The sequence below is a fragment of the Aureimonas altamirensis genome (genome assembly GCF_023702225.1).
Taxonomy (GTDB): Bacteria; Pseudomonadota; Alphaproteobacteria; order Rhizobiales; family Rhizobiaceae; genus Aureimonas; species Aureimonas altamirensis_B.
Window position 1 is genome coordinate 57,672 of the sequence record NZ_JAMQCO010000009.1, and the last position, 53,809, is coordinate 111,480.

65 protein-coding genes and 1 tRNA gene (2 of these 66 only partly in view) are annotated in these 53,809 nt (G+C 65.9%); 52 read left to right on the plus strand and 14 right to left on the minus strand.

Features of this window, described 5'->3' with window-relative positions; all coding sequences use genetic code 11:
- The 4 genes in view from NDN16_RS15410 to hisD are tightly spaced (at most 15 nt apart) and all read left to right on the plus strand, a layout consistent with a single transcriptional unit that may run on beyond the window.
- Positions 1-702: the 3' portion of an ABC transporter substrate-binding protein gene (locus NDN16_RS15410; RefSeq protein ID WP_251114357.1), read on the plus strand. The gene continues 411 nt to the left of window position 1, outside the view; 702 of the gene's 1,113 nt are visible here — the last part of the coding sequence; its start codon lies off the left edge, out of view; the stop codon is at positions 700-702.
- Positions 702-1,640 (plus strand): ABC transporter permease, encoded by a 939-nt coding sequence (locus NDN16_RS15415; protein WP_251114358.1) that lies wholly within the window; start codon positions 702-704, stop codon positions 1,638-1,640. Before NDN16_RS15410 ends, NDN16_RS15415 begins: the two co-directional genes overlap by 1 nt.
- Positions 1,637-2,437 (plus strand): ABC transporter permease, encoded by an 801-nt coding sequence (locus tag NDN16_RS15420; protein ID WP_251114359.1) that lies wholly within the window; start codon positions 1,637-1,639, stop codon positions 2,435-2,437. The genes NDN16_RS15415 and NDN16_RS15420 overlap by 4 nt, the downstream gene beginning before the upstream one ends.
- A gap of 15 nt (positions 2,438-2,452) precedes the next feature.
- The gene (gene hisD / locus NDN16_RS15425) at positions 2,453-3,775 is read left to right on the plus strand and encodes a histidinol dehydrogenase (protein ID WP_251114360.1); all 1,323 of its coding nucleotides are present in this window, start codon (positions 2,453-2,455) and stop codon (positions 3,773-3,775) included.
- 57 nt (positions 3,776-3,832) lie between these two features.
- Here hisD and NDN16_RS15430 read toward each other — a convergent pair whose 3' ends face one another.
- Positions 3,833-4,174, minus strand: coding sequence for a CsbD family protein (locus NDN16_RS15430; RefSeq protein WP_251114361.1), 342 nt, complete (start codon positions 4,172-4,174; stop codon positions 3,833-3,835).
- 132 nt (positions 4,175-4,306) lie between these two features.
- Here NDN16_RS15430 and NDN16_RS15435 point away from each other — a divergent pair, with 132 nt between their 5' ends.
- The 3 genes from NDN16_RS15435 to NDN16_RS15445 all read left to right on the plus strand — a co-directional run bounded on the left by NDN16_RS15435 (position 4,307) and on the right by NDN16_RS15445 (position 5,843).
- Positions 4,307-4,711, plus strand: a complete 405-nt coding sequence (locus NDN16_RS15435; protein ID WP_251114362.1) for a host attachment family protein — start codon at positions 4,307-4,309, stop codon at positions 4,709-4,711.
- 257 nt (positions 4,712-4,968) lie between these two features.
- Positions 4,969-5,244: a hypothetical protein gene (locus tag NDN16_RS15440; RefSeq protein ID WP_251114363.1), complete on the plus strand. Its 276-nt coding sequence runs from the start codon at positions 4,969-4,971 to the stop codon at positions 5,242-5,244.
- Positions 5,245-5,546: 302 nt separating this feature from the next.
- Complete coding sequence (locus tag NDN16_RS15445; protein ID WP_251114364.1) at positions 5,547-5,843, plus strand: hypothetical protein; 297 nt, start codon at positions 5,547-5,549, stop codon at positions 5,841-5,843.
- Between the two features lie 121 nt (positions 5,844-5,964).
- Here NDN16_RS15445 and NDN16_RS15450 read toward each other — a convergent pair.
- Together NDN16_RS15450 and NDN16_RS15455 are read right to left on the minus strand one after the other, a co-directional pair.
- A tRNA-Met gene (locus NDN16_RS15450) sits at positions 5,965-6,041 on the minus strand.
- A 103-nt stretch (positions 6,042-6,144) separates the two neighbouring features.
- The gene (locus tag NDN16_RS15455; protein ID WP_251114365.1) at positions 6,145-6,381 is read right to left on the minus strand and encodes a DUF3297 family protein; all 237 of its coding nucleotides are present in this window, start codon (positions 6,379-6,381) and stop codon (positions 6,145-6,147) included.
- Positions 6,382-6,565: 184 nt separating this feature from the next.
- On the opposite strand from NDN16_RS15455, the gene NDN16_RS15460 reads away from it, so the two are divergent.
- Positions 6,566-7,606: an L-idonate 5-dehydrogenase gene (locus NDN16_RS15460; RefSeq protein WP_251114366.1), complete on the plus strand. Its 1,041-nt coding sequence runs from the start codon at positions 6,566-6,568 to the stop codon at positions 7,604-7,606.
- Positions 7,607-7,638: 32 nt separating this feature from the next.
- Positions 7,639-9,108 (plus strand): mannitol dehydrogenase family protein, encoded by a 1,470-nt coding sequence (locus NDN16_RS15465; RefSeq protein WP_251114367.1) that lies wholly within the window; start codon positions 7,639-7,641, stop codon positions 9,106-9,108.
- Here NDN16_RS15465 and NDN16_RS15470 read toward each other — a convergent pair whose 3' ends face one another.
- Positions 9,109-10,506, minus strand: coding sequence for an MATE family efflux transporter (locus tag NDN16_RS15470; RefSeq protein ID WP_251114368.1), 1,398 nt, complete (start codon positions 10,504-10,506; stop codon positions 9,109-9,111).
- A gap of 119 nt (positions 10,507-10,625) precedes the next feature.
- Here NDN16_RS15470 and NDN16_RS15475 point away from each other — a divergent pair, with 119 nt between their 5' ends.
- From NDN16_RS15475 to NDN16_RS15490, 4 genes are all read left to right on the plus strand, one after another.
- A complete protein-coding gene (locus NDN16_RS15475; RefSeq protein WP_251114369.1) occupies positions 10,626-11,744 on the plus strand; it encodes an anhydro-N-acetylmuramic acid kinase in 1,119 nt (372 codons plus the stop codon).
- 85 nt (positions 11,745-11,829) lie between these two features.
- Positions 11,830-12,333, plus strand: coding sequence for a 2Fe-2S iron-sulfur cluster-binding protein (locus tag NDN16_RS15480; RefSeq protein WP_251114370.1), 504 nt, complete (start codon positions 11,830-11,832; stop codon positions 12,331-12,333).
- On the plus strand, positions 12,330-13,319 hold the full coding sequence (locus tag NDN16_RS15485; RefSeq protein ID WP_251114371.1) for an FAD binding domain-containing protein: 990 nt from the start codon (positions 12,330-12,332) through the stop codon (positions 13,317-13,319). The genes NDN16_RS15480 and NDN16_RS15485 overlap by 4 nt, the downstream gene beginning before the upstream one ends.
- A complete protein-coding gene (locus NDN16_RS15490) occupies positions 13,316-15,553 on the plus strand; it encodes a xanthine dehydrogenase family protein molybdopterin-binding subunit (RefSeq protein ID WP_435301110.1) in 2,238 nt (745 codons plus the stop codon). The genes NDN16_RS15485 and NDN16_RS15490 overlap by 4 nt, the downstream gene beginning before the upstream one ends.
- Here NDN16_RS15490 and NDN16_RS15495 read toward each other — a convergent pair.
- The gene (locus NDN16_RS15495; protein ID WP_251114372.1) at positions 15,548-16,276 is read right to left on the minus strand and encodes a PfkB family carbohydrate kinase; all 729 of its coding nucleotides are present in this window, start codon (positions 16,274-16,276) and stop codon (positions 15,548-15,550) included. The two genes, NDN16_RS15490 and NDN16_RS15495, sit on opposite strands and share 6 nt — an antisense overlap.
- Before the next feature lie 158 nt (positions 16,277-16,434).
- The gene (locus NDN16_RS15500; RefSeq protein ID WP_251114373.1) at positions 16,435-16,572 is read right to left on the minus strand and encodes a DUF3563 family protein; all 138 of its coding nucleotides are present in this window, start codon (positions 16,570-16,572) and stop codon (positions 16,435-16,437) included.
- Positions 16,573-16,740: 168 nt separating this feature from the next.
- Between NDN16_RS15500 and NDN16_RS15505 the strand changes: the two genes are divergently transcribed.
- The 3 genes from NDN16_RS15505 to NDN16_RS15515 all read left to right on the plus strand — a co-directional run bounded on the left by NDN16_RS15505 (position 16,741) and on the right by NDN16_RS15515 (position 18,830).
- A complete protein-coding gene (locus NDN16_RS15505; protein WP_251114374.1) occupies positions 16,741-17,373 on the plus strand; it encodes a TetR family transcriptional regulator in 633 nt (210 codons plus the stop codon).
- 552 nt (positions 17,374-17,925) lie between these two features.
- Positions 17,926-18,318, plus strand: a complete 393-nt coding sequence (locus NDN16_RS15510; RefSeq protein WP_285292748.1) for a helix-turn-helix domain-containing protein — start codon at positions 17,926-17,928, stop codon at positions 18,316-18,318.
- The gene (locus NDN16_RS15515) at positions 18,318-18,830 is read left to right on the plus strand and encodes a DUF6456 domain-containing protein (RefSeq protein WP_251114376.1); all 513 of its coding nucleotides are present in this window, start codon (positions 18,318-18,320) and stop codon (positions 18,828-18,830) included. The genes NDN16_RS15510 and NDN16_RS15515 overlap by 1 nt, the downstream gene beginning before the upstream one ends.
- On the opposite strand, the gene NDN16_RS15520 is transcribed toward NDN16_RS15515, so the two are convergent.
- Together NDN16_RS15520 and NDN16_RS15525 are read right to left on the minus strand one after the other, a co-directional pair.
- Positions 18,790-19,215 (minus strand): SufE family protein, encoded by a 426-nt coding sequence (locus NDN16_RS15520; RefSeq protein WP_251114377.1) that lies wholly within the window; start codon positions 19,213-19,215, stop codon positions 18,790-18,792. The genes NDN16_RS15515 and NDN16_RS15520 overlap by 41 nt on opposite strands.
- An 84-nt stretch (positions 19,216-19,299) precedes the next feature.
- On the minus strand, positions 19,300-19,680 hold the full coding sequence (locus NDN16_RS15525) for a DUF5330 domain-containing protein (protein ID WP_251114378.1): 381 nt from the start codon (positions 19,678-19,680) through the stop codon (positions 19,300-19,302).
- A gap of 344 nt (positions 19,681-20,024) precedes the next feature.
- On the opposite strand from NDN16_RS15525, the gene NDN16_RS15530 reads away from it, so the two are divergent.
- From NDN16_RS15530 to NDN16_RS15540, 3 genes are read left to right on the plus strand one after another with little or no spacing between them, the layout of a single operon-like run.
- Positions 20,025-21,398, plus strand: coding sequence for a sensor histidine kinase (locus NDN16_RS15530; RefSeq protein ID WP_251114379.1), 1,374 nt, complete (start codon positions 20,025-20,027; stop codon positions 21,396-21,398).
- The gene (locus NDN16_RS15535; protein ID WP_251114380.1) at positions 21,331-22,155 is read left to right on the plus strand and encodes a peptidoglycan-binding domain-containing protein; all 825 of its coding nucleotides are present in this window, start codon (positions 21,331-21,333) and stop codon (positions 22,153-22,155) included. Before NDN16_RS15530 ends, NDN16_RS15535 begins: the two co-directional genes overlap by 68 nt.
- Complete coding sequence (locus NDN16_RS15540) at positions 22,155-22,490, plus strand: DUF1491 family protein (protein ID WP_251114381.1); 336 nt, start codon at positions 22,155-22,157, stop codon at positions 22,488-22,490. The genes NDN16_RS15535 and NDN16_RS15540 overlap by 1 nt, the downstream gene beginning before the upstream one ends.
- On the opposite strand, the gene NDN16_RS15545 is transcribed toward NDN16_RS15540, so the two are convergent.
- The 4 genes from NDN16_RS15545 to NDN16_RS15560 all read right to left on the minus strand — a co-directional run bounded on the left by NDN16_RS15545 (position 22,468) and on the right by NDN16_RS15560 (position 26,633).
- Positions 22,468-23,253 carry a hypothetical protein gene (locus tag NDN16_RS15545; protein WP_251114382.1) on the minus strand — a complete coding sequence of 262 codons (786 nt, stop codon included), beginning with the start codon at positions 23,251-23,253 and terminating at the stop codon, positions 22,468-22,470. The genes NDN16_RS15540 and NDN16_RS15545 overlap by 23 nt on opposite strands.
- A gap of 80 nt (positions 23,254-23,333) precedes the next feature.
- A complete protein-coding gene (locus NDN16_RS15550) occupies positions 23,334-23,882 on the minus strand; it encodes a DUF1254 domain-containing protein (protein WP_251114383.1) in 549 nt (182 codons plus the stop codon).
- Positions 23,875-24,477: a DUF1214 domain-containing protein gene (locus NDN16_RS15555; protein ID WP_251114541.1), complete on the minus strand. Its 603-nt coding sequence runs from the start codon at positions 24,475-24,477 to the stop codon at positions 23,875-23,877. The genes NDN16_RS15550 and NDN16_RS15555 overlap by 8 nt, the downstream gene beginning before the upstream one ends.
- A 5-nt stretch (positions 24,478-24,482) precedes the next feature.
- Entirely contained in the window at positions 24,483-26,633 is a 2,151-nt protein-coding gene (locus NDN16_RS15560) for a transglycosylase domain-containing protein (protein WP_251114384.1), read from the minus strand.
- Positions 26,634-26,757: 124 nt separating this feature from the next.
- Between NDN16_RS15560 and NDN16_RS15565 the strand changes: the two genes are divergently transcribed.
- The 12 genes from NDN16_RS15565 (at position 26,758) to NDN16_RS15620 (ending at position 36,991) form a co-directional block, all read left to right on the plus strand.
- Positions 26,758-27,246: a YcgN family cysteine cluster protein gene (locus tag NDN16_RS15565; RefSeq protein ID WP_251114385.1), complete on the plus strand. Its 489-nt coding sequence runs from the start codon at positions 26,758-26,760 to the stop codon at positions 27,244-27,246.
- A gap of 157 nt (positions 27,247-27,403) precedes the next feature.
- Entirely contained in the window at positions 27,404-27,730 is a 327-nt protein-coding gene (locus tag NDN16_RS15570; protein ID WP_251114386.1) for a hypothetical protein, read from the plus strand.
- Positions 27,666-29,195, plus strand: coding sequence for a phage terminase large subunit (gene terL / locus NDN16_RS15575; protein WP_251114387.1), 1,530 nt, complete (start codon positions 27,666-27,668; stop codon positions 29,193-29,195). Before NDN16_RS15570 ends, terL begins: the two co-directional genes overlap by 65 nt.
- Positions 29,192-31,078 (plus strand): hypothetical protein, encoded by a 1,887-nt coding sequence (locus tag NDN16_RS15580; RefSeq protein ID WP_251114388.1) that lies wholly within the window; start codon positions 29,192-29,194, stop codon positions 31,076-31,078. Before terL ends, NDN16_RS15580 begins: the two co-directional genes overlap by 4 nt.
- A complete protein-coding gene (locus NDN16_RS15585; protein ID WP_251114389.1) occupies positions 31,075-31,269 on the plus strand; it encodes a hypothetical protein in 195 nt (64 codons plus the stop codon). Before NDN16_RS15580 ends, NDN16_RS15585 begins: the two co-directional genes overlap by 4 nt.
- Positions 31,256-31,957 (plus strand): hypothetical protein, encoded by a 702-nt coding sequence (locus NDN16_RS15590; protein ID WP_251114390.1) that lies wholly within the window; start codon positions 31,256-31,258, stop codon positions 31,955-31,957. Before NDN16_RS15585 ends, NDN16_RS15590 begins: the two co-directional genes overlap by 14 nt.
- 15 nt (positions 31,958-31,972) lie before the next feature.
- Positions 31,973-32,947 (plus strand): phage major capsid protein, encoded by a 975-nt coding sequence (locus tag NDN16_RS15595; protein ID WP_251114391.1) that lies wholly within the window; start codon positions 31,973-31,975, stop codon positions 32,945-32,947.
- A gap of 191 nt (positions 32,948-33,138) precedes the next feature.
- Positions 33,139-33,549 (plus strand): hypothetical protein, encoded by a 411-nt coding sequence (locus NDN16_RS15600; RefSeq protein WP_251114392.1) that lies wholly within the window; start codon positions 33,139-33,141, stop codon positions 33,547-33,549.
- A complete protein-coding gene (locus tag NDN16_RS15605; RefSeq protein WP_251114393.1) occupies positions 33,546-33,938 on the plus strand; it encodes a hypothetical protein in 393 nt (130 codons plus the stop codon). Before NDN16_RS15600 ends, NDN16_RS15605 begins: the two co-directional genes overlap by 4 nt.
- Positions 33,939-33,958: 20 nt before the next feature.
- Positions 33,959-35,452, plus strand: coding sequence for a hypothetical protein (locus NDN16_RS15610; RefSeq protein WP_251114394.1), 1,494 nt, complete (start codon positions 33,959-33,961; stop codon positions 35,450-35,452).
- Entirely contained in the window at positions 35,449-35,865 is a 417-nt protein-coding gene (locus tag NDN16_RS15615) for a GNAT family N-acetyltransferase (protein ID WP_251114395.1), read from the plus strand. Before NDN16_RS15610 ends, NDN16_RS15615 begins: the two co-directional genes overlap by 4 nt.
- A gap of 4 nt (positions 35,866-35,869) precedes the next feature.
- The gene (locus NDN16_RS15620) at positions 35,870-36,991 is read left to right on the plus strand and encodes a hypothetical protein (protein WP_251114396.1); all 1,122 of its coding nucleotides are present in this window, start codon (positions 35,870-35,872) and stop codon (positions 36,989-36,991) included.
- A 26-nt stretch (positions 36,992-37,017) separates the two neighbouring features.
- Here the strand turns inward: NDN16_RS15620 and NDN16_RS20965 are convergent, their stop codons facing one another.
- Complete coding sequence (locus NDN16_RS20965) at positions 37,018-37,386, minus strand: hypothetical protein (protein WP_285292749.1); 369 nt, start codon at positions 37,384-37,386, stop codon at positions 37,018-37,020.
- Between the two features lie 177 nt (positions 37,387-37,563).
- Here NDN16_RS20965 and NDN16_RS15625 point away from each other — a divergent pair, with 177 nt between their 5' ends.
- On the plus strand, positions 37,564-37,950 hold the full coding sequence (locus NDN16_RS15625; RefSeq protein WP_251114397.1) for a hypothetical protein: 387 nt from the start codon (positions 37,564-37,566) through the stop codon (positions 37,948-37,950).
- A gap of 3 nt (positions 37,951-37,953) precedes the next feature.
- Here the strand turns inward: NDN16_RS15625 and NDN16_RS15630 are convergent, their stop codons facing one another.
- Positions 37,954-38,244: a hypothetical protein gene (locus tag NDN16_RS15630; RefSeq protein WP_251114398.1), complete on the minus strand. Its 291-nt coding sequence runs from the start codon at positions 38,242-38,244 to the stop codon at positions 37,954-37,956.
- A gap of 132 nt (positions 38,245-38,376) precedes the next feature.
- Here NDN16_RS15630 and NDN16_RS15635 point away from each other — a divergent pair, with 132 nt between their 5' ends.
- The 20 genes from NDN16_RS15635 to NDN16_RS15730 all read left to right on the plus strand — a co-directional run.
- Positions 38,377-39,228 carry a glycine-rich domain-containing protein gene (locus NDN16_RS15635; protein ID WP_251114399.1) on the plus strand — a complete coding sequence of 284 codons (852 nt, stop codon included), beginning with the start codon at positions 38,377-38,379 and terminating at the stop codon, positions 39,226-39,228.
- Between the two features lie 61 nt (positions 39,229-39,289).
- Positions 39,290-39,556 (plus strand): spike base protein, RCAP_Rcc01079 family, encoded by a 267-nt coding sequence (locus NDN16_RS15640; RefSeq protein WP_251114400.1) that lies wholly within the window; start codon positions 39,290-39,292, stop codon positions 39,554-39,556.
- Positions 39,556-40,371, plus strand: coding sequence for a hypothetical protein (locus NDN16_RS15645; protein ID WP_251114401.1), 816 nt, complete (start codon positions 39,556-39,558; stop codon positions 40,369-40,371). Before NDN16_RS15640 ends, NDN16_RS15645 begins: the two co-directional genes overlap by 1 nt.
- On the plus strand, positions 40,371-40,625 hold the full coding sequence (locus tag NDN16_RS15650; protein WP_251114402.1) for a hypothetical protein: 255 nt from the start codon (positions 40,371-40,373) through the stop codon (positions 40,623-40,625). The genes NDN16_RS15645 and NDN16_RS15650 overlap by 1 nt, the downstream gene beginning before the upstream one ends.
- A gap of 44 nt (positions 40,626-40,669) precedes the next feature.
- A complete protein-coding gene (locus tag NDN16_RS15655; protein ID WP_251114403.1) occupies positions 40,670-41,209 on the plus strand; it encodes a lysozyme in 540 nt (179 codons plus the stop codon).
- 56 nt (positions 41,210-41,265) lie between these two features.
- Positions 41,266-41,616 (plus strand): hypothetical protein, encoded by a 351-nt coding sequence (locus NDN16_RS15660; RefSeq protein WP_251114404.1) that lies wholly within the window; start codon positions 41,266-41,268, stop codon positions 41,614-41,616.
- A gap of 4 nt (positions 41,617-41,620) precedes the next feature.
- Complete coding sequence (locus NDN16_RS15665) at positions 41,621-41,863, plus strand: hypothetical protein (protein ID WP_251114405.1); 243 nt, start codon at positions 41,621-41,623, stop codon at positions 41,861-41,863.
- A gap of 230 nt (positions 41,864-42,093) precedes the next feature.
- Complete coding sequence (locus NDN16_RS15670; protein WP_251114406.1) at positions 42,094-42,456, plus strand: hypothetical protein; 363 nt, start codon at positions 42,094-42,096, stop codon at positions 42,454-42,456.
- Positions 42,457-42,585: 129 nt separating this feature from the next.
- A complete protein-coding gene (locus tag NDN16_RS15675; protein WP_251114407.1) occupies positions 42,586-42,990 on the plus strand; it encodes a DUF3168 domain-containing protein in 405 nt (134 codons plus the stop codon).
- A gap of 123 nt (positions 42,991-43,113) precedes the next feature.
- On the plus strand, positions 43,114-43,374 hold the full coding sequence (locus NDN16_RS15680; RefSeq protein WP_251114408.1) for a hypothetical protein: 261 nt from the start codon (positions 43,114-43,116) through the stop codon (positions 43,372-43,374).
- A 10-nt stretch (positions 43,375-43,384) separates the two neighbouring features.
- Positions 43,385-44,050 carry a response regulator transcription factor gene (locus tag NDN16_RS15685; protein WP_251114409.1) on the plus strand — a complete coding sequence of 222 codons (666 nt, stop codon included), beginning with the start codon at positions 43,385-43,387 and terminating at the stop codon, positions 44,048-44,050.
- A gap of 3 nt (positions 44,051-44,053) precedes the next feature.
- Positions 44,054-45,454, plus strand: coding sequence for an ATP-binding protein (locus NDN16_RS15690; protein ID WP_435301111.1), 1,401 nt, complete (start codon positions 44,054-44,056; stop codon positions 45,452-45,454).
- Between the two features lie 53 nt (positions 45,455-45,507).
- Positions 45,508-45,894, plus strand: a complete 387-nt coding sequence (locus NDN16_RS15695; protein ID WP_251114410.1) for a hypothetical protein — start codon at positions 45,508-45,510, stop codon at positions 45,892-45,894.
- A gap of 157 nt (positions 45,895-46,051) precedes the next feature.
- Positions 46,052-47,188 carry a c-type cytochrome biogenesis protein CcmI gene (gene ccmI, locus NDN16_RS15700; RefSeq protein WP_285292750.1) on the plus strand — a complete coding sequence of 379 codons (1,137 nt, stop codon included), beginning with the start codon at positions 46,052-46,054 and terminating at the stop codon, positions 47,186-47,188.
- Positions 47,185-47,658, plus strand: a complete 474-nt coding sequence (ccmE, locus tag NDN16_RS15705; RefSeq protein ID WP_251114412.1) for a cytochrome c maturation protein CcmE — start codon at positions 47,185-47,187, stop codon at positions 47,656-47,658. Before ccmI ends, ccmE begins: the two co-directional genes overlap by 4 nt.
- On the plus strand, positions 47,655-49,640 hold the full coding sequence (locus NDN16_RS15710) for a heme lyase CcmF/NrfE family subunit (RefSeq protein ID WP_251114413.1): 1,986 nt from the start codon (positions 47,655-47,657) through the stop codon (positions 49,638-49,640). The genes ccmE and NDN16_RS15710 overlap by 4 nt, the downstream gene beginning before the upstream one ends.
- Positions 49,637-50,086, plus strand: a complete 450-nt coding sequence (locus NDN16_RS15715) for a cytochrome c-type biogenesis protein (protein ID WP_251114414.1) — start codon at positions 49,637-49,639, stop codon at positions 50,084-50,086. The genes NDN16_RS15710 and NDN16_RS15715 overlap by 4 nt, the downstream gene beginning before the upstream one ends.
- Before the next feature lie 102 nt (positions 50,087-50,188).
- Positions 50,189-51,709, plus strand: a complete 1,521-nt coding sequence (locus NDN16_RS15720; protein WP_251114415.1) for a Do family serine endopeptidase — start codon at positions 50,189-50,191, stop codon at positions 51,707-51,709.
- Positions 51,710-51,842: 133 nt separating this feature from the next.
- Positions 51,843-52,517, plus strand: a complete 675-nt coding sequence (locus NDN16_RS15725; protein ID WP_251114416.1) for a response regulator transcription factor — start codon at positions 51,843-51,845, stop codon at positions 52,515-52,517.
- A 26-nt stretch (positions 52,518-52,543) separates the two neighbouring features.
- Positions 52,544-53,809, plus strand: partial view of a sensor histidine kinase gene (locus NDN16_RS15730; RefSeq protein WP_251114417.1) — the 5' portion only. Its footprint extends 111 nt past the window's final position; the window shows 1,266 of its 1,377 coding nt (coding positions 1-1,266); its start codon is at positions 52,544-52,546; the stop codon falls past the right edge of the window.

Sequence of the window (53,809 nt, forward strand, 5' to 3'; positions counted from 1 at the left end):
AAGCCGGTCGGCCTCGAGGGCGTGCCGATCGTCAATACCTACGGCTACGTCTATGTGCTGGCCTATCGCCCGGAGGCTTTCCCGGACGGGCCGCCGACGTCGCTTCAGGTGCTGCTGGAGCCGCGCTTCAAGGGCCGCATAGCCCTCTATAACGACGGCATAGGCTTCCACTTCCCGGCGCAGGTGGCCGGTGGCGGCAAGCTGGAGGACATTCCCGACAACATGGACGCCGCCTGGGAATTCATCACCAAGGTCAAGGACCAGCAGCCCCTGCTAGGCGAGGATCCGGATTTCACCAACTGGTTCCAGAACGGCGAGATCGACCTGGCGGTGACGATTTCCACAAACGCCCGCGAAGCCCAGAAGAACGGCATCGATATCGCGTGGGTGGTTCCGATGGAGGGCGCCAAGTTCGAGACGGATGGCCTCTGGATTCCCAAGGGGCTGCCCGAGAACGAACTCTACTGGGCCAAGCAGTATATCAATTTCGCGATTTCCAAGGATGCGCAGCAGGTCTGGCTCGACGGTCTCGGCCTGCCTGGCGTCGTGCCCGGCCTGACCCCGCCGGAGGGCCTGGCGGGAGATCCGTCCTATCCGACCAAGCCGGAGGATTTCGCGCATCTGATCCGCATTCCGACGGCGGTGCAGGTTGCGCATGAGAGCGATTGGTTCGCCCGGTTCAAATCGATCATGCAGGGCTGATGGCAAACGTCGCCTATCCACTCCGGTGGCGCGTCATGGACGCGCTGGAAGCCACCCTTGCGGCCCTCTGGCCGCGAGGGCTGGACCGCGCCGTGCCGTGGCTGATGCTGCTGCCGGCAATCCTGCTCGTCATGCTCCTGGCCTTGGGCCTGGTGCAGATCGGCGATTCCAGCCTGCGGGTGCTGGACCGGGCTACCTTCCTGCCGTCCGAAGCGCTGACGTGGGAGAACTACGGTCGCATCTTCACCACCGGCCTCTACTGGACGGTGCTGTGGCGCAGCCTTCTGGCGTCGGTCATCGTAACGGGCATCTGCCTCGTCTTCGCCTTGCCCTATGCCTATCTGATGGTGCGCACGCCATCCCCCGCCTTGCGAAAGATCCTGCTGATCGCGCTGTTCCTGCCGTTCTTCATCGGGCAGGTGGTGCGCGCCTATGGCTGGCTCATCATTCTCGGCAACCAGGGCATCGTCAACGAGGTCATGGGGCTTGTCGGCGTGCCGCCGATGCGGCTGCTCTACAACTATCCGGCCGTCATCTTCGGTCTCGTCCAATACATGCTGCCCTTCGCGGTGCTGATGCTCTCGCCGGCGCTGACCGCCATTCCCGAAGAGGTGGAGGCGGCGGCCAGTTCGCTCGGCGCGAACTGGTGGCGCACCCTGTTCCATATCGTGCTGCCGATGGCGCGGCCTGGCCTGATCGGCGCAGGCCTTGTGGTCATGACGCTGACGCTGACCGATTTCGCCATGCCCGCCATATTGGGGGGAGGCTCACAGGACTTCATCGCGAACGCCATCTACGACCAGTTCTTCCGCACCTCCGACCAGGGCATGGGCGCGGCGCTGACGCTTGTCCTGGTCGGCGTCGGCTCGCTGGCGGTAGGGCTGGTGTTCACCCTGTTCGGTGCGGGGACACTGGCGATGGGGCGGGAGCGCCGATGACGCAGCCTTTGTCCAAGAGCGTCGTCATCTGGACGATGGTGGCGCTTGTGCTCGTCGTTCTTTCCGCGCCGACGATCGTCGTGCTCGGGGCATCCTTCACCTCGGGCAATATCGTCGCGTTTCCGCCGGATGGCTTTTCGCTGCAATGGTACCGGCGGATCGCCGCGGCCAGCGACCTGCAGAATGCCTTCGTCCGCTCGCTGAAGGTGGCGGCCATCTGTACGCTGATCGCGATCCCCGCGGGGACACTGGCCGGCATCGCGCTCGCCAAATATGCGATCCGCTTCGAAAAGACGCTTCAGGTCTATCTGCTGCTGCCGTTCACCATTCCGCTCATAGGTTCGGGCATCGGCCTTATGCTGCTGTTCGGGCAGTGGGGCATGCTGGGGCAGATCTGGCCCATCGGCCTTGCCTGCTGCGTCATCAACCTGCCCTTCATGATATGGGCCGTCACCGCGAGCGCCTCCGGCCTGGACCCGGACCTGGAGCTGGCAGCGGCCAATTGCGGCGCACGGCCGCTGGCCGTCTTTCTGCATGTCACGCTTCCCGCGGTGATGCCCGGCGTCATCAGCGGCGCACTCCTGATGTTCATCCTCGCGCTCAACGAGTTCCTGGTCAGCCTTCTCTTGACGGATGCGCGCACGGTGACGCTGCCGGTGCAGATCTACAATTCCATCCGCTCGATCATCACGCCCGACCTCGCGGCGGTTTCCGTCGTCTTCATCCTTTGCGCCGCGCTGGTGATCGCGCTGCTCGACCGGCTGGTCGGGCTCGACATCTTCCTCAAGTCCAAGTGACAGGATAGCCCCGCAATGTCCGATGTTTCGTTTCATGACTATGCCGCCCTTCCGTCCGACGCGCGCGCCCGGCTGATGAAGCGCTCCGAGGCCGACCTTTCCGCGATCATCGACAAGGTGCGACCCATCATCGAAGCGGTGCGCACCGAGGGCGACGAGGCGCTCCTGCGCTTCGGGCGTGAATTCGACCGAGCCGAAGGGCTGTCGGCGGGCGGGCTGAAAGTATCCGAGGCAGAATTCGACGCCGCCTTCGCGGCCGTCGACGAGGCCGTCGTGGACGCCATCCGCTTCGGCATCGACAATATCCGCAGCTTCCACGAGGAGCAGAAGCCGGAAACCATGTGGATGAAGGAAATCCGTCCCGGCGCCTTCGCCGGCGACCGGTTCACCCCCATTCGCTCGGTGGCGCTGTACGTACCGCGCGGCAAGGGGTCCTTCCCCTCGGTGACGATGATGACGGCGGTGCCGGCCGTCGTTGCGGGTGTGCCGGATCTTGCCATCGTCACGCCGCCGGCCCCCGACGGCGGTGTCGATGCGGCCACGCTGGTGGCCGCGCGGCTTGCCGGGGTGGAGACGGTCTACAAGGTCGGCGGCGCGCAGGCGGTGGCGGCCGTTGCCTTCGGAACCGAAACGGTAAGGCCCGCCCTGAAGATCGTCGGGCCGGGAAGCCCTTGGGTGGTGGCGGCAAAGCGGCTTCTGGCCGGCACGCTGGACACCGGGCTGCCCGCCGGTCCATCGGAATCCATCATCTTCGCCGACGACACCGTTCACGGCGGGCTGGCAGCGCTTGACCTCCTGATCGAGGCCGAGCACGGGCCGGATTCATCCGCCTATCTCGTCACCCACAGCCGCCGCGTCGCGGATGAGGCTCTTGCCGCCCTGCCGGAACTCTGGGCGCGGATGACCGAGCAGCGCGTGGCCTTTTCACGCGCGGTGCTTACGGGTCGTACGGGGGGCATCGTGCTGACCGGATCGGTGGAAGAGAGCTACGATTTCGTCAACGCCTATGCTCCCGAGCATCTGGAGATCCTGTCGAAGGAGCCCTACGACCATCTGGGGCGGATTACCGAGGCTTCGGAGATCCTGCTCGGTCAGCATACGCCGTGCAGTATCGCCAATTTCGGGCTTGGGCCGAATGCCGTGCTTCCCACAAGCCGCTGGGCGCGGACCTACGGGCCCTTGTCCGTTACGGACTTCGTCAAGCGCAGTTCGGTGGGCTACGTCACGGCGGCCGGTTTCCCGCTGCTGGCGGAACACGCGCACACGCTGGCGCTCTACGAGGGGTTTTCCTCCCACGCACTGGCCGTCTCGCCCCTCCGGCAGGACTTCATCCGATAGCAGGCAGGCGAAAGGCCCGACGCACATCGCGGCGGGCCCTGCGAGCGGCAATTTCGTTCAGTCGCGATCGCGGAAGGTGAGGCCGATGGCAAAGCCGATCAGGCCGGCGACCAGGAGGGACGAAAGGGGACGGTCCTGAACCTGGCGCCGCACGACCTTCTGGCCCTCATGGGCATAGGCGCCGGCGTTCTCGTAGATGTCGGACGCATAGCGCGAGGCTTCGTCCGCCGCTTCGCGGACGGCGTCGCGGCCCTGCCCATAAAGGTTCTGTGCCGTCCCTTCGGTCTCGCGGATCCGACCTTCGGCCGACTGGCGGTCCGATCCGACCGCATCTCCGAACGCGCCTTGAACCTTGCCGCCGAATTCCTTCGCAGCGCCTTCGAACCGGTTCTTGTCCATCACTGATTTCTCCTGCCGTAAGCATCGAACGCTTCGATGTGCCCCTATAAGCTTGCCAAACGGCGATTGGTTCATTTTGGGAGCGTTCCGCGCCTCGATGCGTTCCTGTCTCGTCCAAGAATGGAGACGAGAATGCAAATTTCCAAAGGCACGATGGTCGCGGTCGTCGACGGAGCGAAGTTGAGCTTGTTCCGAAATACGGGCGACGAGCAGAATCCCAGCCTGGAGCCGGTTGACGCGGGCGACATCGATACGTCCAATAAAAGCGGTGGTATCGGCCATGCCAGCAGCTCCGCCAACCCCGACGACAATACGCAGGACGAGGACGGTTTCGTGACCGGAGTGGTCGCCGCGCTGAACGAGAAGGCCATAACCGGCAAGGTGACGAGCCTCGTCATCATCGCCGCTCCACGCGCTTTGGGCGAAATGCGCAAGCATTACCACGCCAAGCTGAGCCAGGCCCTGATCGGGGAATTGTCGAAGGATTTGACCGGACAGTCGAGCGACGAGATCCTCAAGGCGATCGCCGCAGGCTGACGCGATCGGCGATCGCGTTTTAGTCTGGAGCGTCATCGGCGGCCGGCTCTGCACCGTCACACGATCTGCGGGCCGACCGCTGCAAGCGGACACGAAAAAGCCGCTGGGGATCTCACCCAACGGCTCCGGCGCTCTCTGCAGAGATATGCAATTCCGATGGCTCAACTCGCCAGTACATCCGTGGTCGGACGAAACATCGAAATCTTGAGCGCATCAACCTCTCGGGGACGCGCTGCACAAGGTCAATATGGGCCTGCGTGAGCGAGAAGTCAACCGCCGCGCCGGCGATCGACGCGAATGATTATGCGAAAGAGAGAAAAGTTGCGCCTGCGCAGATCATCATGAAGGCGACCAAGGCGAACGAGCGCTGCCAGTCGCGGCCTTTCTTCCTGACCGAGATCAAGACGGGTGCTCCAGGGGAAGCCGCTGTTCCGCGTCACGTGCCAGGCGCAGTGCCCGCAAGCGCGCACTTTTTGCCTTCGTTGTCGATATCGCTGTCAAGGCGGTTATGGAACTCGCACCGCCCGAGCTGACGATCGGCATGAAGAGCTTTTCAGCGAGCAGGCGCTGATCGGATGGGTTTTTCATGGAAACTTTCTTACCGGGCGTGTGATCTTGTCACGCGATTGCGCGGAAAACCCGGAGGCAGCCGTGGCTGCTGAGGTTCATATGGGGATCCTATCCGATTTTTCCATGGCTTTGTTCCTCGTTGGGCGCAAACGCCGCACTGAAATCATAGGAACGACTTCGGACGGCCCGGTGTTGGCCTTTCATCAGGAAGAGCCGGTCACCGGGGCCTTGGAGGGCGCGGTGCCGAACATCAGGAGACCTTACCATGGGCGAGAAGCTGACAGCACAGTTCGAGACGCGACGCGACGCGGAGATGGCGGTCGAGCGTCTGGTGCAGGAACATGAGGTCGAGCGCGGCTCGATCCTTATCTCGCCGGTCGGCGAAGACAATTCTGCCGGCGAGGAACCGGGCGGAAGCGACGCCAGGAGCGGGGAACCAAGCACGGAAGCGCGGACCGACCCGAAATTGGAAGGGCTGATCGAGGTATCGGTCGATCTTCAGGACGACACGAAGGTCGATGCTATTCGCGGCGCATTCACCGAGTTCCAAGGCAGGGAATAGGTGCTTCGCTGGCATTTGGTAGGCTTTTGGCCTCTAAGCTGCTGCCGGTTGCGTGGACACGAGCTTTGGGAAAACTCCGAAGTCCTAGCCAGTCTTCTTCCCGATATGCCGGCATTAAAAGTGGTAGCGGAGGAGGGACTTGAACCCCCGACACGCGGATTATGATTCCGCTGCTCTAACCAACTGAGCTACTCCGCCACGCAAGGCCGTAGGCCCGTAGCAAACCGCCAGACGCTGCGTGGACGGTGGCGCGATATAGGAAAAGCGCCGCGATCCTGTCAAGCGGTTCGCGGCGCGAATATCACTCGGAACGAAGATACGGCTCGACCGGGCCGGTCAACTTCATCGTCAGCGGCTTGCCGCGCCTGTCTACCGACTTGCCCAGGCTGACCCGCACCCATCCCTCGCTGACGCAATATTCCTCGACATTGGTCTTCTCTTCGCCCTTGAAGCGAATGCCGATGCCCTTCTGCAGCAGGTCTTCGTCGTAATAGGGGCTGTCGGGATCCACGGACAGGCGATCCGGCAAATCGGACATTGAAAAATCCTTCGTTTCCATCGATTGCATGGCGCGCCAATAGACCATTTGGCGATCATGCGAAACCGCCCGGATCGCAGCCTGTGGACAGCGGCGCGCCATTGACTCGCCCCGCCTCGTGCGGCACACAGCCGAAATGCTATTGGTCAGGCCAATTGCCTGACATCGCCATGGGATGGAAAGCATGAGCACCACCGCACGCGCCGCCAAGATCTTCGCACCGGAGGACCTGCGTTTCGTGGACGAGGCGCTGCAGCCCGTTGCGCCCGGCATGGTGCGCGTCGCCTTCGGCGCGGGAGGCATATGCGGCTCCGACATGCACTATTTCCGCCATGCGCGTACGGGCGATTTCGTGGTCACCTCTCCTCTGACGCTGGGCCACGAAGTGGCGGGCACTATCTCGGCACTCGGCGAGGGCGTCGCCGGCCTTGCCGTCGGCGACCGCGTGGCGGTGAACCCGTCGCGCTGGTGCGGCCACTGCAAGCCGTGTCTCGAAGGTCGTGAAAACCTGTGCGAGAATATCTATTTCATGGGTTCGGCGTCCAAGACGCCGCATATGGCCGGCGGCTTCGCAACCGAGTTCGACGCCGTGCCGGCACAATGCGTCAAGATACCGGACGGCCTGCCCATGGAGGCGGCCGCGCTTGCCGAGCCGCTGTCCGTCTGCCTGCATGCCGTATCGCGCGCCGGCGACATGACGGGTCGGCGCGCCCTGGTGATGGGCGCGGGCCCGATCGGGCTGCTGACGGCCATGGTGGCACGACACAAGGGCGCTTCGCAGGTGGCGATGGCCGATATCGCGGCGGGCCCGCTGGCTTTCGGACAGAAGCTCGGCTTTTCCCCCGTCGTGGACGTATCGAAGCAGGATCTGTCCGAGGGGCTCGGGACGCCGCCGGACGTCGTCTTCGAGGCGACCGGTTCGCCGGCCGGCCTGAACGCGGCGATCAAGGCCGTGCGACGCGGCGGCACCATCGTGCAGATCGGCAACCTCGCCGCCGGGGAACTGCCCGTGCTCGCCAATTCCGTCATGTCCAAGGAGATCGACCTCCTCGGGTCCTTCCGCTTCGGCAACGTGTTCGAGGAAGCGGTCGGGCTGATCGCCTCCGGAACCATCGACGTGACCGCGCTGATTACGGCGCGACGTCCCTTGCCCGATGTGGTCGAGGCATTCCGCCTGGCGCTGGATCGCTCGCAGAGCGTCAAGGTGATGCTGACCGCCGCCTGACGCAGCCACAGCCCAGACAGGATGGACCTCGCATGACCGAACGCCTCTCCGACGCCACCCTTGCCGCCCTCGAGCCGAGGATCGCGCGCCCTGCCTACGACCGCAGCTCGCTGAAGCATGGGATCGTCCATCTCGGTGTCGGAGCGTTCCACCGGGCGCACCAGGCCGTCTACACCGAGGCGGTCCTGAACGGCGGCGATACCGACTGGGGCATCCTCGGCATCTCCTTGCGCTCTCCCGATACACGCGATGCGCTGGCGCCGCAGGACGGCCTTTATGCCGTGGCGGTGCGCGATGCCACGGGCGAGAGCCTGCAGGTCGTGGGGGCGATTTCTTCTCTTCTGGTCGCTCCGGAATCGCCATCCGCCGTGCTCGACGCCCTGACGGCCCCCGATACGAGGATCGTCAGCCTGACGGTGACCGAAAAGGGATACTGCCACAAGCCGGCGACCGGCGAGCTCGACGAGGCCAATGCCGATATCGTGCACGATCTGGGTGCTCCGGCGACGCCGAAAAGCGCCATCGGCTATCTGGTCGAGGCGATTGCACGCCGGCGCGCGGCCGGGCTGGCGCCCTTCACGGTGCTGTCCTGCGACAATCTCCCGTCAAATGGCGAGACGGTGCGCCGTGTCGTCATGCGCTTCGCCGCGCTGCGCGATCCTGAACTGGCCGCCTATATCGGCGGGTCGGTGACATTTCCGTCGACCATGGTGGACAGGATCGTTCCGGCGACCACCGACGCCGACCGCCAGACCGTAGCCGATGCGCTCGGACTGGTGGACGCCTGGCCGATCGCGACCGAGCCTTTCAGCCAATGGGTCGTGGAGGACCGCTTCGCCAGCGGCCGGCCGGCCTGGGAAGACGCGGGCGTGACCTTCGTCGACGATGTAGAGCCCTTCGAACTGATGAAGCTGCGGCTTCTGAACGGCAGCCACTCCACGCTGGCCTATCTCGGATACCTCGCCGGGCACGAGACCGTGCACGCCACGATGACGGCGCCCGGTTTCGAGGCGCTGGTGCGCGGGCTGATGGAGGAGGAGGCCATTCCCACGCTTCCGCCGATCGCCGGGTTCGACATGCGCGCCTATGGCGGCGAGTTGCGGGAGCGATTCCGTAATCCAGCCCTGAAACACCGGACCTGGCAGATCGCCATGGACGGATCCCAGAAGATCCCGCAGCGGCTGCTGAACACGATCCGGGCCTGCCGCGCCGCAGGCCGCGAGCATGAGCGACTGTCGCTCGGCGTGGCGGCCTGGATGCGCTATGTGATGGGCACAGACGAGCAAGGCCGCCCCATCGACGTCCGCGATCCACTGGCCGCCCGGATGACGGCCGGGCTGGCCGGCAGGACATCGGCGCGGGACGTGGCTGAAGCCCTGTTCGGCCTTGGCGTCTTCGGCGACGACCTGCCCGCAGACACAGGCTTCGTGGACAGCCTGACGGCGCAACTCGACCGGCTGATGCGCGAGGGCGCGGCCAGGGTGGCGGCAAGCTTCGACTGATCAGGCCCCATAGAGCAGGGCGCCGCGGCGCTCTCGCCGCAGGAAGCGTCCCGTCATCAAGGCGGCGGAAGCGGCAAGACCGATGGCAAGGCCCCACCAGATGCCGATACCGCCCCAGCCGGCGACGAAGGCCAGCGTATAGGCCGTCGGCATGCCGATGCCCCAATAGCTGAGGATGGCGATCAGCATCGGCACCCTTGTATCGCGAAGGCCGCGCAACGCGCCGCTGGACAGGACCTGAATCGTATCGACCAACTGGAACGCCGCTGCGACGGCCACGAAGGGCACGGCATAGGCCAGAACCTGCGCGGAGCGCGGATCCGCCTCGTCGAGATAGAGCCCGATCAGCGCATAGGGCAGCGTCCAGAAGATGAGGGCGGCAAGCGATGCCACCGCCACGCCGACGCCGACCGCGGTACGCGCCGCGCGTGAGATCCCGGCAGGATCGCGCCGGCCATAGGCCCGTCCGACGCGTACCGTCGCCGCCCCGGCAAGGCCCAGCGGCACCATGAAGGCGATGCTGGCGAGTTGCAGTGCGATGCCGTGCGCCGCAAGCTGCAACGGGCCGAACCAACCCATCATGATCGAGGTGGCGGTGAACAGGCCGACTTCCGCCACGATGGTTGCCCCGATGGGCCAGCCGAGCCGGAGCACCTCGCGGAAGGCCGGCCAGTCGGGCCGCAGGAAGCGCACGAAGAGCTCATAGCCGCGCAGCAGCGGGTGACGCGCGCAATACAGGAACAGGAAAAGCGCGACGGCAGACACGGCTATCAGCGTGGCGAGCCCGGAGCCCGCCATGCCCATTGCGGGCAGGCCGAAATGCCCGAAGATCAGCGCGTAGTTGAGTGCCGCATTGACCACGACGCCGATGACGAGCGCAAGGAGCACGACGCGCGGGCGCTCTATCGCGCTGAGAAACGAGCGCAGCACCATGACGAACAGTTGCAGGACAAGCGACCACTGCAGCACTCGCATGTACTGGCCGGCCAGGGCGGCGATATCGGGCTGCTGGCCAAGCGCCTCGAGAACCGGCTCGGCGAACCACAGGGGGACCATGAACACGGCGGAGTATGCGAATACGGCCCATAGCCCCATGCGGACCGACCGGCGAATGCCGCGCGTGTCGCCGGCACCGGCCGCATTGGCGGCCAGCGGCATCACCGCGTAGGCGAGGCCGGAGCCGAACATCCATACCACGAAAAACATCTGCCAGCCCAGCACGGCGGCAGCCAGTTCCAATGGGCCGAGCCAGCCGAGCATCACCGTGTTGGTGACGTTCATGCCGACTTGTGCGAGTTGCGCGCCGATCAGCGGCAGGCCGAGAGCGAGGGTCGATTTGAGGTGGAAAGCCCACGAGCCGCCATTCGTGCGGGTCGCATCCGGGGCATCGGCGGACATGATGGGCGTTTCCTCAGATTTTCTTTACCGCATTATGGCGGTTTACTCCGGTGGTTAGCGCATTGGATTCGGCTTGCGCAAGCTTTTCGGAAAGATCCCCGGCGTCGAAGGGAACGACCATGGATGATGGATGGGCCGTCGGCCTGATGACGGGTACGGCGCTGGACGGCAATGTGGATGTGGCCCTTCTGAAAACCGACGGAACCGATATCCTGGAACTCGGGCCGCAGGCGCTGGAGCCCTATCCCGCCGAGGTGACCCTCCTTCTGCGACAGGCGATGGCGGAAGCCGCGACGTGGAACTTCACGGGGCCGGAGCCGGCCCTGTTCCGCCAGGCTGAGGAAGCCCTGACACGCGCCCAGGCGGGCGCGGTGATGGCGGTTCTGGCGCGCGAGAACATCGAGCCGGCCGAGGTTTCGGTGATCGGCTTTCATGGCCAGACGGTTCTGCACCGCGCCGCGACGTCCGCCCGGAAGGGGGCGAGCCGGCAACTGGGCGACGGCATGCTGATGGCCCGGCTGACGGGTATCGCCACCGTCAGCGATTTTCGGGGAGCGGACATCGCCGCCGGCGGGCAGGGCGCCCCATTGGCCCCGGTCTACCACCGTGCCCTGTTGCGCCATATCGGAGCCGGCCCCGGCAGCGCGCTGCTCAACCTCGGAGGCGTCGGCAACATCACCTGGTGCGCGCCGGACGGTATGTTGCATGCCTTCGACACCGGCCCGGCCAACGCGCCGCTGGACGACTGGATATCTGCCCATACCGGCCGGGCGATGGACAGGGACGGGGCCATCGCGTCGTCCGGCATCGTCGACGAAGCGCGCCTGGCGCAGCTTGCCGGCCACCCTTATCTGACCGCGCCCTATCCCAAGTCGCTCGACCGGAACGACTTTACCTCGGCGCTCGCCGAGGGGCTTTCGCTGCCGGATGGCGCCGCCCTGCTATCGGCCTTTCCCGCCCTGTGCGTTGCCGCGGGATTGAAGCTCCTGCCCGGACGTGTGGACCGGATCATCGTTTCCGGCGGCGGCCGCAAGAACCCCGTCATCATGCGCGAAATCGCATCGCGATGCGGCGTGAAGGCGCTCGATGCCGACACGGTCGGCCTGCGCGGAGACGCCGTGGAAGCCGAGTGCTTCGCGTTGCTGGCCGTGCGCAGCCTGCATGGCCTGCCGTTGAGCTTCCCCGGCACGACCGGCGTTCCGCGTCCGATGACGGGGGGTGTCCTGTCCAGACCGTAAGACCGTAGCGTCCAGCGCCGAGGCATCTTTCCGGCCCGTTTCGCGTTCAAGTCTGGAACGGTTACAGGGAAGGACGGCATCGGCCATGAAACTGACGGTCAATGGCAGCGATCACACGCTGGACGTCGACATAAGGACGTCTCTTCTCGACGCGCTGAGGGAGCATCTCGCGCTGACAGGCACCAAGAAAGGGTGCGACCACGGACAATGCGGCGCATGCACGGTGCTGGTGAACGGTCGCAGGATCAATGCCTGCCTGACGCTCGCCGTCATGCACGAGGGTGACGAGATCGTCACGATCGAGGGGCTGGGCATGCCCGGCAACCTCCATCCGATGCAGGAAAGCTTTCTCAAGCACGACGGATTTCAGTGCGGCTATTGCACGCCCGGCCAGATCACCTCTGCCGTCGGCATGCTGGGCGAGGTCAAGGATGGCTGGCCAAGCCATGCCACCGAGTTGCTGGACGGCGGAGCGGAACTGACCGACGCGGAAATTTCCGAGCGCATGAGCGGCAATATCTGCCGCTGCTCCTGCTACCCCAACATCGTCGACGCAATCCGCGATGCAGCCGCGAAGGTGGACTCATGAGGCATTTCGACTACGTCCGGCAAACCGAGCCGGCAGCAGCCGCCCTTGCGGCATCGGCGGACGGCGCGCGTTTCATCGCCGGTGGAACCAACCTTCTGGACCTGATGAAGCTTCAGGTCGAAACGCCTGAAACGCTCGTCGACATTTCCCGCCTGCCGTTGAAGGACATCGAGCCGGACGCGGACGGCGGGCTGCGTGTCGGAGCTCTCGTCACCAACAGCGATCTCGCTGCGGACCCGACCATCCGGCGGGACTATCCCGTGCTGTCGCGGGCGCTGCTGGCCGGCGCTTCGGGGCAGCTTCGCAACAAGGCGACGACCGGCGGCAACCTGCTGCAGCGGACTCGGTGCGGCTATTTCTACGAGACGAGCGCCGCCTGCAACAAGCGTCAGCCAGGTAGCGGCTGCGATGCCATGCAGGGATTCAACCGCATGCTGGCCATCCTCGGCACCTCGGACCAGTGTATCGCCGCGCACCCGTCCGACATGGCGGTTGCGATGCGCGCCCTGGATGCCGAGGTGGAGACCCTCGGCGCGCAGGGCGGCACACGGCGCATACCGCTACAGTCGTTCCACCGCGAGCCGGGCGATACGCCGCAGATCGAGACGACGCTGGAGCCCGGCGAGCTGATCACCGGCGTGGTGCTTCCGCCGCCGCCGGCCGGTCATCATGTGTATCGCAAGGTCCGCGACCGCGCCTCCTATGCCTTCGCCCTGGTGTCCGTGGCTGCCGTCGTCGCCGTGGAGGAGGGCCGGATCCAGTCCGCGCGCCTTGCTTTCGGCGGCATCGGCACGGTGCCATGGCGATCCCGCGCCGTCGAGGAGACCTTGGCCGGCGAGCGTCCGGAGCGCGCCCTGTTTCTGGACGCCGCGGATATCCTGCTTCGTGACGCTGTGGGCCACGGCGACAATGATTTCAAGATCGACCTCGCGCGCCGCACACTGGTTGCCGTGCTTGAGGAGACGACGGGAGGTTCGCGCGCATGAGTGCCGTCAAGACAAGCTACAGGATGGATGAACCGGCGGACGATACGCGCCTCGACAGAAGCGCCCTGTCCGTGATCGGCAAGCCGGTCGACCGGTACGAGGGGCAGCTCAAGGTCAGCGGCCAGGCGCCTTACGCCTATGAACAGATGAAGGACCGGTCATCCGACTGCGCCTACGGCTTCCTCGTGCTGTCGTCTCGCGGGGCGGGCAATATAGCGCGCCTCGATGTCGACGCGGCGAAGGCGGCTCCGGGTGTCCTGCATGTCGTGACGGACCCGCGGGGCGTGCGTGCCGCAGCCGACCCGAGCGACGACAAGCCTGCGCTCATCGACGGCAAGGTCGCCTATTATGGGCAGCCCATATGCCTCGTCGTGGCAGAAAGCTACGAAGCGGCGCGGGATGCGGCGAAATCGGTGCGGATCGACTACGAGCCGATGCCCGGTCGCTACGACCTGATGGAGGGGTTGTCGGAAGCGTTCGACCCCGGCGACGGCGCAATGCCGTCCACGGTGCTGAAGGGCGATTTCGACGCCGCATTCGCACAGGCGGAGGTGACGCTGGATGAAACCTACACCACGCCCGGCCAGAGCCATGCGGCCATGGAGCCGCATGCGGCCATAGCCGAATGGGACGGCGACAGCCTGACGCTTCATGGCTGCTACCAGCTCGTATCCACCAATGTCGGCCAGTTGGCCGCGGCGCTCGGGATCGGCAAGGACAAGGTGCGCCTGATCGCGCCCTATATCGGCGGCGGCTTCGGCGGGAAGCTCGGTATCGGGCCGGAAGCCGTCTTTGCGGCGCTTGCCGCCAAAGAGGTCGGGCGCCCGGTGAAGATCGCACTCACACGGCAGCAGGTTTTCCAGACGACGAGCCGACGCACCGATACGGTCCAGCGCATGCGCATCGGCGCGACGCGGGACGGTCGCATAACGGCGATCGCGCACGACACTGTCTCGGGCAACACCGAGGGGGATTCCTTCTTCGAGCCGGCCGGCATATCGACGGTGTTCCTGTATTCCGGCGACAACCGCCGCATCACGCATCGCAAGGTCGATGTGAACGTCCTGCTGGCTTCCTCCATGCGTGCGCCGGGTGAAGCCGTCGGTATGCTGGCGCTCGAGAACGCCATGGACGAGATGGCCGAGAAGCTCGGCCTCGACCCCATCGATTTCCGCAAACGCAACGAGCCGGAGATGGACCCGCAGGATGGGCTGCCCTTTTCGTCGCGGCGCCTGGTGGACTGCATGGACGAGGGCGCACGGCTGTTCGGCTGGGACGCACGCCCGGAGAGGCCCGGCAGCCGACGCGAGGGCGACTGGCTCATCGGTTACGGCATGGCCGCAGCCTCGCGCAAGAACCTCGTGATGCCGGCAAGCGTACGCCTGACGCTGTCGACCGACGGGAAGGTGCGTATCGAAACCGACATGACCGATATCGGCACGGGCACCTATACGATCCTGTCGCAGATCGCCGCCGACATCCTGGGGGTCGACCTGCAGGACGTGACCGTCCTTCTGGGCGATTCCAGCCTGCCGCAAGGGCCGGGGTCCGGCGGCTCCTGGGGGGCCAGTTCATCCGGTTCCGCCGTCTATACGGCCTGCGAGGCCGCCATCGCGGCGCTCGCGGAGCGCATGGAGGTTGCACCGGCGGATATGACGCTGGCCGATGGCAATGCAATCGCAGACAACAGGCAGGTTAAGTTGACCGCGCTGCTCGGTACCGAAGACCTCGTCGTGGATGCTACCTTCAAGCCGGGCAAGGCCTTCAAGTCCACGCACCAGGCCAGCTATGGCGCGCATTTCTGCGAGGTCGCGGTTAATGCAGTGACGGGTGAAACGCGTATCCGGCGGCTGCTGACCGTCGGGGCTGCCGGCCGGATCCTGAACGAAAAGACTGCGCGGTCGCAGTGTTTCGGGGGACAGATCTTCGGGATAGGCACGGCGTTGACGGAAGAGCTCGTCATCGATCCGCGCAGCGGGCTGATGGTGAATCACGATCTGGCCGAATATCATGTCCCGGTGAATGCCGACGTGCCGCAATTGGAGGTGGTTTTGCTGCCGGAGCTCGATCGCTACGCCAGCCCGCTCGCGTCCAAGGGCATCGGCGAACTGGCGATCAGCGGCGTCGGCGCGGCGGTGACGAACGCCATCTACAATGCCTGCGGCGTACGCGTCCGCGACTATCCGATGACACTGGACAAGGTGCTGAAGGGGCTGCCGGCCCTTGCCTCATAGCCGGGCTTCGGCCCGAGGCGAGGCGGCTTCCGCCAGAGCCGCCTCGATCGCCTCGGGCATCGGTTTCTTGCGGGACAGGGCCGCCGTCAGGGCGCCGACGAAACTGTTGCTGACGGCACGCACGTTCATGTCCTGGCCGTGCGGCGAAAGAAAGCGCTGTGCGGGCGCGTCGCCCTCCGCGTAGACCGCGCCCTCATGCCCGTCCGTCGTTACCACGGCGAAGGAGGCCCAGTAGGCAAGCGCGCCGACCATCTCGGTCGTCGTCTGGCAGTCGCCCAGCATGTCCTGCCCCAGAAGCCCCACCGCTTTCTGCAATTCGCCCTGGCGAAGGATCAGGATATCGGTTCTGCCCAATACGGCATGCAACTCCGGCATGGCGAAGATGGCGGGCATGCAGGACAGGTTGAAGACGACACGCGCACCCGCGCTGCGCGCCGCCCGCGCGACCTTCATGAGATGTGCGAAGGGAATTTCGACGTTCAGGACCGCAAGGGCGTCGCATTCGAGCCCGAGGTCGCCGTCTTCGGCCGGATTGGCGGAAAACAGCTCGAGCGACCCGGGAAGGCCGTCCACGGCGGGCATGGCGCGCGCTTCGTCCAGGACGACCAGCCTGATACGGTTGCCCCCCTCGGCCGCGGCCTTGATCTGCTCGCTGACCGCGCTTCCCGACATGCCGGCGCCCAGGGCCACGACGTCGCCCGCAGTTCCGAAAAAGATCAGCATGTTCCCTCACTCGAAAGGCCGATTGAACAGCAGCCCTTTTGGATGAGCATTGCTGTTAACCGTGATCCGTCAAGTTCGGAGAACGCTGGGAGGCGACTTCGGTTACAATAATTTCACGTTGCGATCTTTATGTCGCAAAGAAACTATCGATAGCTGGATCAGCGACGGAAGCGACCGCGATCGATCTCCCGCTGGCGAATCTCCAGATCGGCCAGGGACGTGGCTTCGTTCAGGTAGCTTTCCTCGACATCGCTTGTGCGGACGACCAGGCGGCGCAGGTGATGGCGCAAATTCATGGGTTCTCTCCTTTCGGCGCTGTCCCTAGAGTATGTGCCGCCTGGATTTGCTGCAATGCAACATGACGCATGGCTGGCATGCTGCCTCGCAGCAGCCCGTCGGAGCACGAAATCTCTTGCAATGCACCATCGTTACATTCATATATGAATGTAATTATTGGAGCCTCGATGAGACGTACGAAACAGGAAGCGGCGGAAACCCGGGAGGCGATCCTCGACGCTGCGGAATCCGTGTTCTTCGAGAGGGGCGTCAGCCAGACGAGCCTCAACCAGATCGCTGCCGCAGCCGGCGTCACGCGCGGCGCGATCTACTGGCACTTCTCCAACAAGTCCGACCTGTTCCGCGCCATGTGCGACCGTGCCCACCTGCCGCAGGAGGAGTTCTTCCGGGCGCAGGCCTTGCTGGAGGCTCCATCGCCGCTGAGACACCTTCGGGATTTCACCGTGGAGACGTTCGAGCGCTTCCAGAACGACGAGCGCGCCAAACGGGTCTTCACCATCATCCTCCTGCGATGCGAGTATGTCGGCGAGATGGAAGAGGCGCTGTGCGCCCACAGGCAGGACCGGGAGGTCATGCGCGCCAATGTCTCGGCGATCTTCGACAGGGCTGCGACCGCCGGCCAGCTTGGTCCGGGCTGGACGGCCGAGGCGGCCACGAACGCCTATATCTGCATCCTCGTAGGGCTGTTCGGAGAATGGCTCAAGGATAGCTGCGAGTTCGACCTGGGCCGCGTTGGCCGCCTGACCATGGACAGCCTCTTCGGCAGCATGGCGGCATGCCCGTCCGCCGCCTCCGACTGAGAGCCCGCCGGAAGGCGCTCCATCGCCTGCAGCCGCTTCCGCGCCCGATGAAACAGGATATGGCGCGACACATCATAGCCCGGCCGACCGCTGCGCGCCTGCCGGGACAGGTGTTCGATACGGTCCTGCAGCAGCTGCGACGCCGCAGCCGCAAGCTTGCGCGGCAGCCGCCCGTCAGGCGCTTCCAATACCTGCACCGAGCATCGGGGGTAGCCGAGATGAAGCAGAACCCCCATCAGTTCCAGATTGGCCTGCACCTTCGTCCTGGCTTCGGCGGCCTGCGCCACGAAGGCGCGGGCCGCGCGCGCCAGCGCCTTCTCCATCTCCGTTTCCCCATCCATGTCGCTCTCCTTCCGCGATATCGGAACGGGAAGGGTGAGGCTACGCCTTAGGGTGGGGATAAATACTCTAGACTAATATCGTGAATTGCAGTGGAAAACGCTGCCATCAGGGACTTTGGTTGCCCCCGGAAATCCGATTGTGTGTGAATTTATTCACATGCTCCGCCGATGTCGTTCAATCGGCGCGTCAAGGAGTTTCCGGGGTAGAGCGATGATGACTATGCATACCATGCCGTCGGCGTACCAGCGGGCGCAGGCCACGCGGGCCGCCGGACGCGTATCCGGCCCATGCGGCATGGCGATCGCCATCGCCGCCGCCTTCTGCAACCATCAGGAAAGCGAGATCGCCGCGCCGACACGCTCTTCCGCGTCCGTATGCGACGCCCGCCATATCGCCATGTATCTGGCCCATGTCGTTTTCCAGTGCCCGGCCCGCCAGATTGCGGACGCCTTCCGGCGCGACCGGACAAGTATCGGGCATGCCCTGCGCCGCGTAGAGGATCGCCGCGACGATCCGACCTTCGATGCGTTCCTGGCGCGTATGGAGCGCTTCGCCGAAAGTTGCCGGGATATGATGGCATCGCCGTGGGAGGCTGGCCGATAATGCGTACGCGGACGGACGATGTGCTCCTGCGTCTCGGCAGGGCGGAGCGCGGCGGCAAGGCGTTTCTGAGCAACGCCGAACGGGAGGCGGGTGAGCGGTTCTCGCGCGATTTCGAGTTTGCGGGCCTCCAGCCTTCGACGAGCCAGAGCTACGAACCCACGCCGAAAGGGCAGCGCGGCGGCCCGGACGACAGGGGCGCCGACGCCGCGATCGACGCGCGAACGCGGGTGGGGAAGGCTCTTGCGGCGATCGGGCCGGAGCTTTCGGGCATCGTGATGGATATATGCGGCCTGCAACTCGGCCTCGAGGAGGTGGAGCGGCAGCGCGGCTGGCCGGTGCGTTCCGGCAAGCTGGTGTTGAAGCTGGCGTTGGGATCGCTTGCGCGCCACTACGGCTACAGCGACGAAGCTGTCGGCCCGGCACGGGAAGGCACGCGGTTGCGCGGCTGGATGGGCGCCGGGGCGCGGCCGTCTATGCGGCCGGCTGAACCACCCGCCGCGCATCGTCCTTGATGCGGGCCACCATGGAACGAAGTCCATTAGAGCGTTGGGGCGTCAGGTGCTCCTGCAGGCCGAGCCGCGCGAACATCGTTTCGGCATCGGTCTCCAGGATCTCCGGCGCGGTGCGGCCGGAATACAGGGCCAGGGTGATGGCGACGAGGCCACGTACGATATGCGCGTCGGATTCGCCCGCATAGTGAAGGCGCGGCGTCGCACCTTCCTCCAGCGTCTGTTTCAACCAGACCTGACTGACGCAGCCGCGCACCTTGGTGGCCTCGTTCATGTCTTCCGGCGCCATGGGCGGCAATTCCCGCCCGAGCTCGATGACGTAGCGGTACTTGTCTTCCCAATCGTCCAGAAACTCGAAGTCGGAGAGGATATCCTCGATCTTGCGCATGGTGTCTCGTTTCGTTGGGCCGCGCGGATGCAAGCGTGTGCGCACGATATAGGGCATGCGAGGGGGGAGATTAAACCCCGGCCTTCACCCTGCCGGCCGGGGCTGGGGATGTGGTACGGGCCTGGGCGCCGGATTGCCGGCGGCCTCGACCCGCGCTTCCGGCAGGACCGGGCCGACGATTGTCTCCGCCGGAACGGCCGCTGCGGCCGGTTGCATCGCCGGGGCCGTCGTCGCCTGCTGGCCGCGCACCAGCGCATAGCCGTATTCGAGCCCGTCGCCGATGCGGTTCAGCACGAAACCGGCAATCTGCGAGCCCGCGCCGCAGGCCGCCGGCGCCCGCTCGCAGAAGCCGCCAAGATCTGCGATGGCCTGCTGGAAACCGGAAAAGGCAAGAAAGTAGTTGATGTCTTCCTCGTCTGCGTCGCGGTTGGCGCCCGGCAGGAAGAAGGCGATCAGCCCCAGCAAGAATGCCATCCTGATGACGAAGCGGATCAAACGGCGGGCCCATCCCTGGCGTTTCGGTTGCCCTCCTGTATCGCATCAGGGTTTCCGCTTCCTTGAAATCCGGTTGGCGCGCCGCTCCCGCTTGTCCAGAATGGGATCGGTGATACATGCAAGTTGTTGAAATTATATACGTTAATTCCGTATGCCGGCGATTAACCATGTTGAGCAAAGCCGTTCCGAAACCATCGTGAAAGGCGCCGTTCCGGCCCCTTGGCGCCCCTCCGGGGAGGGCGACTTATGGCTTCATTAAAGGGTTGGCGGGCACGATCCACCCGATTGGACAGAGGCTGCGATACAAGTATTCGATGACGAACGAGACCTCCGCGAACACCGCCGAACAGAAGGAAGGGCGCGCCGACCGGCGTGGCGCCCGCCTTTGCGGCTGGCTGCGCGATGGTCTGGACGGGCTTCTGCCGACGCAATTCGAGGGACGTGCGCGGGTGGCGCGCCTGCGCGTGCTGCTGGTTTTCCTGGCGGTCGGCATGGGGTGTGCGGCGCTGGCCGTCTGGACGGGCGCGGCCACCGGCGCCGTCAGCCGCGAGCTGCTGCTGGCCTCCATCGCCTGCATGGCGGGCGCGGTGGTGACGGTGTCCTATCGCCTGTCGGAAGCCGGAGCGCGCCCGAACTCGGCGGAGCTGCCGGCCTTCGCCCAGGCTCTCCTTGCCGACGAAGCGATTTCGCTGATTCTGATTCTCGATCGGCATGGCCGTATCCTGCAATCCGTGCGCGGGCCGGCGGCGGGCTCCGGCTTTGCGGACCTCGTCCACCTTCGCGATCGTGTCGCGGTTCTGTCGGCCCTGGCCTCCCTGCGGAAGGGAGACGCCCGCGTGGACCTCAGGCTTCGCGCGGCCGACGGTATCGGCGCGAGCGGTATGCGCCTCAAGCTGGTGGCGATGGATGCGCCCGACGCCGCAGGAGCGGTGCTGGCGGTCGGCGAACCGAATGGAGCGATCCGTCCGGCAGACGAGGAATCGGCCGAGGCGGCGCTGCACAGCGCCGTCCGCGCCAGCGCCAGCAAGACGAGCCTGTTGACGGCGGTCGGGCAGGAGCTTGCGGTCGCGGGCCGCGGGGCAGGCAATCTGCCGGTCGAACTTCTGGCCAGCACCCTCTGCTACCTGTCCCGCGTGGATGGCGGGGCATGCCGGGTGGATCCGACGAGCCAGCCGATTGCGCCGATTGTGGAGTCGGCGCTGCGGACCGCCCGCGGAGAAGCTGCGCGCAAAGGCTTGCGGCTTGCCGTCACCACGGCCGAGAAGGGCCCGTGCGTCGCCGATGCGGAGGCGCTTCGGCTTCTACTCGGCATCGTGTTCGCCAATGCCGTAGCCGCCACGCCGCGCGGCGAGATCGATATCCGCGTCGCCACCGACGAAAGCGGCTTGCGCCTGACCGTCACCGATGGCGGCGACGGCCTTTCCGGCTGCGACGCGGAGCCGGCGCTCAACTGCGCGCTGCTGATGGCGCAAAGCCTGTGCGACATGCATTTCGGGAGGCTGCAGACATGCAGCCGCGCCGGTATAGGCACCGTGGTAGACTGCTTCATCCCGGCCGACTGCCAAGCGCGGATCGCCGCCCGATCGACAACCCCAACGGAAAATATCGTAAGCCTGACAGATGCCCGCAAAAAAGCCCCGGACCTCGCCCCAAACATCCCGCAAGCGCCGAACCGCCGCTCAGCCTGACCGCATCGGCGGCGCGACGCGCCTGATCGCGACGCTGGCTTCGGCCGGCGCCGTCGGTCTGTATCGCCTCGTCTCCCGGCGGCCGCTTCTGTATCTCGGCACGGCGGCCTTCCTGACGCTCGGCTCCGTCGTCGGCGCAAACGCCTTCCGGCAGGAAGCGGGGATCGTCAGCCCCATCCTGGCGACACGCGGCGGAGTGCATGTTTCGTCCGAGCCGGCCGACATCACCGGCGCGATCCCGCAGGAGAAGGTCGTGGCCGCCGTCGAGGAGTGGCGCCCCGTCAACGACCCTCGCATCATGTCGGTGCCGCTGGTGCGCGAGGTGCAGCAGGTGCTGCAGTTGCACGGCTTCTACAAGAGCGAGATCGACGGCAGGCCGGGCCAGGCGACAGACCTTGCGGTGCGCCGGTTTCAGGAAAGCCAGGGTCTGCAGGTGGATGGCATGATAACGCCGCTGCTGCTGACGCAGGTGCGCCAGTATGGGCAGGTCAACCCGACGCCCGGGGGCGACGACCGCAGCCTTGAAGAGCGCGTCGCCGAGTTGAATGCGGCGTCTGGCAACGACCGCGAGCTCGTGCGCCAGATCCAGTCCGCGCTGACGCGCGCCAATGTCGCGGAATTGCGGGCGGACGGCATTGCCGGAGAGCAGACGCGTTCGGCCATCCGAACGTTCCAGGCCCTGCATGGCATGGACGTTACGGGCGAGCCGGATGGGGACGTGCTCAAGAAGCTGACGGAAGTCGGCGCGGTGAACTGATGCGCATCACCGCAGACCTGTTCGTCGCGCAGTTGACCCGGCGGGTCTTTGCCGATGGCGGTTTCGCCGCCGTGGAGCGCCGCGGTGCGGAAGCGGCGGGAGCGATCTTCGTGGTGGTGCGGCACCGGGACGGCAGCGTGCAACTGTACGCGCCGGCGGTCCAGGCCCTGGCCGACGAGGACGGCGAGCGCAGGTTCATGGCCGAGCCACAAAAGGATGCGGAAGCATTGGCCCGGCGCTTCGAGCGGGAGGCGCGTTTCGACCCCGATTTCTGGGTCGTCGAGCTGGAGACGGATGACGTCGCCCGCTACCTCACGCTTGCCGAGGCTGGCTGACCGGAGTGTCGGGCCGCTGCCGCCGCTTGCCGAAGTGGCTGCGGGCAGGGGCATCGGCCGAAGGCTCGCGCAGGCGGCCGAAGGCCTTCTCTTCAGGCTGCCTGTACTCCGCCTTGAGCTTCTGACGGCATTCGTCCGAATCGAGTTTGCGGTAGGCCGCCGCGAAGGCGTCCAGCGCCTGGACGTTGCCGGAAAATTCCGGTCGCAACATCATCAGGATCGCCAGCGCATCGCCGGGGCTCGCCTTGAGGCCCTTCAACGCCATGGCGATCATGTGCCCATCGGAGTCGCCGGTAAAGTCCGGGCGTCGTCCCTGCGACAACCCATAGGCTTCGGACAGACGGTCGAACGCCTTGTCCGATTGGCCCTTCAGAGCGGCTTCGGCGACAGCCTGGACGGCGGGCGACGCCGTCGGGCAAGCTTGTGCGCCGGTATCGGCAAGCCGCAGCTGCGTGCGACGAACGAGACCGAGCAACGGCGCGGACGCGGCCTGCGGCCGGGCCGGAAGTTCTGCCGCCAGCGCTTCGATGCTGACGGGGCTGTTGTCCATGCCCGAAAGGGCGCCCGCGACCTGGCGCCTGGCCGGATCAGACAGGCGGGGCCAACTGGACAGGACGAGGCGCGTGAAATCTTCCGCCTGACGTCGGCTGGGCCTCTCGATGGCGGAGAAGGCGGATATCGCGGCCAGCGCCACCGTATCGATGGATTGCGCACCTTGCGGCTTTTCCAGTGTACGGAACAGGGCGGGTGCAGCGTCGATCATGGTGCGTGGCGTATCGTTCCTGTGAGGGTTTGCCCAAATTAGACCGGAAACCTTAACCGATCATTAACCATAGCAGACCGTCAGGACGGCGGGAGCGGTTCGGTCCGGCACCGCAGCGTGCCGACGAAGCGTGCCGCTGCCGCCGCAAGGCTGGGCGCCTCGACCACGCCGCGCAACACGACATAGCCCTCTGCCGCGTCGAAGGGCACGAAGATCGAGGCGTTCTCGTCGAACGTCCCGGCCAGGCGCAACTGGTCGAACTGCTCCTGCGTGCCCAGCATGATATCCAGCGTATCGTCGAGCGCTGCGCGCTGGTTGATGCTGTAGATGTTGTCGCCGGATGGATTGAACACGGATGCCGTCCAGAACGCAGAGGATGGGTCCGCCGTCAGGTGTATCGGCCCGTTCGCGCTGGAGAAGCGGCATGTGGCCAGGTCGAAGGCCGGGTCGACGAAGGTGAACGGGCCGGAGCCCCCGGCCAGGACTTCGGTTTCGAACAGCGCGCTGCTTGCCGACAGGCGGCTCCATGCGCTGTCTTCGGCAAGCCTGGGCATGGCCAGTATCACGCCGATATGGACGACGGCGGCTCCGACGAGCCCCACCAGAAGAGCGAGGATGAGCTTACCCACGGCCGGCGCAATCCGCTCTGTCTATTGTGGGCAGGGCCAGCCTGTCGGTGCCGGCCGAGCTGCTGGCCGGCGTATCGTACAGCGATAGCGCCAGAACCACCGGGCCGCCATCGCCGGGCAGCGCCAGCCAGTTGCCGGGCTGCGCCAGCGCGCTCGCCACGATGGGTGCTGCATTGGCATCGTCGCGCATCAGCCGCGAGGATACGAGAACGCCCGGGCGATCCGAGTGCCGGGGCATAGCGAGCCGGCCGTCCGGGCGGTAGGCCGTCAGCGTGTAGAGGCGCGCCAGCGGTATTGGCCCTTCGACGCGGTAGATGCAGTCGGCACGAAGAGGGCGGCCGCCGGAATCGGTCGCGGCGCGGAAGGACAGTCCCTCGCCCAGTCCGAGGGTGAGGTTGCCGTCCCTTGCCGACCGCGCCCTCGAATAAGGGTCGGCTGCCGGGGAGCCGGTCATCCTGTCGGCGCGCCATGGGCCGATGGCGATGACCCCCTGGCCCTCGAAGCGTGCCAGAAGGGCCTGCGCCGACCAGGCGCCGCCGCCGAAGGCGACGCCGATCGCGACCAGCATCAGCAGGACGAGGCGCAGCCCTGGCATTGCGCTCAACGGGCTTCCGCGGCGGTTGCGTCTTCGCCTCTCGCGGCGACGCGGTTTGTGCCCGTGGGCGGCGCGTCGCGCATCATGCGCGACAGATTGGACAGGAGGCGTTGCGTATCGGCGTTGATGCTGGGCGGCCGCGAGATCAGCGGCGCGTCGTCGCCGCGTGCCGCGACCGGCGTGCTGCCGGGGTCGGGCAGGGGGTTTTCGATGTCGGGTATGGGGTAGAGGTCGATCCCCGTGTGCGCAGCTTCCATGAAGCGTTGCCACGTCATGGCCGGCAATGAGCCGCCGGTGAGCTTGTTGGTCGGCTTGAAGCTGTCGTTCCCGTACCAGACGGCCGCCGTGAAATTGCCGGTATAGCCGACAAACCAGGCATCGCGGTAGCCTTGCGTCGTGCCCGTCTTGCCGGCGGCCCGCGTCATGGACAGCGCGGCGCGGCGCGCGGTTCCGCGCTCGGGTATCTGTACCAGCATCTCGTTCATCGACCGCGCCGCATCTGCCGAAAGCACGCGCTGCGGTGCGGGCAGGTCCCGAGCGGCGCTCCACACGACATTGCCTTCCCCATCCATCATGTCCAGCACGGCGTGGCGGTTGGCCTGCATGCCGCCGGCTGGGAATACCGCATAGCCGGTCGCCTGGTCCATCACCGTCACCTCGTTGGTGCCGAGCGCGATGGTCTTGTCGCCGCGAAGGGGCGTTTCCACGCCCATGCGCGCGGCGAGCCTGGCGACGTTCCCGGAGCCGACCTTCTGGCTGAGCTTCACCGCCACCGTGTTGATCGAGCGGGCCAGCGCCGTTTCCACGGACATGCGTCCGGAGAAGGAGTTGCCGTAGTTCTGGGGCGACCAGTTGCCGACCCGGACCGGCCCGTCCACGACGGTATCCTTCGGCGTCATCCCGTCCTCCATGGCGGCGGCATAGATGTAAGGCTTGAAGGAGGAGCCCGGCTGGCGGAGCGCACGGGTGGCGCGGTTGAACTGCGATACGCCGTAATCGCGCCCGCCGACCAGCGCCCGTACGCCGCCTTCATGGTCCAGCACCACCATGGCGCTCTGCTCCACGCCGTAGGTCTTGCCGAACTGGCGCAGATGATAGTCGATCGATTCGTCGGCCAGCCGCTGCAGCCCCATGTCGATGGTCGTGCGCGCGGTCAGGTTGCGCAGCTTGCTGCCGGCGGTCAGGCGGCGCACCTCGTCGAAGGCGAAGTCCAGGAAATAGTCGGGCGATGCGACGGTGGAGCGGTCGACGGCGGTGGCCGGCCGGCGGCGGGCAGCCACGACCTGGCCCTCGGTCATGAAGCCGCTGTCCACCATGGCGCCGAGCACGACGTTGGCCCGGGCGCGCGCCGCGGGCAGGTTGATGTGCGGCGCGTAGGCGGCCGGCGCCTTGAACAGACCTGCCAGCATGGCGGCCTCGGCCAGGTTCACGTTGCGCACGTCCTTGCCGAAATAGAACTCGGCCGCCGCCGCCGCGCCGAAGGTGCCGCCGCCCATATAGGCGCGGTCGAGATACATCGAGAGGATCTCGCGCTTGGAGTAATGCGTCTCCAGCCACAGCGCGATGAACGCCTCGTTGATCTTGCGGTCGATGGAGCGCTCGTTGGTCAGAAACAGGTTCTTGGCGAGCTGCTGCGTCAGCGTGGAGCCGCCCTGCACCACGCCGCCGGCCCGCGCATTCTCGCTCATGGCGCGTCCGAGGCCGACGAAGTCGATGCCCCAATGCTCGAAGAAGCGGCGGTCCTCCGTGGCCAGGACAGCCTTCAGGAAATGGTCCGGCATCTCTTCGATGGGCACGGCGTCGGCGCGCAATTCGCCGCGCCGGCCGATCTCGTTGCCATGACGGTCGAGGAAGGCGACCGAATAGGAGCCCTCCGCCGGAAGCCCGTCGGCCGTCAGGCGCATGGCGGGCTGGGCCAGCGCCAGCAGCACCATGAGGCCGGCGAGGCCGAGCGTAAGCCCCTCGCAGGACAGCTCGACCATGGCGCGGTTGAAGCCGCGCGCACGAAACTTCCGGGAAAAGATGGTCAGACTTTCCCATGCGGCCGAAAAGCCGTGAAAAAGCCGCCACAAGCTGCTATCCAGCCAGGCATCGACTTCGATAAGCGGCGTTGGGCCGCGCCGCTTCTGCCGGTTGGGTGGGAACTGTTTCCGCACGCTTATCACCACCACGCATACGGGGCATGCGGAATGGCTTCCGCTGCCCGGCTTCGTACGCCCTTCATAACCCTAGGTGAGCAAATTGACGGTAAACAGCAAGCCGCCGACGCAAGATTCGCCATTGAATTCCACGCTGCGTGATTTCGGCAACAGGCCGTTCTGGCGCGAGCGCGCGCTGGAGGAATTTTCCGCGCGCGAGTGGGAGTCGCTGTGCGATGGCTGCGGCCGCTGCTGCCTCAACAAGCTGGAGGATTGGGACACGGGCGAGATCGCGTGGACCAATGTCGCCTGCCGCCTGCTGGACTGCGAAAGCTGCCGCTGCTCCGATTACGAGGACCGGCTGACCACCGTGCCGGACTGTTTGCCGCTGACGCCGCAGACCGTGCGCGAGATCGGGTGGCTGCCGCCGACATGCGCCTACCGCCTCGTCGCCGAGGGGCGGGATCTGTATTGGTGGCACCACCTCGTATCGGGCGACCCGACGACCGTGCACCAGGCCGGCATATCGGTGCGTGGCCGCGCCATCAGCGAGGAAGGGCTGGCGCCGGAAGAGTTCGAGGATCATCTCGCGGCCTGGCCCGGACAGAATCCTATGAACGAAAATCATTGATCCTGAAAAAGACAGTTGACACCGTTACGGTGATCGGCTAGAAGATTCGTACGGTCGAATTTCTGTATCGACTGACTGGTTTTTGAAGGGGCTGCGCCGGCGTCGGTTGCGGCCTTTTTTCGTTTCCCGATCCCCGAATCCATCCGTTGGAGCATCTGTGGTCCGACAAGCACGAAGCGCCGCCACCGGCGGCGCGCGCAGGCGTGGCGCGGCCGAAGGGGCGCGCCTTGCCGAACTGGCGCGCGGCCATGCGGAGGCCGCGCTGGACGCCCTTGTGGAAATCGCCGTGGAGGGGGGCAGCGAGGCTGCACGCATCTCCGCGGCCAACGCCATCCTGGACCGCGCCTACGGCAAGCCGGGCGCCGGCGGCGACGCCGCCGCGCCCGATGGCCCCACGAACCCGAAAGACCTGAGCGACGATGAGCTTCTCAGTATCGCCAGCGCAGGCGGCGCGCGAACTGCTGCGCCGCCGGAGGGGCCGTGAAAGCCTGACGGGCTTTTCGGGCGTGGTCGCCATACCGGGACGGCCCGACGAGACGGTCGAAGACGCCTACGAGGCGGTGGAAACGGGCATCGCCGCCCACCACCGCCTGCTGATGGACGCCATCGACACCTGCCTCGACACCGCGAATGGCCGGCTGATGGTGTTCATGCCGCCGGGCAGCGCCAAAAGCACCTATGCCAGCGTGCTGACGCCGCCCTTCGCGATGGGGCGCAAGCCGGGCTTCCGCGTCATCGGGGCGTGCTACGCGACGGAGCTTGCCCGCAAGCTGGGGCGCCGCTGCCGCTCCATCGTCCGGCAACCCGCCTTCGAACGGCTGTTCCGCACGCGGCTTTCCGCCGAAAGCGCGGCGGCGGACGAATGGTCGCTGACCAACGGCTCGGAGTACATGGCCGGGGGCATACTCTCGGGCATTACCGGCAACCGGGCGGATCTCGTGCTGATCGACGATCCCGTCAAGGGGCGGCAGGATGCCGAGAGCCCGGTGATCCGGCGCAAGACGCTGGATGCCTATCAAGACGACCTGATGACACGGCTCCTGCCCGGCGGGTCGGTGATCCTGGTGCAGACCCGCTGGCATGAAGAGGATCTGGCCGGCTGCATCCTGCCGGAAGGGTATGACGGGCAGTCCGGCGACATCGCCTGCCGGGACGGCCAGACATGGCGTGTCCTGTGCCTGCCGGCCCGGGCCGAGCGGGAAGACGACCCGCTGGGCCGCCGGCCCGGCGAGTATCTGTGGCCGGAATGGTTTCCGCGTAGCCACTGGGCGCCGTTCGAACGCAATCCCAGAAGCTGGGCCAGCCTGTTCCAGCAGCGGCCTTCGCCCGACGAGGGGGACATCTTCCGCCGCGAATGGCTGGCGCTTTACGACACTTTGCCGGCGGGATGCCGCTTCTATGGCGGGTCCGACTACGCGGTGTCCGACGCCGGCGACTATACGGTGCATGTGGTGGTGGCGATGGACGCGGAGGGCACGCTCTACGTCCACGACCTGTGGCGCGGAAAGGGCGAACCCGACAAGTGGATCGAACCGCTGCTCGATCTGGTCGAAGCGCACGATCCGCTGGCCTGGGCGGAGGAGGCGGGCCAGATCAACAAGTCGATCGGCCCGTTCCTGCGCCGGCGCATGGCCGAGCGGCGGGTCTTCTTCCACCGCCGCCAGGAGGCGTCCACCACCGACAAGGTGGCGCGGGCGCGCTCGCTCCAGGGAAGGATGGCCTCGGGCCGCGTCATGCTGCGGCGCGGCGCTCCCTGGCTGGCCGACCTCGTGGCCGAACTGACGGTGTTTCCCAACGGCCGGCATGACGACCAGGTCGATGCGCTGACCAAGACGACGCAGATGCTGGACAGGATGCGGGGCACGGCAAACGGGCCGGGCCTGCCCACCGCCGACCCCTTCATGGCCAAAAACGCGTTCTCGCGCCCACGATCAGGAACACGACTGTGACAGAAGCCGATGCCAAGGAATGGGAAACGCGCCTCGAGGCGGCCCTGCGGGCCGAGCGCGACTGGCGCGAGAAGGGCCGCGAGGTGGTCGAAATCTTCCGCGCCGAGCGGACCGCCGACGGCGCTGCCGGCCGCGGCCGCTTCAACATGCTCTATGCCAATACGGCGATCCTTGCCCCGGTGATGTACCAGCAGCCTCCCAGGGCCGATGTGCGCCGCCGGGCGATCGCCGCCGATGGCGTGGCGGACCGCGCCGCCGATATCCTGCAGGCGGCGCTGAACGTGGCCGTGGATGCCGGCGACCTCGATTCCGAGGTGCGCCGCCTGGTGCAGGATCTGCTCCTGCCGGGGCGCGGTGTGATGCGCGTGCGCTGGGCGCCGGTGGTGCGGGACATTCCCCTGTCGGATGCCCGTGGGCTGCCTGTCGCCGATGCGCAGGGGCGGCCCGTCACCGAACCGCGCAAGGTGTGGGAAAGCGTCGAGTTCGACCACGTATTCTGGGAGGATTTCGTCTGCGAGCCGGTGCGACGCTGGAAGGATGTCGGCTGGTGCGCCTTCCGCCACTACCTGACGCGGACCGCCATCGAGGCGGGTTTCGGGGACGGGGAGACCGCCTCGCGGCTGCTTGCCGACGAGGCCTGGTGCAGGGGCGCCTTCGTGCACAGGCCGGCCGAGCGGGAAGACGAGAAGCGCGGCGCCGAAGCGGTGGAGAAGCGCGCCCTCGTCTGGGAATGCTGGGACCGCGAGACGCGCACCGTTTCCTTCGTCGCGATGGGCCCGGACGGGGCCGTCTTCCTGCGCCGGGATGGCGACCGCCTCGGGCTGAAGGGCTTCTTCCCCTGTGCCGAGCCGCTGACGGCGGTCACCACCGGCAACACGATGGTGCCGGTGCCCGAATACGAGATCTACCGCGACCTGGCGGCGGAGATCGCCCGGCTGACCGAGCGTATCGACGCCATCATGCAGCGCATGCGCGTGCGCGGCCTGTTCAACGGCTCGATCGAGGAGTTGGCCGACGCACTGGAGGGCGAGGACGGCAAGATGATTCCCGTCGCCGCGGTGGAGATGGAGGCGCTGGCCAGCAATGTCTGGCTGATTCCCCTGGACATGCTGGCCCAGACGGCGATGGCCCTGTACGGCGCGCGGGAACAGTCCAAACAGGCGCTCTACGAGGTCACCGGAATTTCCGACGTGCTGCGTGGGGCCTCCGTCGCCAGCGAAACGGCGACCGCCCAGCGCATCAAGGGTAATTTCGGCACGCTGCGCATCGACGACAGGCGGCGGGCGTTGAACGCCTGCATCCGCGACACGTTGCGGATCGCCGCCGAAATCGTCGCCACCTGCTTTTCCGCCGAGACGCTCGCGGTGATGACGGGCCGCACCGTGGACGCGGAGGCGGAAGCCTTCCTGCGCAACGACGCGCTGCTGCTTTGCAGGGTGGATATCGAAAGCGATTCCACCATCGCTGCCGACGAGGTCGCCGAACAGGAATCGGCCGCCCGCCTGGTGCAGGCCGCGGCCGGGATCCTGCAGACCTTCGGCCCGCTGGTGCAGTCGGGGATGGCGCCGCCGCGCCTTGTCGGCGAGGTGCTTAAGCTCGTGCTGCGCCCGTTCAAGGGCGCGCGCGACCTGATGGGCCTTCTCGACCAGGTTTCCGAAACAGCCGCAGCCGCGGCCCCGCCCGCTCCGGCCCAGCCGCCGGTGGACGAGGAGGCGGCGCTGCGGCTGCAGGCCCGCCGAGAGGCGCTGGCCATGGAGCGCGAGCGCCATGCGTTGGCGATGGAGGAGGGCCGGCAGGACATGGACATCGAGCGCCGCAGGCTGGCGCTCGATACGGCCCGCGCCATCGCTTCCGCAACCGCCCGCAAAGGAAAACGCCCATGACCGACTGTCGGTCCGACTTTCCATGTCCCGGCCTGATCCGGGACATCGAACCCTATCGCTCGCCCATTTCCGGGCGAGTGGTTTCGACCCGCGCCGAACGCCGCGCGGATCTGCAACGCCATGGCTGTGTCGATTCCCGGGAGCTGAAGGGCATCCGGCCGGCCGAAGGCTCCACGCATGAGGGATGTTAACGTGGATACGGACCTGAAACCGGAAGATGCCCCGCTGCCGCAGGACGCCGCGCCGCCGCCCGAGGTGGAAGACCTCGGCGCCCGGCTGCGCGCCCTCATCACCGAAGATCTCATGGCCCGCATGAAGGAGTCGGGCTTCGACGAGGTGGGCGGGATCGGCCATCTGATCGAGATGGAGCGCTATGCCGCTTCCGACCCTGCCGGCTACCTCAGGCTGGTTGCGCGCCATGCTGCAGGGCATGGGGTGGATATCGGCTCCGTGCTGCGGGAAGCCGCATCGGCGGGCGGCGACGAAGCGGATGCACGCGCCGCCGTCATGCGCCGTATCGAGGCGTTCCGGGATGCGGCCGACGAGGCCGGCGCACCCCGCCACCCGCATTACGAGGCGGTATCGGGGGAGATGGCATCGCTGATCCGCGCCGACCCCTCGCTCGACCTGGCAGAGGCCTATCGCCACGCCGTGTGGATGAACCCCGAGGTTCGCGAAACCCTGATCGAGGCGGAACTGGCGGACCGCCAGGCGAAGCTGCATGCGGACGGAACACAAAAGGCCCGCCGCGCGGCATCGGATGCCGCCCTGGCGGCCCGCCAGAACATTCGTCCCGGCGGGGGCGGCTTTGCCCGTACGCCGGACGTCAGGAACCTGGATGACGCGATCGCCATCGCGCTCCGGCAGGTCAATGCTTGAGAAACGAGGACACCGATGAACGCAGCCCAGCTTCGCCAGTTGCTTGCCACGACGATCGCCAATTATCGCCGGCAACTCTACGACAACGTCACGGGGTCCAACCTCGTGCTGGCCACCCTCCAGCAGAAGGGGCGCATCACCCCCCTGGACGGCGGGTCCGACATTCGCGGCCCGGTCGTCTTCGACGAAGAGGACTTCAGGTGGTATGACGGCGTCGACAGCCTCGGCCGCACGCAGAAGGAGACGATCGGCGAAGCCGTCTATACGCCGGGCATGGCGGCGGCCTCGATAACCCTGTCGGGTGAGGAGATGGCCAAGAATGCCGGCCGCTCGCAGATCGTCAAGCTTTTGCGCGCCAAGACGCAGAACGCCGAAAACACGCTGAAATCGGGCATCACCCGGGCCCTCTATGGCGACGGGTCGGTCGCCAAATCCTTCGTGGGCCTGGATGCTATCGTGTCGGATACGCCGGCCGTGGGCACCGTTGGCGGCATCGACGCAGGCGCAAAGCCATGGTGGCGCAACAAGGCCGTCACGGTCGCCATGGCGGGCGCCGCCGATGACCGGGAACGCTACAGGCGATTGCGCCTCGGCATGAGTGCCCTGTACCGCCAATGCTGCGTCGGTACCGAGAAGACCGACATCGTCACCCTGTCGGACGATGTCTATGGGCTGTACGAAAGCGGTCTGCAGGAAAACCAGCGCTACGCAGACGCCAACGCGGCTGCGCTGGGTTTCGATACGCTGAAGTACCGGTCGGCGACCGTCATCACCGAAAGCGCCGGCTCGGCCCATCCCGACGACAACGGCTTCTTCCTGAACACGGACTTTCTGAACCTAGAATATTACGAGGGCAGGGGCTTCGACGAACTCGACCTTCCGGAATCCACCCCGGACATGGATGCCGTTACCAAGCATATCGGCTTCATGGGCGCGCTCACCTGCTACAAGCGCAACCGCCACGGACGGCTGATCGTAACCGGGCTCTAAATCCCGGCAGGACGCGATTTCCCGCCGCCGCGCAATGAGGCGCGGCGGCGCCTGCGCCATGTGCCCGAGGGGCTTTCCCATGATCCGCTTCTTCGACAAGGCAGAGCCGTCCGGCCTGGGGCCGGACGGGCTCGCCACCTATCGGCTCGAAACCTATTTTCGAATGCTACCGCGATATCGCCACGCGCATCGTGCGGCGGGCGCGGCCCGCCGACATCGCCGCCTATCCTTCGCAATACGCGGCCTACACACAGGCGCGCAGCACGGCCGACGAGGGTTTCCCGCTTTGCGCCTGGCCCGCCGTTGACGAGGCGGTGCGGCTCGGCCTTGCAGAGCGCGGCATACGCACCGTGGAGCGGCTGGCCGCCGCCGACCTCGGCTCGGCGCCCGTCGAGTACCGCGACGCAAAGGAGCGCGCGGAAGCATTCCTGCAGACGCTGCGGGAAGAAGGGCCGCAGCGGGCTGCCGAGGTGCAGAAGCTGCGCACGGAGATCGCCGCGCTGGCGGCCGAGAATGCGGAGCTTCGCGCGGGGCTGGCGCAGGCCGCGCCGCAGCGTCCGGCGCGCACCGGCAGCCGGCGCATCGTCGCGGAGCGTGGATGATGCAGCTCGGCCTTCTCATCCGCTCCATCATGCCCGGCCTGCAACTGCCGGCTCCGGCCTCGGTCGTCGGCAATGCCGACCCGGTCGTCCAGCAGATGCTTGCGGTGCTTGCTCCGGCGGCCGACGAGCTCGTCCGGCGCTATCCCTACACGCGGCGGCTCGTCGACGGAAAATGGATCAAGCCGCTTGCCGCTCCGCCGACGAATGTGGCCACTCTGGATACGGACGACATCCTGTTCGATACGCCCGTCATTCGCGCGGCCGTCAAATGGCGCTGGCAGGAGGCGAACGGCCTCGACTACGCCGAGGCTTTCCGCCAGTGCGAAGAGGCCCTTTCCCGCGTCGCGAGCGAGCATATGCGCGCCACGCGCGACAGGGTGGATCTGTGATGCGGCGGCCGCTGCGACGCATGTCCGCGTTCGGGTCGGCGCGCTCCGTGCCGGTCATGGTGCCTGCGCCCTACGGCGGGATCAACGGCGTGGATGCCATCGCCGGGGGCATGAACCCGGTGGATGCGGTGGACCTTTGCAACTTCGTCTGCATAGACGGCGGCGTGGAAAGCCGGCCGGGCTACACCGTCCGCAACAACCTGGGCACGGGCGCACGCGTCGGCTTCCTGCATCCGTTGCCCGATCCCTCGCTCGGCAGCGTAGCCGCCAGCGGCGGCAGGCTGCATCTTGTTGCGACGGGCACGACGCTGCTTGGCAGCGGCTTCGCATCGGATGGCTGGCGAGGCGCCGTCATGAACGGGCGCCTGTTCATGGTCAACGGCTCGGACGCACCCCGTGCGCTCGTCGGCACGACGCTGCAGACGCCGAGCTTCGTCGGACCGTCCATCCTGTCGGCTCTTCACCGCGTTCGCGCTCACGCGCGGCGGTTGTTCTTCGCGGAGCGGGGTACGGCAACATTCTGGTATACCGAGGCGCCGGGCAACGTTTCCGGCACGCTGCTGCCGTTCGACCTGTCCGGCGTCGGCAACAAGGGCGGCGTACTGGAAGAAATCGCCACCCTTGCCCCGGACGGCGGTACCGGCGGCGATGACGACGCCGTGGCCTTCTTCATGTCGTCAGGCGAAGCCATCGTGTATCGCGGCTCCGATCCGGGCGATGCGGCCAACTGGGGGCGGGTGGGTGTCTTTCCGGTGGCGCGGCCCCTTGCGGTGGAAAGCCACGGCGGCGACGTGCTCACCGCATCGCTCGACGGTTACGCCGAGCTGTCCCGCCTGCTGCCGTCCGGGCGCTCACCCGTTGCCGGGTTCGGCAGCCGGATCGCGCGGCTTGCCCAAGGCTCCGCCGCCGCGTTCGGGGCCAATCCCGGCTGGCAGATCCTGTATGGCCCGGCCCAGCGGATCGTCATCGTGCATGTGCCGCAGACGGCGAGTGCCGCGCAGCAGCATGTCTACAGCGTGGCAACGGGTGCCTGGTCGCGGTGGACAGGCCTTCCCGCAACGGTCTGGGGCAGCGTTGGCGAGGCGCTGTGCTTCGGCACGAGCGATGGGCGCATCTGCGCGCTCGGCAGCGACAGCGACAATGGCGCCCCCATCGTCGCAACGGCCCAGGCGGCCTGGAATCCGCTCGGCAGCCCCGGCCGCCGGAAGCGCATCGGGCTCGTCAAGCCCATCGTCACGGCCACCTATACGCCCAGCATCCGCCATGTCGTCGGGGTGGATTTCCGGCCGCCCGTCTATGGCGCGGAGGCCACCGTGCCCATGGCTGCCGATTCCGGCATCTGGAACCAGTCGGTCTGGAACGCCGCTACCTGGAGCGGCTCCGAAGAGGTTACGGCGGAGTATCGTGGCGGCGGGGCCATCGGCGAATGGTTCGCCGTGGGCCTGCGTGTCGACAGTCGCGCCGGGCGGGTCAAATGGTTGGCCACGACCCTCATGGTGGAGGCCGGCGCATGAGCTACGCCATCTTGACGGGGCAGCATGCCCAAGTGGCCGGCTGGATCGCGGCCCGGGTCGAATCCTGCGAGTCCCTGGACGGGGCGGTTGCCTTCGCAGCGGTGAGGGATGGCCGGCTGACGGGCGGCATCGCCTTTACCGAGTTCCGTGGGCGGGACATCCGCGTGACGGTAGCGGGCGAGGGCGCCTGGCTTTCGCGGCGCCTGCTGCGCACGGCCTTCGCATACGCCTTCCGCGATCTTGGATGCCGGCGCATCAGCGCCATGGTCAAGCGCGGCAACGTTGCGTCGCGCAACCTCGTCCAGCGGCTCGGTTTCCGCCTGGAAGGGCGGCACCCGGGCTTTTTCGAGGATGGCGACATTCTCTGCAGCTACGGCCTCCTGGCCGACGATTGCCTTTGGCTGAAAGGTTGAGACGATGGGAAAAAGCACACCGAAAGCGCCGAACCCGTACACGACTGCGGCGGCGCAGGCGCAGGCCAACAGCGCAGCAGTGCGCGACAGCGCAATCTATAACGCGGTGGATCAATACGGTCCGCTCGGCGCCACGACCTATCAGCGGCGCAGCGACGGGACGCCCTATGCGCAGACCGTTTCCCTGGCGCCTCAGGCACAAGCCGTCCTCGGCAACCAGTTGCGCGCCGCCGATACGCTGACGACAAGGGCCGCCGCAATGGCAAGCAGGATTCCGTCGTCGCCACTCGACGTCTCGTCGCTGCCGGCACGACCGGCGACCATCGCTGCCACCGGCACCATAAAGGATTATATTCCTGGCACGGCAGGCGCGCAGCAAACCGTTTCATCAGCGGGCCTGCCGGCGCTGCCCGGCGTCACGGACTTCGGCGCGGAAGCGGCACGCGCGCAGAATGCGTCCTTCGGCAAGGCGCAGGCACTTCTGAAACCGGACCTGACGGAATCGCGCAACCGCCTTGTCCAATCGTTGTCCGACAGGGGTATTCCGCTGGACAGCGCCGCCGGGCAGGCGGAGTTGAACCGGATGGACCGGGCCCAGTCGGAGGCGATGAACAGGGCAGCCTATGATTCGGTCGCGGCTGGCGGGCAGGAGCAGTCCCGTCTCTTCGGGCTCGCCTCGGCGGCGCGCGGGCAACTGTACAATGAGGGGCTCTCGACCGCAGGCTTCAACAATGACGTGGCGAACAGCCGCTTCAATCAGGATCTCGCATCGACGCAATTTTCCAACGCCGCCCAGAACCAGCGCTTCTCGCAAGCCGCGCAGCAGGCAGCCTTTACGGCGGACCAGCGCGACAAGGCCCTGTCGGAGGCGTTGACGCTGCGCAACCAGCCTCTGGCGGAAACGGCGGCCATGTTGCGCGCGGCCCCGGCGTTCCAGATGCCGGGCTTCCAGCAGACGCCCGCCTATAATGTCGAAGCCCCTGATATCTCCGGCCTCGTGGACGCGAATTATCGTAACCAGGTGAACGCGGCGAACCAGCGTCAGCAGAACCTGTATGGCAGTGCGGCCAACCTCGCCACCACTGCGATCGGAGCGCCATGGTTTGGGCGCTGGCTCGGGATATAGGACAGAAAACCTAATAGACAATAATCCTATCGGCTGACTTTCCTGTTAGGCCAGGGAATCAGGGAACAGAGTGCCAGCAGCGCCAGCCGGGGCAGTTGAGAAAGCCTCGCATATCCTCCTGTTTTCCAAAGCAGCCATGGGCCAAGTCCGAAACTAATCGCGACGCCCATCATATGAAGGTTTTTGACAAAGGTGTCTGTATCATTAATCGCAACTGTTAGCAACAAACTGTATAAAAATCGAAATGTCCATCGAAGAATCCAGTTTTCTAAATTAAAATCATCATATTTATTATGATCTATAGTGAGGGGTTGATCGGAAACATTATTTTTTGAGCCAAACCCGTGTATCTGTAAGTCGTCTACCGTTACTATTACAACACGTCGCCAAATCATGTTTGCGCTTTCTCAAGGTCTCGTTCGAGGCAATGGTGCGGCATTCTCCTGACATATCATATGCAGAAAAACGGATCATATCCATCGGTGTAATACGCGTCGCTTTAGGTTTGGAAATCAGAAAATAGGAAAAATAACCTACCAATTCGTGCTTAAGTCAGCGTAGGGAGAGTTCTAATGAACATTTTCGGGTTTCAGATGGGGGCGGAAGACGATCCCAAGATTGGGGAAGCGGCAGATCCTTCCTACTTTGGGGAAGCGATAGGCGAGTTCGGTTCAGCCGCGGGCGCATTTGCAATGCACGCAGGGCAGGGCCTTACGCTGAATTTCGGTGACGAACTGGCTGCGGCCCTGATGACACCTTACGAGGTGCTGACAAGTGAGGATAACGGCAAAGACTTCTGGAGCCGCGTTGGCGACGCGATTTTGTTTCGTGCCATGAGTGCCCGATCCGCGATGCTCGCGGATGCGATGAGCGCCCGTAGAGCCAGGATACTGCCTGCCGTCCGAGGAGGGGGCGCAGCCTATACATCGGAAGATCAAATGCAATATATTAGGATATAATTCCTACAATTCCCAGTAAAGTACAGTGCCGAACCAGAACATACTGAATGCGAGTGCGCCGAAGAAGAACATCAGGCTGTATGCCCAGTAGGCATCGGACGGGTACCATACACAGAAGCTCACCACAAATAAGAAAAAACTCCGGTTTCTGATGTTGAAGCCGCGCTTGGGCGGTGTGTATCCATCATACTCGTTCGTCCGTTGCGGCGGTCCACATTTCGGCATCTCGCCATTGCATCGATAGTAATAGGCTTTCCATGCAGCCTCGTCGACGCGGTAATCCTGCTCGTCCATCTGCGTTCCGTGCTTGCAGCCTGGTCCCGGACATCGAGAACAGACCAAGAACTGAACGCATGGTCGGTTAAAAGTCAATCTGCAACATTCAGATAAAAGGTCGCTGCCGCGACCACATCCGTGGAGAGGCGCATGCCCTTTGCAGGCAATAATTTCGTGCGGAACCAGAACTTCGTCTCGGATCGGAATGCCGGGCCGCCCAGCAACACCATTTCCGCGGAGAAGGTCGACAATGAACTCGACAACTTCGCCGCGGGGCTGACGACCGTCAAGACCGCCCACGAGACGCAGAAATCGCTCTTCCCGTCACCGGTCGCGGCCAATGCCGGACAATTCATGCGGACGAACGCCGCCGGCACCGCATTCGAGCTCCGGACAATCGAGCAGATGCGCGCCGACATCGCCATTTCGCCGGGAATTGCCGTCTTTCGCGAAGCAGGCACGACGAGTTGGATCGTACCGGCCGGTGTGAAGCGTGTCTGGGTACAGGTTTACGGAGCGGGGGGCGGCACCAGTTCCTTCAACCAGGGCACATCGACTGCAAAGGTCTGGGCCGGTGGCGGCGGTGCATATGTGGCCGCCTATGTCGACGTGACGCCAGGCTCGTCGATCACGATAAAAGTCGGCGCGGCAGGGACCGCGGGAACATCCGGCCCAGGCACGCACGGCGGCGAAAGCGCGTTCGGCACCGCCCTGACCGCCGCAGGCGGAAAATCCGCGCAAAGCGAAGCGACCGGCGCTCCTGGAGGCATCGCGTCCATGTTGACGACCTTCTACCAGAGTGGCGGCACAGGCCAGCCGAGCGCTATCGGAGAAGTCGAGGCAAAGGGCGGAATGGCCGGCGGGCCGCTCGGCGGCCGGGCTATCGGCTGGTTCGAAGATTATTCGCCCTGGCCCGGGGCGGGCGGCTCGGGACGGCAAATCAATACAACGAACAAATTCTACACGGGGGCCGGGGGCGGGGCAGTCATCGTCAACTGGTGAACGCCAAGAATATCCAGTTTCGACAAGCCGCCGAGAGCGGCTTTTTTCATGAGGTGAAGCCATGCCAGACCGCTACTCCAGTTTCCCGGCCGTGCCCTTCGGCCCCGCCGGGGCTTTCTTCGCCATCACGCCGAATGACGGCGCGGCCCTCGCCTACGTTACGACCGGCCTATATGTCGGCGGCGGCGGAGACGTAGCCGTGGCCGACCCGGTGACCTCCTCCCCGGTTACCTTCAAGGCCGTGCCTGCCGGGTCGATCCTGCCCATTCGCACGGTGCGCGTGCTGGCAACCGGCACGACGGCAACCTTCATCGTGGGGCTGGCCTGATGGCGCCGGCCATCGGCGTCGGCCTTGGCATGTCGTTCTGCCGCCGGGCTTCCGGCCCGGACATGGACGCACTCGCGCTCATCGCGCGGATGGCCGTGCAGCCCGACAAGGCCCGCGCAACGCTGATCGAAACGCTGGTCAGGGATCTGAAGTCGGCAGGCGTATGGCAGACGCTCGATGGGCTCTACGTCATGGCGGCTCACGATGCGCAGGCCGCGCGCCTCAACTGGCGAGGCAACATCCTGAACCTTACGCCGGCGGCATCGCCGACGTTCACGATCGATCGTGGTTATAAGGGGGACGGCGCGGCTGCCTACCTTACAATCGACGGGACATCGACGGACGTGGTTCGATACACGCTCGATAGCGCCAGCGTGGGATTGTGGGCTAACCAAGTCGTTGCAGAGACAGGTATCGCGCTCGGTATGTCGCCGGATTATGCGCTCCAGATCATTCCGCTCTCTGGGTCCGAAACGCTGACCATTCGGTTTCAGAACGTGTCGGGCGCGCAGTCCACAACCGTCATAGCCGGCCATGACGGGCTGGGCATGTCGCGTGGCACGCGTGAGGCTTCGGACCGGTATTTCGTCAGATCGCGCGGGCGTGCCCGCATACCGAAGGTCATCTCCACCACCCCCGGCAACCCCACCCGTTGGCCGCGACGGCTTTTGTCCGGAATGGCCAACGGCACCACCATGACATACTCCACCGCCCGCATCGCCGTAGCCTATTTCGGTGGGGCGCTGACCGACGCGCAGGAGGTCGCGATGGACGCCGCGCTGCAAAGCTACCTCTCGGCAGTCGGAGGCGCATGATGAACGAGATCGATTGGATCATGATGACGCCGACGGAACGGGCGCGCGCAACGGTGTTGAACGACGCCGACGCCCTGCTCGGCTCGCGCCGGATCGTGAAGGGCGAACGGGCCGGACAGTGGGTCGTACCTGCCCGCCTTTTGTGGGACCCGGATTACGCCCGGTGGCACACGATGCTTCAACCCCTGCCACGCCTGCGGGCGCTGCCCGACGCGCTTTTCCCTACTCCGGAGCCGGAAGCCGGAGCCGAGTGACGATCCCGCGCCAGAGGCGGGTTTTTGTTTCAGGAGACATATCCATGAGAATGAGTTCACGGGGCCTCGCCGAGTTGGCGGGGCACGAAGGCATCGTCACGTCGCCTTACAAGGACAGTGTCGGGATATGGACCGTCGGCGTCGGCCATACCGCAGCGGCCGGGCCGCCCGACCCCAAGGCCCTGGTTTCCGCGATGAGCGTCGAGGCAGCGCTTGATCTGTTCCGCCGCGATGTTGCCCGCTACGAGGCCGAAGTCGACGCCGCGGTAACCGTAACCCTTGCCCAGCATGAATTCGATGCGCTGGTCAGCTTTCACTACAACACCGGAGCCATTCGCTATGCCGGCCTGACGCGCGCGATGAACCGCGTGGATCGGCCCCGGGCGGCTGATGGATTCCTTGCCTGGCGAAAGCCCGCCGAAATCCTGCCCCGGCGACGCCTTGAAAGGAAATTATTCCTGGAAGGTGTCTACGGCCATGGTGGTTTCGCCAATGTCTACACGGCGACGCGCACCGGCGCCGTCCTGTGGGCGAAAGGTCGTTCCGTCGATGTCGCCACGCTTCTTGCCGCGACGTCCTCATGACGGCCTTCCCCACCAGAGTTCCAACCAGACTTCCCACCAGCAGCAAGGACCTCGCCATGACCGCAAAAACCATCGCTCCGGCCGTATCCGCCGGCCTCATGCAGATCGCCGACAGCCCGTCTCTGTCCCTGACACACGCCGACGTGCCCGCCGCCGCCGAATTGGTGACACGGCACATCCTGCCGACGCTGGAACACCTGAGCAATGGCGAAAGCTGGTATCGCTCCCGCGTGACCTGGGGCGCCGTCATCTCTGCCGCTGCACCCGTGTTGCCGCTTCTCGGCATGGGCGCGGATTGGTTCGACCCGACCTTGGGCGCCGCGTTTCTGGCGGCAACCGGCTCGGCCATCGGTGCGGCCTGCACGCTTTACGGGCGCTGGCGCGCGACCCGGCCCATCGGACGCTGACACGATGGAAGAGGAAACGACCCGGTTTGCGGCGCTGGACCCGGCGATCCGGGCCTATCTTGCGCATCTGACGGAAGAGGACGTCGTCCTGATCCGTTCGGGCGTGGAACTCGTCCGTTCCGCCATGACGGTCGGCCGCTTTCTGAAATGGCTGATCATATCGCTGGCCGGGGCCTTCCTGGGCGCCGTCATGGTGTGGGATGCGGGAATCAGGCTTTCCGCCTGGCTGAGAGGCCTTACCCGCTGAAGGGAGCGCGCGTGCGGGATTGACCGCACGCGCACGCCCGACGAATCGAAATAGGACTTAATTCCGAGGAAATTCTCTGCGATATGATGGATAAGTCTGTTGAAAAGAAACCTTAAGTGGTAATTCAGCGTCGTGTGTCGCGAAAAAGCAAATCTGCGCAAAATTTGAAATTGAAAAGATGAAGGATATTGGTATCGAGAGTGTGCCTTCGATACGAATGGAGTGGACGCATGGCTGAATTGAATGATGGTTACGGAGCCGGTCTTGTCGCCGATGTAATGGCCGAGAGGGCAAGTGCCGGCTCCCGGCAGTCTCCGGCCACCTACCTCGATCCATCCCGCAGCCCGGGCCAATGGGCGTTGCGGACGCCATGGTTCGTCTTCCTGCGGTGGGCCGGCACGGCGGTCGCCCCGAAGGGCGAGCATGCTGCATGCTGTGCGCAGCTTTCCGAACAGACGATCATCGAACTCGCCCGCTTTTGCGAAGGCGGAGCCGCCCCGGCCATGCTGCCGCTGCCCGGATCCGTCATCGGCGGCCGGCGCTTCATCGGCGGCGATCCCGCCCTGCCCGAGAACTGGCCCTACATGGCCTGAGGGTCAGCCTTCGACGCTCCCGACAAGGTGAATGATTTCCCTGCCTGCATCGTGGACAAGTGCCGCAACTCACGCCACATTAACCAATGTTACCGAATTGAACCGCATTCGGAACCTGGAGCGCGCGAGATGGCGGAAGCCGCAGTTGAGACCGCAATCCTTTCGACCCTGGCCGCAGATGCCGCGGTAACGCGGCTTCTGGGCGGGCCTAACGTCTTCGGGCGTTCGGCGTCGGGGCACGACTTTCCGTATGTAACGCTGGGACGAACGGCCGTAGTGGACTGGACCTGCGGACGCGACAATGCCGCCGAAGATGTGCTGACGCTGCATGTCTGGGCCGGCGTCGGCGGCAAGGCTGCGACATTCGAGATCATGGATCGGCTTTGCGAAGCCCTGCACGACAAGGCCTTGCCGCTGGCGGACAGTGGCGTCGTACATTTGAAACTCCAGTTCGCCGAGGCGCGGCCGCAGCCGGACACGCCGAACTATCATGGGCTGCTGCGTTTCAAGGCCGTCCGACGGCCGCTGGCATGACGGGGCGCGCCGTTCATTCGACATTCAAGCTTTTCGTCTTATCCCATGAAAGCGGTGGCGTGGCACGGATGCCGTCGCCATCGGCGAATGACGATTGAACCGACGACACGGCCGGAACCTCACATGCGTATATTGAAGGGTCGACTGCGTATCGCCGGCCTGGTCGCCGGGCTGGCGGCGAGCGCCGCAATCCTGCCGGACGACGCCATCGCGCAGGGCAGTTGCTCTGCCGCGGCGTCCCAGGCCGCCGCCGAGTCGGGCGGGCAGGTGCTGTCGGTCACGACCGCTCAGCAGAGCGGGCGTACCGTCTGTATCGTCACCGTCCTGGTGCCGGGGCGCGATGGAAGCCGTCCGCGCCGCGTCACGCTCACAATTCCTCAGTAAGGACGCCGCCATGCGTATACTCGTGGTGGAAGACGACAAGGACTTGAACCGGCAGCTCACGGAGGCTCTGGGCAATTCCGGCTATGTCGTGGACAGTGCAAGCGATGGCGAGGAAGGACATTTTCTCGGCGATACGGAGCCTTACGACGCCGTTATCCTCGATGTGGGCCTGCCCCTGATGGACGGCATTTCCGTTCTGGAACGCTGGCGGCGCGACGGGCGCGCCATGCCGGTGCTGATCCTGACCGCGCGCGACCGGTGGAGCGACAAGGTGGCCGGCATCGATGCCGGGGCCGACGATTACGTCGCCAAGCCCTTCCACATCGAGGAGGTGCTGGCCCGTGTCCGTGCCCTGATCCGCCGGGCCGCAGGCCATGCATCGTCCGAGATCCACTGCGGCCCGCTGCGGCTGGACACGCGCGCCTCCCGCGCGACGCTCGATGGCGCACCGCTGAAACTGACCTCGCACGAATACCGGCTTTTGGCCTATCTTATGCATCATCAGGGCGAGGTCGTTTCCCGGTCGGAGCTGACCGAGCATATGTACGATCAGGATTTCGACCGCGATTCCAACACGATCGAGGTGTTCATCGGCAGGCTCCGGCGCAAGATCGGCAGCGACCTGATCGAAACCGTGCGCGGCCTCGGCTACCGCCTGTCCGCGCCGCACGGATAGAGCATGGGAACCATGCGCACCCTGCGCGCCCGCCTTTCGGACAGCCTCGCCGTTCGCGTCGTCGCCCTGTCCAGCCTGTGGGCTATCGCGGCCTTCATCGTCGTCGGCGGGCTGATTTCCAGCTTCTATCGCCAGACGGCCGAGGCCGGCTTCGAGGGCGTCGTACGGGCCCAGCTCTTCAACCTCGTCAACACCGTTGCCGTTTCCGAGACGGGGGTGCTGTCCGGCTCTCCCGATCTCGGCGATCTCAGCTACTCGCAGCCTCTGTCGGGCTGGTACTGGGAGGTGCTTCCCGCCAGCGACAACACGTCCGGCCGGCTTGCCTCATTTTCGCTCGGGCCGGGCGAGATCGCCGCTCCGACGACGGAGCAGGCTCCGTTCGACGGCCAGTATCGGCGGTCCTATGAAGCCCCCGGGCTCGACGGCGAGACGGTCTATGTGGAGGAGGCCGAAGTGGTGCTGGACGCCGACAACCATGCGGCACGGTTCCGCGTGATGGGCAATGCGGACGTCGTCGCCGCCGACGTCGCCCGCTTCAACCGCAGTTTGTCGATCTATCTCGGCGGGTTCGGCGCCGGCTCGATCCTCATCAACGCGCTGGCCATCCTGTACGGACTGTCTCCCCTGCGCCGCGTCCGCCAGGCGCTGGGCGAGGTGCGGGCTGGTCGCAGCGAGCGCCTGTCCGGCCGTCTGCCGGTGGAGGTGCAGCCGCTGGCAGCCGAGGTGAACGCCCTTATCGACAGCAACAGGCGCATCGTGGAACGGGCGCGCACGCAGGTCGGCAACCTTGCGCATTCGTTGAAGACGCCCATCGCGGTCCTGACCAACGAGGCCACGTCGATCGGCGGAGAGCATGGGCGTCTCGTCGCGGAGCAAAGCGAGCGCATGCGCGTGCAGGTGCAGCATTACCTTGACAGGGCGCGGCTTGCCGCTTTGGGGCAGGGCGCCGTCATCCGAACCCCGGTGATGCCGTCGCTGGAGCGCGTCGCAAAGGTGGTGTCGCGTCTCAACCCGGCATTGGACGTGTCCCTTTCGGCCGACAGGGACGGGCTTGTCTTCGCAGGGGAGCGCGAGGACTTCGAGGAAATGATCGGCAATCTGGTCGAGAATGCCGCGAAATGGGCGGTCCGGCGTGTCGATGTGCGGCTTGCTGCAGAGGGAGCCGACCGGTTCCGCGTCACGATCGACGATGACGGGCCCGGGCTGTCCCCCGAGGAGCGGACGGAGGCGACCAAGAGGGGCCGGCGCCTGGACGAGGCGAAGCCCGGCAGTGGGCTCGGCCTGTCGATCGTGGCGGATACAGTTTTGCAATACCGCGGGGAATTTCGTCTCGACAAAGCCCCCATCGGCGGCTTGCGCGCCGAATTGCTCTTGCCACGGGCCCTCGGGGGAACAATGTCTTGATCGGGCGCAATGCCCGACATGTTCAATTTGCGTTCCTCGCCAGAGGTTTTTCCATGCCTGGTTTCGTCCGTGCCCTCGTTCTCCTGTTCGCCGCGCTGTCCCTCGGCGGCTGCCTGTCGGCGGGCGGCGGAGGGCCGGCAGCGGCCCCGTCGATCGCGCAGGGCGCGCTCGGCAGCGAACTGGTTGCGATGGGGCTCGGCGGAAGTGCGCAGCAGGCGGCGCTTAAGGCGGAGTATCAGGCCCTTCAGTTCGGCGCCGTGGGACAGCCCGTAGCGTGGCAGGATGGCGCGTTCGCAGGGCAGGTCGTGCCGACGCAACTCTATCGCGTCGGCTCGCAGGATTGCCGCGGCTATACCCATACGGTCACGCGGCAGGGGCGGACGGTGCAGCAGGTAGGCTCGGCTTGCCGGACCGGCGAAGTCTGGACGCCTGTGGCCTGATCGGTCCATACTTCACCCACGGGCTTCGTCGCTTCCTGATGGGGAAGTGACTGTGTTTTCGCGCAACACTTTGTTAAAGCGTCTGGAACGGTTCCAGGCGTCGGTCGGGCACCGTTGGAAGTTTTCTGTTTCGGATCGCCGGTCGCATCGGATGGAAATGCTGTTCTGGATCATCGCTGGCGCCCTTACGGCAGCTGTCTGTCTGGCTTGCGTCTGGCCCTTGCTCCGCCGCGAGGTGGCCGCCGGCGCACGTCGTACCGAACATGACATGGTCGTGTACCGGGCGCAGCTCGACGAGTTGGAGGCCGATGTCCGGCGCGGCGTCATCGCCGCGCCCGAGGCCGCCATCGCCCGTGCGGAGATTGGACGTCGGCTTCTGAAGGCAGCCGAGGCCGGTCCGGCGCAACAGGCTCCGCAGCGCCGGCGGCACTCCGTGCCGGTCGCGGCATTCCTGCTGATCGCAATCCCCGCCGGCGCCATCGCGGGGTACCTTTCCTTCGGGTCGCCGGACGCCGGCGATATGCCGCTGGCCGCGCGCGGGGCCGCACCGGGTGCAGGCGATGTCGCCGCGCTGGTGGCCATGGCCGAGGCGCGACTGGCGGCCAATCCGGACGAGGGGCAGGGTTGGGATGCGCTGGCGCCGATCTACCTGCGCAATGGCGAGGCGACGAAGGCGGTAAACGCGTACCGACGCGCCATCGACCTTCTTGGGCCGACTCCGGCGCGCCTGTCCGGCTTCGGCGAAGCGCAGGTGATGGTATCGGAGGGGCGCGTCACCGGGCAGGCGGCAGAGGCGTTCCGCGCGGCCCTGGCGCTGGATCCGCAGGTGTTGCTGCCGCGCTTCTTCCTTGCGTTGCAGTTGATGCAGCAGGCGCGCTTCGCAGAGGCGCAAGACGCCTGGCAGGCGCTGTTGGACGACAGCCCGGCGGATGCGCCATGGCGCAGCTTCGCAGAGCCGGCCCTGGCCGAGGCGCGCGCCCGCTCCGGCCGCACCGACACTCCGCCGCCCGATGCCGCCGCCGCGATCGCGGCCTTGCCCCCGGAAGAGCGGCAGCAGCGTATCGAGGGCATGGTGGCCGGCCTTGCCGCCCGGCTGGAAGCCGTGCCAGGCGACGTCGAGGGATGGAAGCGGCTGATCCGCTCCTATGCCATACTGGGCGACGACGCGCGTGCAGGCGCCGCCCTGCAGGCGGCAAGCCGAGCCTTCGAACCCGGTACGCCGCAACGGGGCGACATCGCGGCGTTGGCGCGGGAGCTGGGGCTGCCCGATGTCGTCGGGGGAGAGGGGCAATGACACGCAAGCAGAAGCGGGCCGCCGGCCTGGCGGCGATGGTGGCCGTGGTGGCCGCTGCGGCCGGCCTGGTGCTGACGGCCTTGTCCGACAGTGTCGCTTTCTTCAATTCGCCAACCGACATCGTCGCGCGCGTGCCCGGCGACGGCCAGCGCATCCGCCTCGGCGGGCTGGTGGAGACCGGGTCGGTGGAGCGCGACGGAAATACCGTGCGCTTCCGTGTCACCGATACGTTGGAAAGCGTCGCCGTCACCTATACAGGCCTGTTGCCGGACCTCTTCCGCGAGGGGCAGGGCGTGGTGACCGAGGGTATGCTGGGCGCCGACAGGGTGTTCGCCGCCGATACGGTGCTGGCCAAGCACGATGAAACCTACATGCCCAAGGAAATCGTCGACGACATGAAGGCGCGCGGCATCTGGCAGGAGGGCGAGCCGTTGCCACCGGCCTCCGCTGTCCGGGGGGCAGGGTCATGACGGTCGAACTCGGCCATTTCGCGCTGGTGCTGGCTGCCTGCCTGGCGCTCGTGCAATCCTTCGTCCCGCTGGTGGGCTCGCTGCGAGGCGATATGCGGCTGATGGAAACCGGCTCGGCCACCTCCATCGGCATCTTCGCGCTTCTGTGCCTGTCCTTCGCCTCTCTCACGCTCGCCTATGCGAATTCCGATTTTTCGGTTTTGAACGTCGTCCAGAATTCGCATTCGCTGAAGCCGATGATATACAAGATCACCGGCGTCTGGGGCAATCACGAAGGCTCGATGCTGCTCTGGGTGCTGATCCTGGCGCTGTTCGGCGCGCTCGTCGCCAGCTTCGGCCGCGACCTGCCGGCCACGCTGAAGGCCAACGTGCTGGCGGTGCAGGGCTGGATCACGCTGGCGTTTCTCGCCTTCATCCTGTTCACCTCCAACCCGTTCACGCGCATATTCCCCGCGCCGATCGAGGGACAGGATCTCAACCCGATCCTTCAGGATATCGGCCTCGCGATCCATCCGCCGCTGCTGTATCTCGGCTATGTCGGCTTTTCCGTTTCCTTCTCCTTTGCGGTCGCCGCGCTGATCGACGGTCGCATCGACGCCGCCTGGGCGCGCTGGGTGCGGCCCTGGACCCTGGCCGCCTGGGTGTTCCTGACGGCCGGCATCGCCATGGGGTCGTACTGGGCCTATTACGAGCTCGGCTGGGGTGGCTGGTGGTTCTGGGACCCGGTGGAGAATGCATCCTTCATGCCCTGGCTTTCCGGCACCGCGCTGCTGCATTCGGCACTGGTGATGGAAAAGCGCTCGGCACTGAAGATCTGGACCGTGCTGCTGGCGATCCTTACCTTTTCATTGTCGCTTCTCGGCACCTTCCTGGTTCGCTCGGGCGTGCTCACCTCCGTCCACTCCTTCGCGGTGGACCCGGAGCGCGGCGTCTTCATACTGGCCATCCTGTTCGTCTTCATCGGCGGTTCTCTGGCGCTGTTCGCCTTCCGCGCAAGCGAACTGGAGGGGGGCGGGCTGTTCGCCCCGATCTCGCGCGAGGGGGCGCTCGTCTTCAACAACCTCTTCCTGACAACCGCCACCGCCACGGTGCTGATCGGCACGCTCTACCCGCTCGGCCTCGAGGTGGTGACGGGCGAGAAGATTTCCGTCGGCGAACCCTTCTTCAACATGACCTTCGGCCCGCTGATGCTGCCGCTTCTGTTCGCCATGCCCTTCGGGCCGCTCCTGGCGTGGAAACGGGCGGATCTGGCCGCGGCGGCACAGCGGCTCTATGCCGTCGTCGGAGCGGCGCTGGCCGTCGTCATCATCACCCTGGCCCTGACGCACGGCACCCGCATCCTTGCGGCCTTCGGCTTCGGGCTGGCCGTCTGGATCATGCTCGGCAGCCTGGCAGATCTCTGCTACCGCGCCGGACTGCCCAAGGCACCGTGGCGCGTTGCCCTGTCCCGCCTCAAGGGCCTGCCCCGCTCGGCCTTCGGTACGGCGCTGGCGCATTTCGGCATCGGCGTCACGCTGCTCGGCATCGTGGCCGTCAGCGCCTTCGAAACCGAAACGGTCACGGTGATGGCGCCCGGCGATCGGTTGGAGGTCGGCGGCAACACCCTGCGCTTCGAACGGCTGGAACAGCGCGACGGGCCCAATTACCACGACGATGTCGGCATCTTCTCGCTGGTGCGGGGAAGCCGGAGCACGGTCACGATCGAAAGCGCCAAGCGCTTCTATCCGGCGCGGCAGATGCCGACGACGGAGGCCGGTATCTACACCCATGTCTTCAGCCAGACCTACGTGTCGCTGGGCGATGCGTCGGCCAATGGCGGCGCCAATGTCGTCCGCGTCTGGTACAAGCCGCTGGTGACGCTCATCTGGTACGGCTGCGTGCTGATGGCGCTGGGCGGCGCGGTTTCCCTTGCGGACCGGCGCCTGCGGGTAGGGGCGCCGGCGCGCCGGCGCAAGCCCGCATCGCTGGAGGCCGGCGCATGAGGCTGCTGTTCGCCCTTTTGCTGCTGATCGCCGCACTGATGCCCGCCCATGCCGTGCAACCCGACGAGGTGCTCGCGGATCCGGCGCTGGAGGCCCGCGCCCGGACGCTTTCGGCCGGGCTCCGATGCATGGTGTGCCAGAACCAGTCGATAGACGACAGCGATGCGCCGCTGGCCCGCGATCTGCGCTTGCTGGTGCGGGAAAGGCTGGAGGCAGGCGACAGTGACCGCGAGGTGCTGTCCTACCTCACGGATCGCTATGGCGAGTTCGTTCTGCTGCGCCCGCCCTTTCGCCTCGGCACGGCCCTGCTGTGGGGCTTTCCCGTGCTGCTGCTGCTGGCCGGGCTGGTCTTCCTTGTGTTGCGCGCGCGTGGCCGGCATCGCAGCGAGACCCGCCTGAGCGAAGATGAAGAGCGAGCCCTGAAGAACCTTACGAACATTTCATGACGCGGCAAAGCTACCGTAATTTTGCCGCCACTATAGATCGATGCGACAGGGACGGCGCGATGCCTGTCCCGATTGGTTTCAGCACTCCTGAGAGGTCGCTCGATGAAAACGCTCGTGGATTCCCGTTTGAAGCGCCGTGTCAGCGCCGCCGCGCTTGCCGCCGGCATTGCCGGCTTTGCCTTCGGCGGCGTTCTGACCAACACCTATCCGTCCAACGCCGAGCCTGTGACGGTGGAGAACCCCAAGGAGCAGTTCGGCTTCGCCGAGGTGGTGGACAAGGTTTCCCCGGCCGTTGTTTCGGTACGGGTGCGCGGTGAAACCCGCCCCGTAGCCTCGCGCGGGGAAAGCATGCAGTCGCCCTTCGACAACCTGCCGGAAGATCATCCGCTGCGCCGCTTCTTCGATTTCGGCAACCCCGGACAGCCGGGTGGCCCGCAGGGCCGGCAGGGGCCCCGGCCGCAACAGCGGCCAAGCATGGCGCAGGGCTCGGGCTTCTTCATTTCCGATGACGGATACATCGTCACCAACAACCATGTCGTGGCGGATGGCGACAACTTCACGGTCGTCACCAACAGCGGCAAGGAATACAATGCCGAGCTGGTCGGCACGGACCCGCGCACCGACCTCGCTTTGCTGAAAGTCAACGAAGAGGACGTCAAGTTCACCTATGTCGACTTCGCCGACGATACCCGCATGCGCGTCGGCGATTGGGTGGTGGCCGTCGGCAACCCGTTCGGCCTCGGCGGATCGGTGACCGCCGGCATCATCTCGGCCCGCGGCCGCGACATCGGCGCCGGCCCCTACGACGACTTCCTGCAGATCGACGCGGCGGTGAACCGCGGCAACTCCGGCGGTCCGGCCTTCAACCTGGAAGGCAAGGTCGTCGGCGTCAATACGGCCATCTACTCTCCGTCCGGCGGCAATGTCGGCATCGCCTTCGCCATTCCGGCATCCACCGCGCAGAACGTCATCAACTCGCTGCGGCAGAACGGCTCCGTCCAGCGCGGCTGGCTGGGCGTCCAGATTGCGCCGGTCAGCCAGGACATCGCGGATGCGGTCGGCCTGTCCGAGGACAAGGGCGCCATCGTCACCCTTCCCGACAACGAGACGCCGGCGTCGAAGGCCGGTATCCGCACCGGCGACGTCATCACGGCGATCAACGGCCAGACGGTCGAGAGTCCGCGCGAGCTTGCCCGCGATATCGCCAATTTCCGCCCGGGGTCCGAGGTGGACATCACCGTGTGGCGCAACGGCGCGGCGGAAGACCTCAAGGTGACCTTGGGCGATCTATCGTCGCTGGACGAATCGGCCTCGGCAAACGGCACGCCGCGCAGCGTACCGACCGATCCGTCGGCGCTGTCCGGCTATGGGCTCAAGCTGACCCCCTCCGATGAAGGCGACGGCGTCGTGGTGACGGACCTCGATCCGGATTCCGAAGCGGCGACCAAGGGCGTGCAGGTGGGCGACGTCATCGTTGCCGTCAACGGTACGGAAGTCCGGAGCCAGCACGATATCGAGACTGCCATCAAGGCGGCCTCGGATGCCGGCCGCAAGGCGGCGCTGTTCCAGATCCGTTCCGGCGAGCAGAACCGGTTCGTCGCCCTGCCGATCGACGAGGGTTGATCGCGCAAGGCCGGACACGGCGGCGCGGGTTCGTTCCCGCGCCGCATTCTTTACGCGAGTGAGGGTCAGGGCGATGCATATGGCCGGCACGACGGAGTTTTCAGGGGCGCCGAACGGCGCTACATCTTGCCCCATGCGAATTTTGCTCATCGAAGACGACAACGAAGCGGCCTCCTATCTGGTCAAGGCCTTGCGGGAAGCCGGCCATGTGGCCGACCGCGCCGCCGACGGCGATACCGGCTTCAACCTTGCAGACACGCAGAGCTATGACGTCTGGATCGTCGACAGGATGCTGCCGGGCCGCGACGGCCTGTCGCTGATTTCGGGGCTTCGCAACAAGGGCAACGAGACGCCGGCGCTGATCCTGTCGGCGCTCGGGCAGGTGGACGATCGCGTGACGGGCCTGCGCGCCGGTGGCGACGATTACCTGACCAAGCCGTTTTCCTTTTCGGAGCTTCTGGCGCGGGTGGAGGTTCTGGGCCGCCGTCGCGGCACCAGGGACCAGGAAACCGCCTATCGGGTCGGCGACCTCGAACTGGACCGGCTGTCGCACGAGGTTCGACGCGGCGGCAAGCCCATCGTGCTTCAGCCCCGCGAGTTCCGGCTTCTCGAATATCTGATGAAGCATGCCGGCCAGGTGGTCACCCGCACCATGCTTCTGGAGAATGTGTGGGACTATCATTTCGATCCGCAGACCAACGTGATCGACGTGCATATCTCTCGCCTGCGCTCCAAGATCGAGCGCGAGTTCTCCTCGCCGCTTCTCCACACGGTGCGGGGCTCGGGCTACATCATGCGGGCGGACTGACCACGGTGCGGAGATTGCGCGCCCTGATGCGGATGACGTCCGTCCGCCTCTCGGCGGTATTCCTGACGCTGTTCGCCATCTTCGCCATCGTTCTCGTCGTCTATGTCACGGCAACGGCGGCCGGTATCCTGCAGCAGCAGAGCCGGGCGACCATCTCCGACGAAATCCGGGAACTTGGGGGCGTCTACGGGCGGGGCGGCATCGTTGCGCTCGTGCGGTCCATCGATCAGCGATCACGCCAGCCGGGCGCTTCCCTCTACCTCGTCACCGACCCCACCGGGCGTATCCTGGCCGGCAACGTGCAGAGCCTGGATTTCGGTGTTCTCGACAAGACGGGCTTCATCGGAAGCCCTTTCGGATACGAGCGCTTCACCGAGGACGAATCCGACCGCTATCACATGGCAGTCGCCGAGGTGGTGACGCTTCCCAACGGGATGCGCGTTCTCGTCGGCCGCGATACGACGGATGTGGAGCGCATCCGGACCGTCGTACGCGACGCGCTCGTCCTGGCGCTCGGCCTCATGGGCGCCGGCGCGCTGTTCGCCTGGCTGTTCGTCGGCCGGCATGCCCTTCACAGGCTGGATCTCATGTCTCTTTCGTCGCGCCGTATCCTTGCGGGCGATCTCAACGAGAGATTGCCGGTCACGGGGGCCGGCGACGAGTTCGACCGCCTGTCGGAAAACATGAACGCGCTTCTGGCGCGGGTGGCCCTGCTGCAGGAAGGGCTGAGGCAGGTGTCCGACAATATCGCCCATGACCTGAAGACACCGCTGACACGCCTGCGCAACCGGGCCGAGGCCGCCCTGGTGGATCGCCGGTCCGATCCGCGTCAGGCACTGGAAGCTGCCGTGGCGGAAGCCGACCAGATGATCCGCACCTTCGACGCGCTGCTCATGATCGGGCGGGTGGAGGCGGGATCGCACCCGGTGGAGAAGGTCAAGGTAGACCTTTCCGCCATGGTGGCCGACGTCGCCGAACTATACGAGCCTCTGGCCGAGGAAGCCGGCGCGACCTTGCGGGTGGACGCCCATGGCCCGGTTGAGGCGATGGTGAGTCGCGAACTGATCGCACAGACCCTGTCCAACCTCATCGACAATGCGCTGAAATACGGCGTCGCCGCCGGCGGGGCGTCCGAAGTCACCGTTTCGGTGAGCCGGCAGGACGGTATCTGCCGCCTCGTGATCGCCGACAATGGGCCCGGTATTCCCGAAGCGCAGCGCGAACGCGTGTTCGAACGCTTTTACCGCCTGGATTCCAGTCGGACGAAGCCTGGTTCCGGGCTTGGCCTGTCG

Bases quoted from the DNA above. Each gene is read 5' to 3' on its own strand.
- NDN16_RS15715 (WP_251114414.1), top strand. From the start codon at position 49,637: ATGAGGCTGCTGTTCGCCCTTTTGCTGCTGATCGCCGCACTGATGCCC.
- NDN16_RS15555 (WP_251114541.1), bottom strand. From the start codon at position 24,477: ATGCCAGGGCTGCGCCTCGTCCTGCTGATGCTGGTCGCGATCGGCGTC.
- NDN16_RS15545 (WP_251114382.1), bottom strand. From the start codon at position 23,253: ATGATCGACGCTGCACCCGCCCTGTTCCGTACACTGGAAAAGCCGCAA.
- NDN16_RS15680 (WP_251114408.1), top strand. From the start codon at position 43,114: ATGCGTATATTGAAGGGTCGACTGCGTATCGCCGGCCTGGTCGCCGGG.
- NDN16_RS15510 (WP_285292748.1), top strand. From the start codon at position 17,926: ATGATGACTATGCATACCATGCCGTCGGCGTACCAGCGGGCGCAGGCC.
- NDN16_RS15420 (WP_251114359.1), top strand. From the start codon at position 1,637: ATGACGCAGCCTTTGTCCAAGAGCGTCGTCATCTGGACGATGGTGGCG.
- NDN16_RS15585 (WP_251114389.1), top strand. From the start codon at position 31,075: ATGACCGACTGTCGGTCCGACTTTCCATGTCCCGGCCTGATCCGGGAC.
- NDN16_RS15515 (WP_251114376.1), top strand. From the start codon at position 18,318: ATGCGTACGCGGACGGACGATGTGCTCCTGCGTCTCGGCAGGGCGGAG.
- NDN16_RS15725 (WP_251114416.1), top strand. From the start codon at position 51,843: ATGCGAATTTTGCTCATCGAAGACGACAACGAAGCGGCCTCCTATCTG.
- NDN16_RS15435 (WP_251114362.1), top strand. From the start codon at position 4,307: ATGCAAATTTCCAAAGGCACGATGGTCGCGGTCGTCGACGGAGCGAAG.
- ccmI (WP_285292750.1), top strand. From the start codon at position 46,052: ATGCTGTTCTGGATCATCGCTGGCGCCCTTACGGCAGCTGTCTGTCTG.
- NDN16_RS15415 (WP_251114358.1), top strand. From the start codon at position 702: ATGGCAAACGTCGCCTATCCACTCCGGTGGCGCGTCATGGACGCGCTG.
- NDN16_RS15535 (WP_251114380.1), top strand. From the start codon at position 21,331: ATGCCCGCAAAAAAGCCCCGGACCTCGCCCCAAACATCCCGCAAGCGC.
- NDN16_RS15590 (WP_251114390.1), top strand. From the start codon at position 31,256: ATGAGGGATGTTAACGTGGATACGGACCTGAAACCGGAAGATGCCCCG.
- NDN16_RS15520 (WP_251114377.1), bottom strand. From the start codon at position 19,215: ATGCGCAAGATCGAGGATATCCTCTCCGACTTCGAGTTTCTGGACGAT.
- NDN16_RS15635 (WP_251114399.1), top strand. From the start codon at position 38,377: ATGCCCTTTGCAGGCAATAATTTCGTGCGGAACCAGAACTTCGTCTCG.
- NDN16_RS15670 (WP_251114406.1), top strand. From the start codon at position 42,094: ATGGCTGAATTGAATGATGGTTACGGAGCCGGTCTTGTCGCCGATGTA.
- NDN16_RS15480 (WP_251114370.1), top strand. From the start codon at position 11,830: ATGAAACTGACGGTCAATGGCAGCGATCACACGCTGGACGTCGACATA.
- NDN16_RS15470 (WP_251114368.1), bottom strand. From the start codon at position 10,506: ATGTCCGCCGATGCCCCGGATGCGACCCGCACGAATGGCGGCTCGTGG.
- NDN16_RS15640 (WP_251114400.1), top strand. From the start codon at position 39,290: ATGCCAGACCGCTACTCCAGTTTCCCGGCCGTGCCCTTCGGCCCCGCC.
- NDN16_RS15490 (WP_435301110.1), top strand. From the start codon at position 13,316: ATGAGTGCCGTCAAGACAAGCTACAGGATGGATGAACCGGCGGACGAT.
- terL (WP_251114387.1), top strand. From the start codon at position 27,666: ATGAGCTTCTCAGTATCGCCAGCGCAGGCGGCGCGCGAACTGCTGCGC.
- NDN16_RS15605 (WP_251114393.1), top strand. From the start codon at position 33,546: ATGATGCAGCTCGGCCTTCTCATCCGCTCCATCATGCCCGGCCTGCAA.
- NDN16_RS15485 (WP_251114371.1), top strand. From the start codon at position 12,330: ATGAGGCATTTCGACTACGTCCGGCAAACCGAGCCGGCAGCAGCCGCC.
- NDN16_RS15530 (WP_251114379.1), top strand. From the start codon at position 20,025: ATGACGAACGAGACCTCCGCGAACACCGCCGAACAGAAGGAAGGGCGC.
- NDN16_RS15455 (WP_251114365.1), bottom strand. From the start codon at position 6,381: ATGTCCGATTTGCCGGATCGCCTGTCCGTGGATCCCGACAGCCCCTAT.
- NDN16_RS15710 (WP_251114413.1), top strand. From the start codon at position 47,655: ATGACGGTCGAACTCGGCCATTTCGCGCTGGTGCTGGCTGCCTGCCTG.
- NDN16_RS15685 (WP_251114409.1), top strand. From the start codon at position 43,385: ATGCGTATACTCGTGGTGGAAGACGACAAGGACTTGAACCGGCAGCTC.
- NDN16_RS15465 (WP_251114367.1), top strand. From the start codon at position 7,639: ATGACCGAACGCCTCTCCGACGCCACCCTTGCCGCCCTCGAGCCGAGG.
- NDN16_RS15650 (WP_251114402.1), top strand. From the start codon at position 40,371: ATGAACGAGATCGATTGGATCATGATGACGCCGACGGAACGGGCGCGC.
- NDN16_RS15665 (WP_251114405.1), top strand. From the start codon at position 41,621: ATGGAAGAGGAAACGACCCGGTTTGCGGCGCTGGACCCGGCGATCCGG.
- NDN16_RS15620 (WP_251114396.1), top strand. From the start codon at position 35,870: ATGGGAAAAAGCACACCGAAAGCGCCGAACCCGTACACGACTGCGGCG.
- NDN16_RS15445 (WP_251114364.1), top strand. From the start codon at position 5,547: ATGGGCGAGAAGCTGACAGCACAGTTCGAGACGCGACGCGACGCGGAG.
- NDN16_RS15645 (WP_251114401.1), top strand. From the start codon at position 39,556: ATGGCGCCGGCCATCGGCGTCGGCCTTGGCATGTCGTTCTGCCGCCGG.
- NDN16_RS15460 (WP_251114366.1), top strand. From the start codon at position 6,566: ATGAGCACCACCGCACGCGCCGCCAAGATCTTCGCACCGGAGGACCTG.
- NDN16_RS20965 (WP_285292749.1), bottom strand. From the start codon at position 37,386: ATGATTTGGCGACGTGTTGTAATAGTAACGGTAGACGACTTACAGATA.
- NDN16_RS15540 (WP_251114381.1), top strand. From the start codon at position 22,155: ATGCGCATCACCGCAGACCTGTTCGTCGCGCAGTTGACCCGGCGGGTC.
- NDN16_RS15695 (WP_251114410.1), top strand. From the start codon at position 45,508: ATGCCTGGTTTCGTCCGTGCCCTCGTTCTCCTGTTCGCCGCGCTGTCC.
- NDN16_RS15660 (WP_251114404.1), top strand. From the start codon at position 41,266: ATGACCGCAAAAACCATCGCTCCGGCCGTATCCGCCGGCCTCATGCAG.
- hisD (WP_251114360.1), top strand. From the start codon at position 2,453: ATGTCCGATGTTTCGTTTCATGACTATGCCGCCCTTCCGTCCGACGCG.
- NDN16_RS15675 (WP_251114407.1), top strand. From the start codon at position 42,586: ATGGCGGAAGCCGCAGTTGAGACCGCAATCCTTTCGACCCTGGCCGCA.
- ccmE (WP_251114412.1), top strand. From the start codon at position 47,185: ATGACACGCAAGCAGAAGCGGGCCGCCGGCCTGGCGGCGATGGTGGCC.
- NDN16_RS15610 (WP_251114394.1), top strand. From the start codon at position 33,959: ATGTCCGCGTTCGGGTCGGCGCGCTCCGTGCCGGTCATGGTGCCTGCG.
- NDN16_RS15720 (WP_251114415.1), top strand. From the start codon at position 50,189: ATGAAAACGCTCGTGGATTCCCGTTTGAAGCGCCGTGTCAGCGCCGCC.
- NDN16_RS15690 (WP_435301111.1), top strand. From the start codon at position 44,054: ATGGGAACCATGCGCACCCTGCGCGCCCGCCTTTCGGACAGCCTCGCC.
- NDN16_RS15495 (WP_251114372.1), bottom strand. From the start codon at position 16,276: ATGCTGATCTTTTTCGGAACTGCGGGCGACGTCGTGGCCCTGGGCGCC.
- NDN16_RS15505 (WP_251114374.1), top strand. From the start codon at position 16,741: ATGAGACGTACGAAACAGGAAGCGGCGGAAACCCGGGAGGCGATCCTC.
- NDN16_RS15595 (WP_251114391.1), top strand. From the start codon at position 31,973: ATGAACGCAGCCCAGCTTCGCCAGTTGCTTGCCACGACGATCGCCAAT.
- NDN16_RS15430 (WP_251114361.1), bottom strand. From the start codon at position 4,174: ATGGACAAGAACCGGTTCGAAGGCGCTGCGAAGGAATTCGGCGGCAAG.
- NDN16_RS15500 (WP_251114373.1), bottom strand. From the start codon at position 16,572: ATGAATTTGCGCCATCACCTGCGCCGCCTGGTCGTCCGCACAAGCGAT.
- NDN16_RS15625 (WP_251114397.1), top strand. From the start codon at position 37,564: ATGAACATTTTCGGGTTTCAGATGGGGGCGGAAGACGATCCCAAGATT.
- NDN16_RS15630 (WP_251114398.1), bottom strand. From the start codon at position 38,244: ATGGACGAGCAGGATTACCGCGTCGACGAGGCTGCATGGAAAGCCTAT.
- NDN16_RS15475 (WP_251114369.1), top strand. From the start codon at position 10,626: ATGGATGATGGATGGGCCGTCGGCCTGATGACGGGTACGGCGCTGGAC.
- NDN16_RS15615 (WP_251114395.1), top strand. From the start codon at position 35,449: ATGAGCTACGCCATCTTGACGGGGCAGCATGCCCAAGTGGCCGGCTGG.
- NDN16_RS15655 (WP_251114403.1), top strand. From the start codon at position 40,670: ATGAGAATGAGTTCACGGGGCCTCGCCGAGTTGGCGGGGCACGAAGGC.